This window comes from Flavobacterium calami, from assembly GCF_038290035.1.
Taxonomy (GTDB): Bacteria; Bacteroidota; Bacteroidia; order Flavobacteriales; family Flavobacteriaceae; genus Flavobacterium; species Flavobacterium calami.
In genome coordinates this window covers 1-57,671 of record NZ_JBBYHS010000006.1, presented here as the reverse complement: position 1 = coordinate 57,671, position 57,671 = coordinate 1, and the positions used below count along the sequence as shown (strand labels likewise).

General features: G+C 35.9%; 49 protein-coding genes, 1 other RNA gene and 1 pseudogene (1 of these 51 running past the window's edge). 25 read left to right on the top strand and 26 right to left on the bottom strand.

Annotation, left to right across the window (positions count from 1 at the left end; translation table 11 throughout):
- Positions 1 to 5,132, bottom strand: partial view of a T9SS type B sorting domain-containing protein gene (locus AAEO57_RS06695; protein ID WP_341690835.1) — the 5' portion only. It extends 3,256 nt beyond the left edge of the window; 5,132 of the gene's 8,388 nt are visible here — the first part of the coding sequence; its start codon is at positions 5,130 to 5,132; its stop codon lies off the left edge, out of view.
- A gap of 580 nt (positions 5,133 to 5,712) precedes the next feature.
- Here AAEO57_RS06695 and AAEO57_RS06690 point away from each other — a divergent pair.
- The 6 genes from AAEO57_RS06690 (at position 5,713) to AAEO57_RS06665 (ending at position 11,311) form a co-directional block, all read left to right on the top strand.
- Positions 5,713 to 6,198 carry a SixA phosphatase family protein gene (locus AAEO57_RS06690; protein WP_341690833.1) on the top strand — a complete coding sequence of 162 codons (486 nt, stop codon included), beginning with the start codon at positions 5,713 to 5,715 and terminating at the stop codon, positions 6,196 to 6,198.
- Positions 6,199 to 6,203: 5 nt separating this feature from the next.
- Entirely contained in the window at positions 6,204 to 8,282 is a 2,079-nt protein-coding gene (gene ppk1 / locus AAEO57_RS06685) for a polyphosphate kinase 1 (protein ID WP_341690831.1), read from the top strand.
- A 41-nt stretch (positions 8,283 to 8,323) separates the two neighbouring features.
- Positions 8,324 to 9,214, top strand: a complete 891-nt coding sequence (locus AAEO57_RS06680; RefSeq protein WP_341690828.1) for a Ppx/GppA phosphatase family protein — start codon at positions 8,324 to 8,326, stop codon at positions 9,212 to 9,214.
- A 132-nt stretch (positions 9,215 to 9,346) separates the two neighbouring features.
- A complete protein-coding gene (locus tag AAEO57_RS06675; protein ID WP_341690826.1) occupies positions 9,347 to 9,928 on the top strand; it encodes a TMEM175 family protein in 582 nt (193 codons plus the stop codon).
- A 13-nt stretch (positions 9,929 to 9,941) separates the two neighbouring features.
- Positions 9,942 to 10,502 carry a Crp/Fnr family transcriptional regulator gene (locus AAEO57_RS06670; RefSeq protein ID WP_341690824.1) on the top strand — a complete coding sequence of 187 codons (561 nt, stop codon included), beginning with the start codon at positions 9,942 to 9,944 and terminating at the stop codon, positions 10,500 to 10,502.
- Positions 10,503 to 10,732: 230 nt separating this feature from the next.
- Entirely contained in the window at positions 10,733 to 11,311 is a 579-nt protein-coding gene (locus tag AAEO57_RS06665) for an NAD(P)H-dependent oxidoreductase (RefSeq protein WP_341690822.1), read from the top strand.
- Between the two features lie 55 nt (positions 11,312 to 11,366).
- Here the strand turns inward: AAEO57_RS06665 and AAEO57_RS06660 are convergent, their stop codons facing one another.
- Both AAEO57_RS06660 and dnaX read right to left on the bottom strand, forming a co-directional pair.
- Positions 11,367 to 11,711, bottom strand: a complete 345-nt coding sequence (locus tag AAEO57_RS06660; RefSeq protein WP_341690820.1) for a DNA polymerase III — start codon at positions 11,709 to 11,711, stop codon at positions 11,367 to 11,369.
- Between the two features lie 341 nt (positions 11,712 to 12,052).
- A complete protein-coding gene (gene dnaX, locus AAEO57_RS06655) occupies positions 12,053 to 13,138 on the bottom strand; it encodes a DNA polymerase III subunit gamma/tau (RefSeq protein ID WP_341690818.1) in 1,086 nt (361 codons plus the stop codon).
- A 256-nt stretch (positions 13,139 to 13,394) separates the two neighbouring features.
- On the opposite strand from dnaX, the gene AAEO57_RS06650 reads away from it, so the two are divergent.
- Genes AAEO57_RS06650 through AAEO57_RS06640 form a run of 3 tightly spaced genes read left to right on the top strand, consistent with a single transcriptional unit; the run spans position 13,395 to position 15,184 of the window.
- The gene (locus tag AAEO57_RS06650) at positions 13,395 to 14,189 is read left to right on the top strand and encodes a hypothetical protein (RefSeq protein ID WP_341690816.1); all 795 of its coding nucleotides are present in this window, start codon (positions 13,395 to 13,397) and stop codon (positions 14,187 to 14,189) included.
- Between the two features lie 59 nt (positions 14,190 to 14,248).
- Positions 14,249 to 14,731, top strand: a complete 483-nt coding sequence (locus AAEO57_RS06645; protein ID WP_341690814.1) for a hypothetical protein — start codon at positions 14,249 to 14,251, stop codon at positions 14,729 to 14,731.
- 6 nt (positions 14,732 to 14,737) lie between these two features.
- Positions 14,738 to 15,184 (top strand): nuclear transport factor 2 family protein, encoded by a 447-nt coding sequence (locus tag AAEO57_RS06640; protein ID WP_341690812.1) that lies wholly within the window; start codon positions 14,738 to 14,740, stop codon positions 15,182 to 15,184.
- A gap of 138 nt (positions 15,185 to 15,322) precedes the next feature.
- Here the strand turns inward: AAEO57_RS06640 and AAEO57_RS06635 are convergent, their stop codons facing one another.
- Positions 15,323 to 15,553: a hypothetical protein gene (locus AAEO57_RS06635; protein ID WP_341690810.1), complete on the bottom strand. Its 231-nt coding sequence runs from the start codon at positions 15,551 to 15,553 to the stop codon at positions 15,323 to 15,325.
- A gap of 226 nt (positions 15,554 to 15,779) precedes the next feature.
- Here AAEO57_RS06635 and AAEO57_RS06630 point away from each other — a divergent pair, with 226 nt between their 5' ends.
- A complete protein-coding gene (locus AAEO57_RS06630) occupies positions 15,780 to 16,256 on the top strand; it encodes a BON domain-containing protein (RefSeq protein WP_341690808.1) in 477 nt (158 codons plus the stop codon).
- 6 nt (positions 16,257 to 16,262) lie between these two features.
- Positions 16,263 to 16,634, top strand: coding sequence for a LysM peptidoglycan-binding domain-containing protein (locus tag AAEO57_RS06625; RefSeq protein ID WP_341690806.1), 372 nt, complete (start codon positions 16,263 to 16,265; stop codon positions 16,632 to 16,634).
- Between the two features lie 98 nt (positions 16,635 to 16,732).
- On the opposite strand, the gene AAEO57_RS06620 is transcribed toward AAEO57_RS06625, so the two are convergent.
- On the bottom strand, positions 16,733 to 17,026 hold the full coding sequence (locus AAEO57_RS06620; RefSeq protein ID WP_223680356.1) for an SH3 domain-containing protein: 294 nt from the start codon (positions 17,024 to 17,026) through the stop codon (positions 16,733 to 16,735).
- A gap of 125 nt (positions 17,027 to 17,151) precedes the next feature.
- On the opposite strand from AAEO57_RS06620, the gene rnpB reads away from it, so the two are divergent.
- Positions 17,152 to 17,480, top strand: an RNA gene (gene rnpB / locus AAEO57_RS06615) — RNase P RNA component class A.
- 33 nt (positions 17,481 to 17,513) lie between these two features.
- On the top strand, positions 17,514 to 18,764 hold the full coding sequence (locus AAEO57_RS06610) for a cation:dicarboxylate symporter family transporter (protein WP_341690801.1): 1,251 nt from the start codon (positions 17,514 to 17,516) through the stop codon (positions 18,762 to 18,764).
- 105 nt (positions 18,765 to 18,869) lie between these two features.
- On the opposite strand, the gene AAEO57_RS06605 is transcribed toward AAEO57_RS06610, so the two are convergent.
- The 3 genes from AAEO57_RS06605 to AAEO57_RS06595 form a co-directional block, all read right to left on the bottom strand.
- Complete coding sequence (locus AAEO57_RS06605; RefSeq protein ID WP_341690799.1) at positions 18,870 to 19,064, bottom strand: hypothetical protein; 195 nt, start codon at positions 19,062 to 19,064, stop codon at positions 18,870 to 18,872.
- A 194-nt stretch (positions 19,065 to 19,258) separates the two neighbouring features.
- The gene (locus AAEO57_RS06600) at positions 19,259 to 19,861 is read right to left on the bottom strand and encodes an RsmD family RNA methyltransferase (RefSeq protein ID WP_341690797.1); all 603 of its coding nucleotides are present in this window, start codon (positions 19,859 to 19,861) and stop codon (positions 19,259 to 19,261) included.
- Positions 19,858 to 20,679, bottom strand: a complete 822-nt coding sequence (locus AAEO57_RS06595) for a DUF3822 family protein (protein WP_341690795.1) — start codon at positions 20,677 to 20,679, stop codon at positions 19,858 to 19,860. Before AAEO57_RS06595 ends, AAEO57_RS06600 begins: the two co-directional genes overlap by 4 nt.
- 389 nt (positions 20,680 to 21,068) lie before the next feature.
- On the opposite strand from AAEO57_RS06595, the gene AAEO57_RS06590 reads away from it, so the two are divergent.
- The 4 genes from AAEO57_RS06590 (at position 21,069) to kdsB (ending at position 24,924) form a co-directional block, all read left to right on the top strand.
- A complete protein-coding gene (locus AAEO57_RS06590) occupies positions 21,069 to 22,478 on the top strand; it encodes an ATP-dependent DNA helicase (protein WP_341690793.1) in 1,410 nt (469 codons plus the stop codon).
- Positions 22,479 to 22,565: 87 nt separating this feature from the next.
- Positions 22,566 to 23,396 carry a 4,5-DOPA-extradiol-dioxygenase gene (gene ygiD, locus AAEO57_RS06585; RefSeq protein WP_341690791.1) on the top strand — a complete coding sequence of 277 codons (831 nt, stop codon included), beginning with the start codon at positions 22,566 to 22,568 and terminating at the stop codon, positions 23,394 to 23,396.
- A gap of 138 nt (positions 23,397 to 23,534) precedes the next feature.
- Positions 23,535 to 24,098, top strand: a complete 564-nt coding sequence (locus tag AAEO57_RS06580; RefSeq protein ID WP_341690789.1) for a magnetosome magnetite crystal formation protein family — start codon at positions 23,535 to 23,537, stop codon at positions 24,096 to 24,098.
- 94 nt (positions 24,099 to 24,192) lie between these two features.
- Complete coding sequence (gene kdsB / locus AAEO57_RS06575; RefSeq protein WP_341690787.1) at positions 24,193 to 24,924, top strand: 3-deoxy-manno-octulosonate cytidylyltransferase; 732 nt, start codon at positions 24,193 to 24,195, stop codon at positions 24,922 to 24,924.
- 247 nt (positions 24,925 to 25,171) lie between these two features.
- Here kdsB and AAEO57_RS06570 read toward each other — a convergent pair whose 3' ends face one another.
- The 4 genes from AAEO57_RS06570 to AAEO57_RS06555 form a co-directional block, all read right to left on the bottom strand.
- The gene (locus AAEO57_RS06570) at positions 25,172 to 27,583 is read right to left on the bottom strand and encodes an alpha-ketoacid dehydrogenase subunit alpha/beta (protein WP_341690785.1); all 2,412 of its coding nucleotides are present in this window, start codon (positions 27,581 to 27,583) and stop codon (positions 25,172 to 25,174) included.
- Between the two features lie 188 nt (positions 27,584 to 27,771).
- Entirely contained in the window at positions 27,772 to 30,522 is a 2,751-nt protein-coding gene (locus AAEO57_RS06565) for a gluzincin family metallopeptidase (RefSeq protein WP_341691113.1), read from the bottom strand.
- A gap of 288 nt (positions 30,523 to 30,810) precedes the next feature.
- Positions 30,811 to 31,539, bottom strand: coding sequence for an LOG family protein (locus AAEO57_RS06560; RefSeq protein ID WP_341690782.1), 729 nt, complete (start codon positions 31,537 to 31,539; stop codon positions 30,811 to 30,813).
- Positions 31,540 to 31,765: 226 nt separating this feature from the next.
- Positions 31,766 to 32,659: a dienelactone hydrolase family protein gene (locus AAEO57_RS06555; RefSeq protein ID WP_341690779.1), complete on the bottom strand. Its 894-nt coding sequence runs from the start codon at positions 32,657 to 32,659 to the stop codon at positions 31,766 to 31,768.
- A 117-nt stretch (positions 32,660 to 32,776) separates the two neighbouring features.
- On the opposite strand from AAEO57_RS06555, the gene AAEO57_RS06550 reads away from it, so the two are divergent.
- The 4 genes from AAEO57_RS06550 (at position 32,777) to AAEO57_RS06535 (ending at position 42,350) form a co-directional block, all read left to right on the top strand.
- Entirely contained in the window at positions 32,777 to 34,219 is a 1,443-nt protein-coding gene (locus AAEO57_RS06550; protein ID WP_341690777.1) for a sensor histidine kinase, read from the top strand.
- Between the two features lie 3 nt (positions 34,220 to 34,222).
- Positions 34,223 to 34,654, top strand: a complete 432-nt coding sequence (locus tag AAEO57_RS06545) for a response regulator (protein WP_341690775.1) — start codon at positions 34,223 to 34,225, stop codon at positions 34,652 to 34,654.
- 83 nt (positions 34,655 to 34,737) lie between these two features.
- On the top strand, positions 34,738 to 41,103 hold the full coding sequence (locus tag AAEO57_RS06540) for a HAMP domain-containing protein (protein WP_341690773.1): 6,366 nt from the start codon (positions 34,738 to 34,740) through the stop codon (positions 41,101 to 41,103).
- A gap of 23 nt (positions 41,104 to 41,126) precedes the next feature.
- Positions 41,127 to 42,350, top strand: coding sequence for a sensor histidine kinase (locus AAEO57_RS06535; protein ID WP_341690770.1), 1,224 nt, complete (start codon positions 41,127 to 41,129; stop codon positions 42,348 to 42,350).
- Position 42,351: 1 nt separating this feature from the next.
- Here AAEO57_RS06535 and AAEO57_RS06530 read toward each other — a convergent pair whose 3' ends face one another.
- From AAEO57_RS06530 to AAEO57_RS06515, 4 genes are all read right to left on the bottom strand, one after another.
- Complete coding sequence (locus AAEO57_RS06530; RefSeq protein ID WP_341690768.1) at positions 42,352 to 43,878, bottom strand: ArnT family glycosyltransferase; 1,527 nt, start codon at positions 43,876 to 43,878, stop codon at positions 42,352 to 42,354.
- A gap of 162 nt (positions 43,879 to 44,040) precedes the next feature.
- Positions 44,041 to 45,090: an alpha/beta hydrolase gene (locus AAEO57_RS06525; RefSeq protein ID WP_341690766.1), complete on the bottom strand. Its 1,050-nt coding sequence runs from the start codon at positions 45,088 to 45,090 to the stop codon at positions 44,041 to 44,043.
- 31 nt (positions 45,091 to 45,121) lie between these two features.
- Complete coding sequence (locus AAEO57_RS06520; protein ID WP_341690765.1) at positions 45,122 to 45,535, bottom strand: OsmC family protein; 414 nt, start codon at positions 45,533 to 45,535, stop codon at positions 45,122 to 45,124.
- A 76-nt stretch (positions 45,536 to 45,611) separates the two neighbouring features.
- Complete coding sequence (locus AAEO57_RS06515; RefSeq protein ID WP_341690763.1) at positions 45,612 to 46,484, bottom strand: helix-turn-helix domain-containing protein; 873 nt, start codon at positions 46,482 to 46,484, stop codon at positions 45,612 to 45,614.
- 168 nt (positions 46,485 to 46,652) lie between these two features.
- On the opposite strand from AAEO57_RS06515, the gene AAEO57_RS06510 reads away from it, so the two are divergent.
- The 4 genes from AAEO57_RS06510 to AAEO57_RS06495 all read left to right on the top strand — a co-directional run bounded on the left by AAEO57_RS06510 (position 46,653) and on the right by AAEO57_RS06495 (position 49,067).
- Positions 46,653 to 46,925, top strand: coding sequence for a hypothetical protein (locus tag AAEO57_RS06510; RefSeq protein ID WP_341690761.1), 273 nt, complete (start codon positions 46,653 to 46,655; stop codon positions 46,923 to 46,925).
- 191 nt (positions 46,926 to 47,116) lie between these two features.
- Positions 47,117 to 47,791, top strand: a complete 675-nt coding sequence (locus tag AAEO57_RS06505) for an SRPBCC family protein (protein WP_341690759.1) — start codon at positions 47,117 to 47,119, stop codon at positions 47,789 to 47,791.
- Positions 47,792 to 48,106: 315 nt separating this feature from the next.
- Complete coding sequence (locus AAEO57_RS06500; protein ID WP_341690756.1) at positions 48,107 to 48,481, top strand: response regulator; 375 nt, start codon at positions 48,107 to 48,109, stop codon at positions 48,479 to 48,481.
- A 166-nt stretch (positions 48,482 to 48,647) separates the two neighbouring features.
- The gene (locus tag AAEO57_RS06495) at positions 48,648 to 49,067 is read left to right on the top strand and encodes a hypothetical protein (protein WP_341690754.1); all 420 of its coding nucleotides are present in this window, start codon (positions 48,648 to 48,650) and stop codon (positions 49,065 to 49,067) included.
- Positions 49,068 to 49,145: 78 nt separating this feature from the next.
- On the opposite strand, the gene AAEO57_RS06490 is transcribed toward AAEO57_RS06495, so the two are convergent.
- The 10 genes and pseudogenes from AAEO57_RS06490 to AAEO57_RS06445 form a co-directional block, all read right to left on the bottom strand.
- Positions 49,146 to 49,625: a CinA family protein gene (locus AAEO57_RS06490; RefSeq protein WP_341690752.1), complete on the bottom strand. Its 480-nt coding sequence runs from the start codon at positions 49,623 to 49,625 to the stop codon at positions 49,146 to 49,148.
- A gap of 24 nt (positions 49,626 to 49,649) precedes the next feature.
- Positions 49,650 to 50,258 carry an SET domain-containing protein gene (locus AAEO57_RS06485; protein WP_341690750.1) on the bottom strand — a complete coding sequence of 203 codons (609 nt, stop codon included), beginning with the start codon at positions 50,256 to 50,258 and terminating at the stop codon, positions 49,650 to 49,652.
- 1 nt (position 50,259) lies between these two features.
- Complete coding sequence (locus tag AAEO57_RS06480) at positions 50,260 to 50,712, bottom strand: adenylyltransferase/cytidyltransferase family protein (RefSeq protein WP_341690748.1); 453 nt, start codon at positions 50,710 to 50,712, stop codon at positions 50,260 to 50,262.
- A gap of 131 nt (positions 50,713 to 50,843) precedes the next feature.
- The gene (locus AAEO57_RS06475) at positions 50,844 to 52,424 is read right to left on the bottom strand and encodes an FAD-dependent oxidoreductase (protein ID WP_341690746.1); all 1,581 of its coding nucleotides are present in this window, start codon (positions 52,422 to 52,424) and stop codon (positions 50,844 to 50,846) included.
- A 456-nt stretch (positions 52,425 to 52,880) separates the two neighbouring features.
- On the bottom strand, positions 52,881 to 53,378 hold the full coding sequence (locus tag AAEO57_RS06470) for a DNA-deoxyinosine glycosylase (RefSeq protein ID WP_341690744.1): 498 nt from the start codon (positions 53,376 to 53,378) through the stop codon (positions 52,881 to 52,883).
- A 193-nt stretch (positions 53,379 to 53,571) separates the two neighbouring features.
- On the bottom strand, positions 53,572 to 54,141 hold the full coding sequence (locus AAEO57_RS06465; protein WP_341690742.1) for a YciE/YciF ferroxidase family protein: 570 nt from the start codon (positions 54,139 to 54,141) through the stop codon (positions 53,572 to 53,574).
- A gap of 20 nt (positions 54,142 to 54,161) precedes the next feature.
- Complete coding sequence (locus tag AAEO57_RS06460; protein WP_341690740.1) at positions 54,162 to 56,303, bottom strand: catalase; 2,142 nt, start codon at positions 56,301 to 56,303, stop codon at positions 54,162 to 54,164.
- 275 nt (positions 56,304 to 56,578) lie between these two features.
- The gene (locus tag AAEO57_RS06455; RefSeq protein ID WP_341690738.1) at positions 56,579 to 56,782 is read right to left on the bottom strand and encodes a hypothetical protein; all 204 of its coding nucleotides are present in this window, start codon (positions 56,780 to 56,782) and stop codon (positions 56,579 to 56,581) included.
- A 38-nt stretch (positions 56,783 to 56,820) separates the two neighbouring features.
- The gene (locus AAEO57_RS06450; RefSeq protein WP_341690736.1) at positions 56,821 to 57,411 is read right to left on the bottom strand and encodes a DUF6934 family protein; all 591 of its coding nucleotides are present in this window, start codon (positions 57,409 to 57,411) and stop codon (positions 56,821 to 56,823) included.
- A gap of 54 nt (positions 57,412 to 57,465) precedes the next feature.
- A pseudogene (locus tag AAEO57_RS06445) lies at positions 57,466 to 57,671 on the bottom strand (hypothetical protein); the annotation flags it as partial.

The window sequence follows — 57,671 nt, the reverse complement described above, 5'->3', positions numbered from 1 at the left end:
TTTCCGCAATCATCTTTTGCGATCCAGCTATTGGTGTAAGTTCCAGCATTGGCGCAATCTTGAGAAGCGTTGAATTCACCACTGGTTTTAATATAAGTTACTATTGTACAATTTGCAGAAGCAACTGGAGTCTGGTTTTGAGCAGCCTGTAATCCAGCTGTGTCACTGCACTGCAAAGTGATATTTAAAGTACCGGCTTCAGTAATCCAGTTTGGTGCTGCATTATCTTCAATAGTGATTACTTGAGTGAAAACGGTTGATGTATTTTCACAAATATCTTTTGCGATCCAGGTGTTGGTATAAGTACCTGTACTTCCACAGCTTCCTCTTTGTAATGTCCCGCTTGTTTTGGTATAGGTTATAGTTCCATCACAATTATCAGTAGCAATAGGAGCCATCGCCTGAGCATTTATCAAACCTGCAGTATCACTGCATTGCAAAGTCACATCTAAAGCGCCTGCAGCAGTTGTCCACATTGGAGCAGTAGTATCTTCAATAGAGATGGTCTGTGTAAATATTGTTGAAGTGTTCAAACACACATCTTTCGCCTCCCATGTATTAGTATAAGTTCCGGAGTTGATACAGGAACCTGCCATAAAACTTCCGCTGATTTTAGTATAAGTTACAGTTCCTCCACAATTATCGGTAGCAATTGGAGCTGCAGTCTGAGCAGTTGCCAAACCAGATACATCACTGCATTGCAAAGTCACATCTAGAGAAGCTGCCGCTGTTGTCCACATTGGCGCAGTAGTATCTTCAATAGTGATGGTTTGCGTAAATATGGTTGAAGTGTTCAAACAAACATCTTTGGCCTCCCAGGTATTGGTGTACGTTCCGGAGTTGATACAAGAACCTGCCACAAAATTGCCACTGATTTTAGTATACGTTACAGTTTCCCCACAATTATCGGTTGCTACAGGAAATGATGCCTGAGCGGTTGCCAAACCAGACACATCACTGCATTGCAAAGTCACATCTAAAGCGCCTGCAAGAGTTGTCCACATTGGAGCTGTAGTATCTTCAATAGTGATTACTTGTGTGAAAACGGTTGATGTATTTAGACACACATCTTTCGCTTCCCAGGTATTGGTGTACGTTCCGGAGTTGATACAGGAACCTGCCATAAAGCTTCCGCTAATTTTAGTATAAGTTACAGTTCCCCCACAATTATCGGTAGCTATGGGAGCTAAAGTCTGAGCAGTTGCCAAACCGGAAAGATCACTGCATTGCAAAGTCACATCTAGAGAAGCTGCCGCTGTTGTCCACATTGGAGCAGTAGTATCTTCAATAGTAATTACTTGTGTGAAAACGGTTGATGTATTTAAACACATATCTTTTACTTCCCATGTATTAGTATAAGTTCCGGAGTTGATACAGGAACCAGCTATAAAGCTTCCGCTAATTTTAGTATAAGTTACAGTTCCTCCGCAATTATCGGTTGCTACAGGAAATGATGCCTGAGCGGTTGCCAAACCAGATACATCACTACACTGCAAAGTCACATCTAAAGCACCTGCAGCAGTTGTCCACATTGGAGCAGTAGTATCCTCAATAGTGATGGTTTGTGTAAATATTGTTGAAGTGTTCAAACACATATCTTTGGCCTCCCATGTATTAATATAAGTTCCGGAGTTGATACAGGAACCTGCCATAAAGCTTCCGCTGATTTTGGTATAAGTTACAGTTCCCCCACAATTATCGGTTGCTACAGGAAATGATGCCTGAGCGGTTGCCAAACCAGATACATCACTGCATTGCAAGGTAACATCTAAAGCACCCGCAGCAGTTGTCCACATTGGAGCAGTAGTATCTTCAATAGTGATGGTCTGTGTAAATATTGTTGAAGTATTTAGACAAATATCTTTGGCTTCCCAGGTATTGGTATAAGTTCCGGAGTTTACACAGGAGCCTGCTGTAAAGCTTCCGCTGATTTTGGTATAAGTTACAGTTCCCCCACAATTATCAGTAGCAATTGGAGCTGCAGCCTGAGCAGTTGCCAAACCGGAAAGATCACTGCATTGCAAAGTCACATCTAAAGCGCCTGTAGCAGTTGTCCACATTGGAGCAGTAGTATCTTCAATAGTAATTACTTGTGTGAAAACGGTTGATGTATTTAAACACACATCTTTGGCTTCCCAGGTATTAGTATAAGTTCCGGAGTTGATACAGGAACTAGCTATAAAGCTTCCGCTGATTTTGGTATAAGTTACAGTTCCACCACAATTATCGGTTGCTACAGGAAATGATGCCTGAGCAGTTGCCAAACCAGATACATCACTACACTGCAAAGTCACATCTAAAGCACCTGCAGCAGTTGTCCACATTGGAGCAGTAGTATCTTCAATAGTGATGGTCTGTGTAAATATTGTTGAAGTGTTCAAACACACATCTTTGGCCTCCCAGGTATTGGTATAAGTTCCGGAGTTGATGCAGGAACCCGCTATAAAGCTTCCGCTGATTTTAGTATAAGTTATAGTTCCCCCACAATTATCAGTTGCTACAGGAAATGATGCCTGAGCGGTTGCCAAACCAGATACATCACTGCATTGCAAAGTCACATCTAAAGCGCCTGAAGCAGTTGTCCACATTGGAGCAGTAGTATCTTCAATAGTAATTACTTGTGTGAAAACGGTTGATGTATTCAAACAAACATCTTTGGCTTGCCATGTATTAGTATAAGTTCCGGAGTTGATGCAGGAACCAGCTATAAAGCTTCCGCTAATTTTAGTATAAGTTAAAGTTCCCCCACAATTATCGGTTGCGATTGGCGCTGCATTCTGAGCAGTTGCTAAACCGGAAAGGTCACTACACTGCAAAGTCACATCTAAAGCACCTGCAGCAGTTGTCCACATTGGCGCAGTTGTATCTTCAATAGTAATTACTTGTGTGAAAACGGTTGATGTATTTAAACATACATCTTTGGCCTCCCAGGTATTGGTGTAAGTTCCGGAGTTGATACAAGAACCCGCTATAAAGCTTCCGCTAATTTTAGTATAAGTTACAGTTCCACCGCAATTATCAGTAGCAATTGGAGCAGCAGCCTGAGCGTTTGCTAAACCTGAAAGATCGCTGCATTGTAAAGTTACATCTAGAGAAGCTGAAGCCGTTGTCCACATTGGAGCAGTAGTATCTTCAATAGTAATTACTTGTGTGAAAACGGTTGACGTATTTAGACATACATCTTTGGCTTCCCAGGTATTAGTATAAGTTCCGGAGTTGATGCAGGAACCAGCTATAAAGCTTCCGCTAATTTTAGTATAAGTTACAGTTCCCCCACAATTATCGGTTGCGATTGGCGCTGCATTCTGAGCAGTTGCCAAACCGGAAAGATCACTACACTGCAAAGTCACATCTAAAGCACCTGCAGCAGTTGTCCACATTGGAGCAGTAGTATCTTCAATAGTAATTACTTGTGTGAAAACGGTTGATGTATTCAAACAAACATCTTTGGCTTGCCATGTATTAGTATAAGTTCCGGAGTTGATGCAGGAACCAGCTATAAAGCTTCCGCTAATTTTAGTATAAGTTAAAGTTCCCCCACAATTATCGGTAGCTATGGGAGCTAAAGTCTGAGCAGTTGCCAAACCGGAAAGATCACTGCATTGTAAAGTTACATCTAGAGAAGCTGCCGCTGTTGTCCACATTGGAGCTGTAGTATCTTCAATAGAGATGGTCTGTGTAAATATTGTTGAAGTGTTCGAACACACATCTTTCGCCTCCCATGTATTAGTATAAGTTCCGGAGTTGATACAGGAACCTGCCATAAAACTTCCGCTGATTTTAGTATAAGTTACAGTTCCCCCACAATTATCGGTTGCTACAGGAAATGATGCCTGAGCGGTTGCCAAACCAGATACATCACTGCATTGCAAAGTCACATTTAGAGAAGCTGCAGCTGTTGTCCATGTTGGAGCTGTGGTGTCGTTAACAGTAACTATTTTTTCACAAGTAGAACTACATCCATTTAAAGTAGTTGTTAATAATAATTTAAACGTTGTATTGCAAGTGGAACCAGCTAAAACAGTTACGCTTTGTGCATTTGAAGCAGATGTGATTGTAGCGCCATTTGCAGTTGCTGAAGGCAAAGACCACGCATAAGTAGTCATATTGGCTGGAGCCGTATAAACATTAGAAGAAGACAAACATACAGGGCCAGAAGTACCAGTAATGGAACAGCCAGTAGGAGCATTTACTGTTACGGTTGCTTCACTTGTGGCAATATCATTTCCAGAACATAAACCTGAATTTGAAAATATTGCTCGGAATAATGTAGTTTCTGTTAAATTACCTGTATTATAAGCTGTTAAACCTGCAGTATTAGGGATATCTGCCCAAACTGAAAATGGAGCAACAGATGATTGCCACTTACTTACAGTAGAATTAGCATTGAGACCTGTTATTGTTAATGCACTACTAGCTCCTGAACAAATAGTCGTGCTTGGTCCAACTGTTCCTTTTAGTGGAATTCCAAAAGTAAGTGGGGTATTAATACATTGATTTGAACTAGGAGAGTTTCCGCTAACAGATGCTAATTTTGTAATATTGATTATACCAGGGTTATTTGGATCACAAATATTAATTCCCAAACTTCCAAAAGGAATATTAAACTCTAAAAACGTAGCACCAGAATTACAATTTGCGTTACCAGCCTGCGCAGCAAGACCCGGGGGGATAACGTTAGTCTGAGTTTTAACACTTCCATTACCTGTATATAAAGTAAAACCATTTCCGTTGGAATTAATCTCTAAGATATATTCAGCACCAGCTACACTAATGTTTCCTCCAAAGGAGTCTGATGTTAATCCGGTTAAAGGATTATTATTGGTATCTAAGTACAATCTAAAAAGTGCAGAACCACCATTACCAATGTCCATACCTAATCTTAATACTTGATTTTGAGTGTCAACTTTAGCGCGAATCGTTCCAATTTGACATGTTGATGAAGGGCTAGCTAATAACACGTTGTTATAAACAGTGCCAGTTGCATATTCATCACCAACTGTACCGGGACCTGGGCAGTAATCTCCATCAAATGTATTTTGAGAATAGCCATTTGTAATAAATATTAAAAGGAACGCTGTAAAGAAACCTTTAATATTAATATTTTTAAAAAAATAAGTAATGATTTCCATAATCTCTAATTTTATTAAGTTAGGATTAAAATGTTTTTGGACTTCTTGTCTTAAAATGAATTTTTGGGGTTATTCTCTTTTAAAGACATTTTAGATCTATCGGTTTGAAATAATGTGGTATTGTGATTATCTCAATTTTTTAACATAAAATCTATGAATCAAAATTATATAGATTGATTTAATTATGTTTTTTTTATCTGTAACTAACCTGAAAAATCGTTCAAATGCGTTTTTTTGTTAAATAATTTCTCTAAAATGTTTTTTTTAATAGAATTATAACAAGTCTAAAATGCTATTTTCGATGTTTCAGAAATGTTTTTAAAATTTGCCTTAATGATTTTAATTAATTGATAATCAATATTTTAAGTGTTTGTTTTAAAAATGAAATAATATCGATGAAGTGAATGTTTTGTCAGATGAAAAGCATTTTTTTGAAAATTTATTTTTAGTTTAATTCTTTCTTTTCTGTTAAAATTTTAGTAAATATGTTAACAGAATAAAAAAACAATAGGCTATTGAAATTTCTTTTGTAAATTAGGATTGTACTTCTGCTGGTATTTATCATTTAAAATATCTTTCTATGAAAAATTTAATTTTAATACGACATGCAAAATCAAGTTGGGAAGCCCCTTTAAAGGATTTTGACAGACCTTTAATGAAAAGAGGAATTTTAGATGCACATAATGTTTCAGTGGCTATTGGAGAATTTCTTCCCAAAACCTATACGATCTGGAGCAGTACTGCTGCAAGGGCGACCGAAACAGCTATTATTTTCGCACAAAATTTATCGTATCCCTTAGAAAGTATTTTATTCAAAGATGAGTTGTATACATTTGATGAAAGACATCTTGAAAAAGTTATTAAATCATGTGATAATAGTTTAGAAAGCGTTATTCTTTTCGGACATAACGAGGCTATTACAAATTTTGTTAATAAATTTGGGGATGTTTTTATTGATAATGTCCCAACTTCCGGCTTCGTATCACTTCAATTTGATTCAGACAGCTGGGATGCGATTGATAAAGGCAAAACCCATAAAACAATATTCCCCAAAGATTTAAAATAAATAACGTGCACGAACAGAAATATATCGACAGAGAAAAAAGCTGGTTAGCGTTTAATGCAAGAGTACTCCAGGAAGCCGGAGATAATACGGTTCCGCTTTTAGACAGACTGCGTTTTGTTGGAATTTTTTCAAACAACTTAGATGAGTTTTTCAGAGTTCGATATGCTGCAATCCGGCGACTGAGTCTTTCAGGTATTTCGGCCGAAAAATACTTAGGCGGTATGTCCGCACATCAGTTAATTAAGGATATTACAGAAATTGTGATTCAGCAGCAGTCTGAAAGTTTACGTATTCTGGGTAATATCGAAACTGAACTTGAAGCCGAAAATATTTTTATTATAAACGAAGATCAGATTACGCCAAAACAGGAATGCTTCTTAAAGGATTTTTACATGCAAAAGTTAAGTCCGGAATTGGTGACCATCATCCTAAATGATCTGGCAGTTTTTCCTGTTCTTAAAGATACTTTAGGCTATTTGGCTGTTCGTTTAGAACTGGCAAATGATGAGGTAAGATATGCTTTAATTGAAATTCCAAAAAATATCAACAGGTTTGTTGTCCTTCCTTCAGAAGACGATAAACAATATGTAATCCTAATTGATGATGTTATTCGTTATAAACTAAAAAACATCTTCAATATATTTGATTTTAAAAGTGTTTCGGCACACATGATCAAAATTACACGTGATGCCCAGCTAGATATTGACAGCGATTTGAGTAAAAGTATGCTCGAAAAAATCGCCACTTCTGTAAAAGACCGCCGAATAGGTGAACCGGTTCGTTTTATCTACGACAGCCAGATTGAAGATGATACTTTGCATTTCTTTTTAGACAAAATGAAAATTGTAGAAACAGACAGTATAATACCGGGCGGAAGATATCATAACCGTCGTGATTATATGAGTTTCCCAAATTTAGGACGCTACGATTTGCTGTATAAACCAAACGAGCCTTTACCTGTCTTAGGTCTAAGTCTTGACGGAAGCATTTTAGAAAAAATCAATAAAAAAGACTATCTGGTTCATGCACCATATCAGTCTTTCTCTTATCTGACAAAATTTTTGCGTGAAGCAGCCTTAGACCCAAAAGTAACCAGTATCAAAATTACGTTATACCGTCTTGCAAAGAACTCTCAGATTATCAGTTCGCTGATAAATGCCGCCAAAAATGGTAAAAGAGTGGTGGTTCAGATTGAACTTCAGGCTCGTTTTGATGAGGCTTCGAATATTTCGTATGCAGAACAAATGCAGACTGAAGGAATTGAACTTATTTTTGGAATTAAAGGGCTAAAAGTTCACAGTAAAATATGTGTAATAGAAAGAGTTGAAGAGGGTAAAACCCGTCGCTACGGATTTATTTCTACCGGAAATTTTAATGAATCAACAGCTAAAATTTATACAGATGTAACGCTTTTGACCTGTCATCAGGGTATTTTGAAAGATGTTTCCAAAATTTTCGAATTCTTTGATATTAATTATAGAGTACATCGCTACAAGCATTTAATTGTATCTCCGCATTATACGAGAACCAAATTTATCAAACTGATTGATCGGGAAATTTTGCATGCATTGGCGGGAAGAAAGACGTATATAAAATTGAAAATGAATAGTTTGTCTGATTTTAAAATGATAGACAAGTTATACGAAGCCAGTAATGCAGGAGTAAAAATACAGCTTCAGGTAAGAGGTATCTGTTCATTAATTCCGGGAATTCCGGGCATGAGCGAAAACATTGAGGCAATTAGTATCGTTGATAATTATCTGGAGCATTCAAGGGTTTATATTTTTGGGAATGCAGGGCTGACAGAGGTATATATTTCTTCTGCCGATTTTATGACCAGAAACCTTGACGGAAGGGTAGAAGTGACTTGTCCTATTTATGATCATGCCATTAAAAAGGAATTAATAGATAATTTTAATATTGCCTGGAAGGGGAATGTAAAAGTGAGGTATCATTCTTATAAACTGGACAATAAATACAAACCACGAAATCATCATGCACCTTTCAGGGCACAATTTGAGACCTATAAATACTATCAGAATAAAATAGAAATAACCGAAGAAGTTGTTCAGAAAACAGATTAATTAATTACATAAATTTTAAAATTTCAAATCATAAAGTGAGCATGATTAAAATAAAAAAATATGCAGCAATAGATATAGGGTCGAATGCCATGAGACTGCTGATATCGAATGTTGTAGAACAAGAGGGTAAAGAACCACAGTTTAATAAAAGTTCACTTGTCCGTGTACCGATACGTTTGGGACAGGATGCCTTTACAGTTGGTGAAATTTCAGAAGAAAACACCGACAGAATGGTTGATGCCATGAAAGCATTCAATCTTTTAATGAAAGTACATAAAGTAGAAAAATATAAGGCTTTTGCAACTTCGGCAATGCGTGAGGCATACAATGCAAAAGAGGTTGTAGAACTCATTAAGAAAAAAGCAGATATTAAAATTGAAATTATTGACGGAAAAAAAGAAGCAGCCATTATTGCATCAACAGATTTACATCATTTGCTCAAAACTGATCTGACCTATCTTTTTGTGGATGTTGGGGGCGGAAGCACCGAATTTACCTTGTTTTCTAACGGAAAAATGGTGAATTCAAGATCTTTCAAAGCGGGGACAGTTCGTTTATTGAACAATATGGTGCATGATGTGGTTTGGGATGAAATTGAAAAATGGATTAAAACCAATACCAAAGATTACGAGGAAGTAACGCTTATTGGTTCTGGTGGAAATATCAATAAATTGTTTAAAATGTCCGGAAAACAGCAGGAAAAACCGCTTTCATATATCTATGTTAATTCACAATATGCTTTTTTAAATTCCCTTACTTACGAGCAAAGAATTACTGAATTAGGTTTAAACTCCGACCGTGCCGACGTAATTATCCATGCCACACGTATTTATCTGAATGCCATGAAATGGAGCGGAGCGCGCCAGATTTATGTGCCAAAAATAGGACTTTCTGATGGAATCGTAAAAGCAATGTATTACGGTAAAATATAAGCAGATAATTTTTTGCCACGAATTTCAATTTCTTCACAAAACTTTATGCATTGCATAAAATATAATTTGTGAAAATCAGAGAAATTCGTGGCAACTTTTTTTATAGTCATACAGAATAAAAAAGTAAAAAAAATGAATAAAACAAGACTTGAAGCTTTCAGTGATGGCGTTTTAGCAATTATTATCACTATTATGGTACTGGAAATTAAAGTGCCTCACGGGCATGAATTTGCTGATTTAAAACCGCTTGTTCCTAAGTTTTTAAGTTATGTCCTAAGTTTTATTTATGTTGGAATTTACTGGAATAACCATCATTATCTGCTTCACGGTTTGTCCAGAGTAAACGGAAAGGTACTTTGGGCAAACATGCATCTGTTGTTTTGGCTTTCACTTATTCCGGTTGCTACAGGATGGATGGGGGAACATAATTTTGCAAAGTCATCAATGGCTCTTTATGGTGTTATATTGCTTTTGTCTGCAATTGCTTACTTCATTCTGGAACGAATCATAATTATTGCTGAAGGAAAAAATTCGGTATTAGCAAAAGTTATTGGTTATGAAATTAAAGGAATAATTTCTGCTGTTTTATATATTCTTGGAATAATTTTTTCTTTTTACAGCGAATGGATTTCAGGAACAGCTTATTTTATTGTGGCAATGCTATGGCTTATTCCGGACAAGAGAATTGAAAAGGTTTTTGCTTCCAAAAATTAACTCAGGGATTTAAATGAAAGCTGTTTTTCAATCGGTTCAGGATTTTTCTTCAGAAGAATTGATGCTTTTAGATGATTTGATTACGTTTCGAAAGCTCAAAAAAGGCGATTTTTTACTGAAGGAAAATCAGGTCTGCAACGAAATTGTTTTTATCGAAAAAGGAATTCTGCGTTCTTTTTTTGTCAATCATAAAGGCGAAGAAATCACCAATTGTTTTGCTTTTGAAAATGAATTCATGGCATCGTTTGCCAGTTTTATAACGAAAGAAACAGCTGAAGAAAACATTCAGGCGTTGGCTGATACAGAATTACAGGTTCTTGATCGTAAAGCTTTGGAAAGACTTTATAAATTCAGTTTTAACTGGCAGGAAGCAGGAAGAAAAATGACTGAATTAGAATTTGTAAACCTCCAGAAAAGAATGGTTTCTTTTCAGAAATTGTCTGCTACACAACGTTACGAAGAACTATATCAGAACCATCAAAAATACCTGCAATTGATTCCGCTTCAATATTTAGCTTCTTATTTAGGGATTACCCCAAGGCATTTAAGCCGGATTCGGAAAGCTGTTGTGTGATTTAAATTTTGTTTCTCGCAGATTTTCTTTTAAGGGATAGATTCTAATTTTATTAAATAATCAGTTTTATTTTTCACTTCGATTGATTTTATATATTAATACGTCATCCTGAGAGGAGTATAATCTGCGAGAGAATTAAAAATATTCAGAATGCCCGCTTGTAATTTTTTTTAGGACATTTGTCCAGTAAAATAAAAAGCTTCAATTGTATTTTTGACAAAAAGACCTTTATGAAAAAAATACTGATTATTAACGGACATCCAAATCCGGACAGCTTTAATTTTGCCATAGCCAATGAATATCAAAAAGGAGCACTTGCTTCGGGAGCGAGTGTAGAAATAATTACAATCGCAACTTTAACTTTCAATCCAAATCTGGCGTATGGTTATCAAAAACGAATCGAATTAGAACCGGATTTATTAGAATCCTGGGAAAAAATAAAAAGAGCAGACCATCTGGTTTGGATTCATCCGGTTTGGTGGGGCGGACTTCCTGCTGTTACAAAAGGCTTTATTGATCGTTTATTTTTACCTGGAATGGCGTTTCAGTATCGCGAAAACTCAGTTTGGTGGGATAAACTGCTAAAAGGAAAAACAGCCCATATCATTACAACTTTAGATCAGCCGGGTTGGTTTTACAGATTGTTTTTTGGAAGACCAAGCGTGAATCAGCTGAAGAAATCTACTTTAGAATTCTGCGGTGTAAAACCTGTAAAAATCAGTTATATCGGAATTATAAAAGGTTCTGGTGAAAACCAAAGAAAAAAATGGCTTGAAAAAGTATATGCTTTTGGGGTGAAAAATAAATAATTTAGCCTGTTGAGAATTTAAGCAACCCAAATAATTTCAGAGTTAACAGGTTAATTTAATCCTTAAAATCCAATCCAAATGTGGTGCGTAAAAGCTCGATGTTTGGATTGATTTCTAAAAAGCGGTTGTATCGGTCCTGATTATTGTAGCTTCTTTTCATTTCTATTTTTTCATTTACAACAACTTCGATAGTAATATCATGATTGTGTAAATGACCTTTTAAATGTCCTAACAAACCATTCATCTGGCTCTCAAATTCCAGTTTAGAGCCTTCGTTGGGCAGTTCGTATATAATGTTTGTTCCGTTAAGGACAGGATCGTTGATTAACAGGATAGATTCCATAATCTTAAGTCCCTTTTGTCCTAAACGCTCTGCATATTTGTTCCAGTGAAGGCGCATATCAGTCTCGTTAAATTCTTCTGTAGGTAATACAGATGAAGGCTTAACGTAAGATTTACTACTTTGCTCCAGTTCTTTTTTCTTGCGGATACTGGCAAGAGAAAAAGCCGAAACTTTTGGTGTATTGCTTGTTTCTTTTTCGGGAGCATCAGGAGTCTGAACTTTAGGAGTTGCAGAAATTGGAGCAACATCAGAATTGCCATTGTCATTTTGATTGACGTTGATTTTTTCTTCAGCTTTTGGAGTTTGATTTTCAGCTACAGCAGGGCTTTCAACTTTAGTTTTGGGACTTTGAACTTCAACAATAGAATATCCTCCGTTTTTAAAGTAAACAGGCGGAATTATAAATTGCTCAGCTTTTTTTTTTCTCCATCAAAGTTGATAGAGGCTAGCTGCATCAGGCATAATTCAACCAAAAGACGCTGATTTTGGCTCAATTTGTATTTTAAATCGCAGTCGTTTGCGATGTCAATTCCTTTTAGTAAAAATTCCTGAGAACATTTTTGAGACTGAACTGCATACATTTGCTGCGCTTGTTCTCCAACTTCTAATAAAGCAATAGTTGAAGGTGTTTTGCTTACCAGTAAATCTCTAAAGTGAGAAGCTAATCCGGCAATAAAATGATGTCCGTCAAAACCTTTGGAAAGAATATCATTGTATGCCAATAAAAGCTTTGGAATTTCATTTTCTAAAAGCAAATCAGTAATAGCAATGTAAGTTTCGTAATCTAAAACGTTTAGGTTTTCAGTTACAGCCTGACGTGTTAAGTTGGTTCCGCAGTAAGAAACCACACGGTCAAAAATGGATAAAGCATCACGCATTGCACCATCAGCTTTTTGAGCAATAATGTGCAACGCATCGTCTTCAAAACTGATTCCCTGACTTTCTGCAACGTCAGCCAAATGTTCTTTAGCATCTTTTACCGTAATTCTTTTGAAATCAAATATCTGACAGCGTGATAAAATCGTCGGAATGATTTTATGTTTTTCTGTTGTTGCTAAAATAAAAATAGCATGTTTTGGCGGTTCTTCTAAGGTTTTCAGGAAGGCATTAAAAGCCGCTGAAGACAACATATGAACCTCGTCAATAATGTAAACTTTGTATTGTCCGGTCTGGGGTGGGATTCGAACCTGATCGATAAGGCTTCGAATATCATCAACCGAGTTGTTTGAAGCAGCATCTAACTCAAAAACGTTAAAAGCAAAATCTTCATTTGGATCATCATATCCGGGCTGGTTTATTTTACGAGCCAAAATACGTGCGCAGGTTGTTTTACCAACTCCACGCGGTCCTGTAAATAAAAGAGCCGAAGCAAGGTGATTGCTTTCAATGGCATTTAGCAAAGTGTTTGTAATGGCTTTTTGCCCCACAACATCCTTAAAGGTCTGCGGGCGGTATTTACGTGCCGATACTACAAATTGCTCCATGTTCTTTTTTATTCGATAGCAAATATAGGGTATAATTTAATGATTAAAAAATTTAAAAATTGAAAGATTTTAAGTGTTTTCAAGATTAGAAAGTAACATCTTTTTTTAGAGAAAGTTGTGTTTACAATTTGTACTTTTTACTTTTAATTATTTAGGGTGAAAATATTATGATTGATAATTTTGTAATAAAAAATGCACTATTTTTAATCCCAAACAAAATTCAGTTTTAAAAAAAAAATTAAATATAATATCATTTATGAATGCAAAACAAATAGTTAAATTAAGCAACATCATCGGAATAACTTCAATAATTTTATTGGTTTATTGGGTTTTTACCTTTATAATGATTGAGGTTTTTGGTTTAAAAGTTTTTAGGGAAAATATGACCGAAACCTTTTATTTCAGTGTTTTCGGTATTCTTGCCCTTATGTTTGGTTCACTAATTATTAATATTATGTTTAATTTAACCAGAATTGCTGAAAAACATAATCTGGATCTCATAAATCACAAATCAAATAAATGGAAGTTTATGACTTTGTTTTTTATCTTTCCATTATTAGCATTAATTCTTTTTGGAGGAGATTATCTGACTTCTAGCAAAAAAGAAAGTATGCTGATTGAATCTGCTAAATCGATAGTGGATAATAATAAAGTAAATAATGATAAATTAGTAAATTATACTTTTTCAGAAAAATATATTAAGGAAACTGCAAACACTTTGAGAATTTTATCAGAAACGGATAAAAATTTTCCAAGCGTAACGTTAATTGTTAAGGATTCACTTAAAGGTTCTCCAGTTTATTTAGGTTTTAATCCGTATTATGGAGGTGATTTAAATGACACTATTTATCCTAAGAAAATAGAATATATCCATAAAACGACTAAAGAAGAAAGGGAATACTTAAATTCAATATTTGATAAAAATAGTAGCGAGTTACGGTATAGTGCCAATGATGGAACTTACGAATTGTTTTATCCATACAAAAAAAATGGAAAAACCATAATCATATATTTTTCTGAACAACAGCGTTACGGTAAATTAGGAAGCTAATTGAATTTTGATGTTCTTTTCTTTCTTTAAACAGATTCTAAAATTAGTTATAATAAAATATGCAACAATATTATCTTCAAAACAATATCCTTAATCTAAAAGTAAAGAAATCGCCAATCCTAGTTCGGGCAGTAATGTTTGGGTTAGCTTTTTGTTTTTTTGTTTTTCCTGTATTAGGAGTAATTTTTGGAATTGCCGGTGGGAGTGGATTACACTTTGGTTATTTTATAGCAATAGGAATATTTTCTCTTATAGGATTTTATACATTACGAATTTCTTTATGGAATACGTATGGCGAAGAAACTTTTCAGATAGCAGAAAATAAAATCATTTACGAAGCCAATTATGGCTGGTTTAAAGATGGAAAAAAAGAAACTTTAATGTCAAATCCAAACTATTTTTCTGTACAGGCCGGATATGAAGAGGATAACGAATCCGTTTTAGTTATTGCTTCTGATGAATCGAAAATAGAGTCCGTGGTAAAAATGCCAACAGTAGAACTGCAAGAATTAATCATGATTTTGCAAAAAAATAAATTCTAAAAATTGATGAAAAAACATTTACTAATATTGGCTGTATGTTGTTTCTTTAAAATACAGGCCCAAACCGCTCAGGATTCATTAGATATTAAACGTGTTGCTTTAGCTTATATTGAGGCACAGCATACTCCGAATCCGAAACTGATGGAAGGGGCTTTGCATCCCAGGATGGTTAAAAGATCGGTTTTTAGAAGCAAGTCAGCGAAGAAAGATTATGTTTCAGAGTTTTTTACTGAAAATATGGTTATACTCGCAGAAACTTATAATGTAAAGGGAGATAAGTTTCCAAAAAATCCAAGAAAAGAAATCAAATTACTGGATGTTTCTGCAAAGACGGCTTCAGTTAAATTGCTGGCAGATGCCTGGATTGATTATATGCATATTGTAAAGACAAATGGCGAATGGAAAATTATAAATGTACTTTGGCAATATAATGATGTATCGCAGCATGAATAAAGAAAATGATTGAAGTCAAAAATAATATAGAATAGTATTTACTCGTGTGAATACTTTATTTTATGCTAATATTTATGTTTAATCTTCCCGCTGCCACGATTACTTCAAAGATATGGTAAGTAATTGTAAATTAATTTATTAAGGAGCTTCTTTTTTATCTTTAAAATTATTTTTTCTAAGATTCATTCCATACGTGTAATTTGTAGAGAGAATTACATCATTACAGTCAAAATGCTTTATAACTCCATTTTCTTGCAAAGCTACCACCCAACATGTATTCTGATGCATTCCGTAATCGATAAGAAAAATGGCCTGACCAGTTCCAAGCGGTGTTTCTACTAATATTGAAGGTTTTAATTGATGTATCATAATATTAATTTTTTTATAAAAGTACAGATGCTTAGAAATAAAGGGGTTATATTATTATAGAAATGCTTTACAGAATTAAGGGACTATGTTTTACTAATTTTGATTTTCTGAATTTGGAAAATGAGGGATCTACTGGAAACGATATAAATTATCAGTCATAATCATATAAAATTTTGATAGTTAGTCTGTTTACTTTTAAAACAGTTAATTATTAAAAAATAGTGTTATGAAAATTAAATCAATTGTATTAGGAATGACTCTTGCTCTTTCGTTACTGGCGTGCAGCCCTAAAGATGCAGATATTCAAAAAGAAATTAATGAAAAATTAGGAACATCTGACGTACAGGTTACTGTTCACGAAGGTGTTGCTACCATTGTCGGAACCTGTGATGATGAGACTTTCAAAAAAAATATTGAGCGTTCGGTTAAAGCAGTTAAAGGTGTGAAAACGGTAGTGAATAATTGCCAGATTCCGGATCCAAATGTAGAACCGGCAGCTGCGGCTGTCATCATTAATTCAGATGCTGATTTGGATAAGTCAGTGGGTAAAGTCATAAAAGCTTATGATGGAGTAAGTGCTACCGTTGTTGGCGGTGTTGTGACACTTTCGGGCGAAATTAAAAGGAGTCAATTACAGCCTTTGATACAAAGTATTCAGGAATTGAAACCTCAAAAAGTAGATAACAAATTAACCATAAAATAAGTTGTTATGAGTTTACAGGATAAATACAGTGATGTAACAAATTTAGCTTCAGAATTAGGAATTACAAATTTACAGGTAAGAGAACAAAACAATGTGCTTTATATTGACGGCACAGCAAAAAATGCTGCAGATAAAGACAAAATCTGGAATGCTTACCAAAAAATTGATCCCGATTACAGATCGGCTGATTTGGTTATGAATATTGAAGTGGCTCTGGGAGTTTCAAGAGAATATACAGTTGAAATCGGCGATTCTCTCTCGAAGATAGCAAAAGTATATGGCGTTTCCTGGCAGGATATTTTTGAAGCTAATAAAGATATTATTTCAAATCCGGACTTGATACAGCCAGGCTGGAAACTGAAAATACCAACAATATAAAATTGGAAATATAAAATTCCAAATTCCAATGTTACAGCTCTGCTATTGGAATTTGGAATTTTATTTTGTTTAAATTTCGCAATTGGAATTTAAAAATTTTATCTCCCCCTAATGCTTAAATCGAATAAAAATTTAGCGGTTTCCTGGTCTGAATCTGCAGAAAACCCCGCTACATAGACCCCTTTTTTACCTGTGGTTGATTTAATTCCGTATACAACTGCCTCATCGCCTGGGTCTGATTCCCCCTCGTATCTATACACATGGACAATTTCAAATTTCTCAGGATTTTTTTTAATCACGTCTGCATTTCGATTGAAATCGCACGTAAACCCTTTCTCATGCAATTGATCTAAAGCTTTTGAAACAGTTGCGTAATGATACATTCTTTTCATAATAAACTGTATTTAATAATTATAGACTTTTAAAGATAACTATTTTAAAATTAAAAAGTTACGAAACTTAGTTAAAATCGGAATTTTAAAATTTAGCTTCTTCGGTGATAAAGTATTACTTTTGCACCGCAGACCGCCTTATCGTCGTTCCGTTTAACGGGAGGGAGGAAAGTCCGGACACCACAGAGAAGCATAGCGGGTAACACCCGTCGGCGTTAGAAATGACGCAAGGACAAGTGCAACAGAAAGTATGTACAGGTAATGCTGTAGTGAAACCAGGTAAACTCTATGCGGTGAAATACCAAGTATATCAGCATTTAAGGGCTTCTCGTCCGTTGTTGAAGGGTAGGTAGCTTGAGTTCAGGAGTAATTCTGAATCTAGATAAATGATAAGGTATTGTCCCGTTGCAGAACGGGACAAGAACAGAATCCGGCTTACAGGTCTGCATTTTTTATATATTTGTGAAACTCTTCTAACCTTATCTTCATGAATATAACTCCTCAAAAACCGGTTTCAAAAGTTCCAAAAAGCACTTTTCAGGCCATAATTACCAATCTTACTTTTTGGGTCTTAATAGCTATAATTGCAGGGATTCTGCTGGGTCATTTTTCGCCGGATAATGGTGTGAAAATGAAGATCGTCGGTGAGACATTTGTCGACATCATCAAACTGTTTATTGGTCCGATTATATTTTTGACAATTGTTTTGGGAATCTCAGGAATGGGAAACCTGAAGAAGGTAGGCCGGATTGGAGTGAAGGCGCTGGCTTATTTTGAAGTAGTTTCGACAGTGGCACTGGCAATCGGAGTGGGAGTTGCGTATTTTTTTGAGCCCGGAAAAATTGATAAATCAGGATTGACTTTGGGCGATGCCAGTCAATACACAAAAGGAAATCCAGAGGATTTTTCGTGGCTACAGTTTTTCTTTTCGAATTTTACACTGCAGGTTTTACTGGCTGCGATTGTCTGCGGAATTGCATTAAATTTTTATCAGAAGAGAGAACAGACTATTTTGATTTTAGAGCGTATTTCAAACGTCGTTTTTATTGGTTTAAAATATGTAATGTACCTTGCTCCAATTGGCGCTTTTGGCGGAATGGCTTACACAATAGGAAAATTTGGACTGGAGACTTTGATTCCCCTTGGTAAATTGATGCTGTGTGTATATCTGACCATGGCGCTTTTTGTCTTTTTTATTTTGGGAAGTATTCTGAAATATTATAAAATCAGTATTCTTTCAATTTTAAAATACATCAAAGAAGAACTTTTACTGGTTCTGGGAACTTCATCTTCTGAAGCTGCTTTGCCAAGTATAATGGTAAAACTGGAAAGAATGGGCTGCAGCAAATCGGTTGTGGGATTGGTGATTCCGACAGGTTATTCTTTTAATCTCGACGGAACTTCGATTTATTTGTCAATGTCGGTTATTTTTCTTGCTCAGCTGTACGATGTTCATTTGAGTTTTTTCGAAATCCTGACTGTTATCGGAATTCTGATGATTACTTCAAAAGGCGCAGCAGGTGTGACCGGAAGCGGATTTATTGTTTTGGCATCCACTTTAACGGCCCTGCATAAAATTCCGGTTGAAGGGCTGGCCTTTTTACTGGGTGTTGATAAATTTATGAGCGAAGCCAGAGCAATAACCAATCTGATTGGGAACACGGTTGCAACCATTATAATTTCGAAAACCGAAAGGGATTTTTCAGAATTGAATCTGAATCCTGTTCAGGAAGAATAACATCTTTGCATAAATGCACAAAGCGCTAAGTTTCTACGTTTGTATCTGCTTTAGGCGCTTTGTGATTTAAATTGTGGTATTTAGAGTGTGGTATTTAAAAAAAAACTAGGATTCGTCCTTGGTTGTACGTACTAAACTAATTCCCGACATAAAGAAAACAATTCCAAGGACGCCGTAAATAATTAGTGATTTTATATCGCGGGTTTCTCCGGATGTACCGGCGAAAATTACTGCAGTGTAAATAAGTCCTACTATTCCGAGAATTGTAAGCAATCCTCCGAAAAATCTTTTTAGGTTCATGGTGTTTGGATTTAAAGTTCCAGACAAATTTATCTTCTGAACTTTAAAATCCTCTTATATAATTGTTTCGAAAGATTATATGATTTGCAGTAGCTGGTATATTGAGAGGGGATTAGCTTTATAATTATTTTTAAAAAACAAATTCCCGTAAAGGTATAAGCTTCACAGGAATTTTGTATGATTCAAAACGAAAACTATCCTTCGTCTTCTTCAGTAACTTTTAGGGGATCACCCGGAAGTTCTTCATCATCGTCAGTTGAGTTCAGTTCGAAGAAACTAAAAAACGAGCCACCGTAACTTTTCTGAAAAGAGAAATTACTCAGATGATCCATTTTGGTGTACTTAGAGTGTTCAATGATCATCATTCCGTCTTCATGAAGTAATTCTCTTTCGAAAACGGTCAAAACAATTTTTTCAAATGCCGCCTGATCTAATCCGTAAGGAGGATCGGCAAACACGATGTCATAAGAAGTTTTGCAGTTTTCCAGAAATTTATAGACATCACTTTTGGTTGCTGCTATATCAAAATCGTATTCTGCTGAAATCTGTTTAATGAATTTTACACAGCCAAAATCACCGTCAACAGCTGTAATTGGCGCACTTCCGCGTGAAGCGAATTCATAACTGATATTTCCTGTTCCAGAAAACAAGTCTAAAACTTTTAAGCCGTCAAAACTAAAATGATTGTTCAAAACATTAAACAATGCTTCTTTGCTCATGTCGGTCGTAGGTCTTACAGGAAGGTTTTTGGGCGGAAAAATGCGTCGTCCTTTGTATTTTCCAGAAATGATTCTCATGATTGAAATAAGATATAATGTTTTTGATTTTCTGCAGCCGGGAAACTGTTTTTTTGCTGCAAAGCACTTATGTCTACAAAGGATACATTACGAATATATTTGTATGCAATGGCATAATAGGGATCGTTTTTGCTGATTGTGCCTAATAATTCAAGCGGAAAAACTTCTGGGTTTAAACTCAGCTGTTCGGCTGTAAAAAGCAAATAATAAATAAATTCTTCGGGAGTCTGATATTCAAAAGAATTGAATAACAAAAGTTTTTGGTTTTGAACTATAATAAGTTCGAAATGAACCGGATTAAAGTTGACGATCATTTTTTTATCGTCATTATTTTTTGATGCTTCAAGTATTTTTTCGATCAAAATACTGTTCACATGTTTGTAATCAAAAGAGCCAACATTGTCAATCAGGAAATTATTGATGTTTATATACGGAATATAAACAGCATTCATTTCGTAATTTGAGATTTTATCGTAGGTAAAAAAATCGGTTTCAAAAACTTTTGTGTTGTATTGCAGATAACTTCCAAGGTAATCCTCATCAAAGAGGGCAGTAGGAACAAAAGTCGAAAGATTGTTATTATGGATTACCATAATTTCGTCATAAGAATCTTTGAGTTCCGGATGTTTTTTAAATGCTTCTCCGTAAGCGTCCTCTACTTTAATTGTTTTTTTTGAAGTATCAAAAATGACTTCGTTAAATGAAGTAATGGTGTTATTAAGGGTGTCGAAACAGCAAAAAGAAAATCCGGTCAGCGAAACCTGAATCGAAAGTTTTTTATAGTTTTTGGATGTAATATTAGTGTTTTGCAATGCCATAATTTGATATACAATTCATTACCTGTTGTAGTGTCAAGAAAGAATTTAATTCGAACACAAACTTACAAATAAAATAAATAACAATATCAATGTCAAAAATCAATATCAAAAAACATGATTGAGGGCGGAACAATTTCTAAATCAATATAATGCAATGTGATAAAGAAATAAATCCTCTAAATAGGTGTTTTCAATTATAAGTTCGAATATTAATTATTTTGAATTGGAGGTTAGTATTGAGGTTGAATTGATTTTCTAAAATCGTTATTCCCGTTAGAATTGAAATTGCCATTGATCTTGTTTTTTGAAATTGCCATTGAAATTGATTTTTGCCATTGTAATTGAAATTGCCATTTAAAAAACCGAACTTTGTTCCTCAATTTTACCCTATGAATTCAGCCTTATTTTATGGACTTCTGCAAAAAAGATTTCCCTTTGCACCAACTTACAAACAGGATATTTTTTTTCAGAAAATCGCAATTTTTTTAACCGAACCCCAAAACGATACCATCTTTGTACTAAAAGGATACGCCGGAACGGGTAAAACAACTGTGATTTCGACCATTGTAAATAATCTTGGAGACATCAATAAAAAGTTTGTTTTACTGGCGCCAACCGGTCGTGCGGCCAAAGTAATAGCTAATTATTCGAATACACCTGCTTTTACCATTCACAAGAAAATATATTTCCCTAAAAAAGCATCGGGTGGAGGGGTAGCTTTCACCAAACAAGTTAATAAACATAAAAACACGATTTTTATAGTTGATGAGGCTTCGATGATTTCAGACAGTACGCTTGACAGTGGTTCGCTTCTGGATGATCTAATTAATTATGTGTATTCGGGAACCAATTGTAAAATGATTCTTTTGGGAGATACTGCTCAGCTGCCTCCGGTAAATTTAGACATTAGCCCGGCGCTGGATATTCAGACTTTGGGAATTCATTATGATAAAGAAATTGAACATATCGAACTGGATGAGGTTATGCGTCAGGAAGAAAGTTCAGGAATTTTGTTTAATGCTACAGAATTGCGTGAACTATTGAAAGAATCGTTTATTACTGAATTTAGGTTTAATGTAAAAAAGTTTAAAGACATTGTTCGTCTGACAGACGGTTACGATATTCAGGATGCAATTAATACCGCATACAGCAATTACAGTATTGAGGATACTGCTTTTATTGTACGCTCGAATAAAAGGGCAAACCAATATAATGAACAGATCCGAACCCGAATATTGTTTAAAGAAAGCGAACTTTCAGTCGGAGATTTTTTGATGGTAGTAAAGAACAATTACTTCTGGCTAAAAGAATCCGATGAAGCCGGATTTATTGCGAATGGCGATATTATTGAAGTTTTGGAACTCTTCGGAATCAAAGAACTATACGGATTTACTTTTGCAAAAGTCAAAATCAGAATGGTCGATTATCCGGATCAAAAGCCTTTTGAAACGGTTTTGATTTTGGATACTATAAAAAGTGAATCTCCTTCTTTAACGTATGAAGAGTCGAATCGTTTGTACGAAGAAGTGATGAAGGACTATGAAGACGAACCAACAAAGTACAAAAGATTCCAAAAAGTAAAAGAGAACGAATATTTTAATGGACTGCAGGTTAAATTTTCTTACGCAATAACCTGTCACAAATCTCAGGGAGGGCAATGGAATACCGTTTTTATAGAACAGCCATATTTGCCAAACGGAATAGACCGTGACTACATCAGATGGCTTTATACCGCAATGACACGTGCCAAAAATAAGTTATATTTGATAGGATTTAAAGACGAGAGTTTTGAGGAATAAAAACACTAATTTCACGAATTATCACGAATGGATTTCGAAAAATAATTTGTGAAAATTTTGTACAATTAGTGTTTAATAATTTTTACCATGACAACACTAAACGATTTACATTCGATTTCGTCAACGTTTTCGAATACAGATAAAATGCCGGTTCTGTTTTTGGGACATGGAAGCCCGATGAATGCTATTGAAGAAAATCAGTTTGTGACTGGTTTTCGTAATCTGGCCAAAACTTTGCCGCAGCCCAATGCTATTTTGTGTATTTCTGCGCATTGGTTTACAAAAGGTACAAAAGTGACTTCCATGCAAATGCCAAGAACAATACATGATTTTGGAGGTTTCCCGCAGGCGCTTTTTGATGTGCAATATCCTGCAAAAGGAAGTCCTGAACTGGCTTTGGAAACCCAAAAAATATTAGATCCGGTACAGGTAGATTTAGACGAACAGTGGGGGTTGGATCACGGTGCGTGGAGCGTCATTAAACATTTATATCCAAATGCTGATGTTCCGGTAATTCAGTTGAGTATTGATTACACCAAATCGGGTCAGTATCATTTTGAACTGGCTCAGAAACTGCAGTCACTTCGTTACAAAGGTGTCCTGATTATCGGAAGCGGAAATATCGTTCACAACTTAAGACTGGTAGATTTCAGGAATTTTGATAAAGACAATTATGGTTTTGACTGGGCAATTGAAGCAAGAGAAACGGTGAATAATTATCTGTTAGACGGCAATTTTCAACCCTTGATAGACTTCGAAAAAATGAATAAAGCAGTTCAGTTAGCGGTTCCAACTCCGGAACATTATCTTCCATTGCTTTATACATTAGGTTTAAAAGATAAAACCGATGAATTGGATTTGTTTAATGATAAGTTATTAGCCGGTTCTTTGAGTATGACTTCAGTAAAAATCATATAATAAGTTTGAAACCGGTAGCAATAAAATTCAACAAAATCAATACATTGACAAGAATGTCGTAAAAATGTCGCAAATAAACCGTTATCAAATGGAAAGCTTCATAAGTAGTTTTGTCGAAACAATAAATCAAAATTAATTATGAACGAAATTGGAGAAAAAATTAGAGAATTAAGAAAGAAAAAAGGCTTGTCTCAGGAAGAGCTGGCAGACTCTTCAAAAGTAAATTTACGAACAATCCAGCGTATTGAAAACAACGAAAGCGAACCAAGAGGAAAAACCCTGAATTTGATTTGCGAAGTTCTGGATTTAAATGCCGAGGATATTTTGGATTACGGAAAACAGCCAGATAAAAATTATCTGATCCTTTTTCATCTCTCAGTAATCGCATTTTTAGTCATTCCCTTAGGAAACATTATTCTGCCTTTAATTTTATGGCTTACCAAAAAAGATAAAATTATCGGACTGAAAGAAATCGGAGCAAATCTTCTGAACTTTCAAATAATCTGGACGGTTTTTGCTTTTCTTTCGATAACTGGTTTTGTTTTATGTAAAATTTTGCATTATGGACCATATGAAATCTTGTTCTATGCGTTTATTACACTTTATGTCCTGAATGTGATTTTGCCAATACTATTTGCAATTAAAATAAATCAGGGAAAGACCGAAAGCCTGTATCCAAATCTGATAAAATTGGTGAAATAGTTTCAAAACATGTTGGGTTAAAGCCTTGCTAATTATGTTTTTTATCTAAGTTTTGAATACTTACATTTGCTTGACGATAAAAAATAAATTTAAAATGAAAATAATAGCTGTAATTCCGGCGCGATATGCATCCACACGATTCCCTGCAAAACTCATGCAGGATCTGGGAGGGAAAACTGTAATATTAAGAACTTACGAAGCTTCTGTTGCCACAAAATTGTTTGATGATGTATTTGTTGTAACCGATTCTGATTTGATATTTGATGAAATTGTTTCGAATGGAGGAAAAGCCATTATGAGCATTAAAGAGCACGAATCTGGAAGTGACCGGATTGCAGAAGCTGTTGCAAATCTTGATGTTGATATTGTTGTAAATGTTCAGGGAGATGAGCCTTTTACAGAAGCCGAACCCTTAGAGCAGGTTTTGTCTGTTTTTAAAAATGATGAAGAGAAAAAGATTGATCTGGCTTCGTTAATGCGTGAAATTACAAATGAAGATGAAATCAACAACCCTAACAATGTAAAAGTGGTGGTAGATCAGTCACAGTTTGCTTTGTATTTCTCAAGATCTGTAATTCCGTATCCAAGAGATAAAGATGCTGGCGTACGTTACTTTCAGCATATAGGAATTTATGCTTTTAGAAAACAAGCTCTGTTAGACTTTCACAGTCTGCCAATGAAATCCCTGGAAGCTTCTGAAAAACTGGAACAGCTTCGTTATTTGGAATTCGGTAAAAAAATTAAAATGGTCGAGACAACCCATGTTGGAATTGGTATTGATACTGCTGAGGATTTAGAGAAGGCGAGGGGTGTTTTGGGGAAATAATTTTTGTTGTAGAATTATACTGATGAAACTAATTTGATTTCTCGAAAGCGCTGATTTATGTATAATCTTGTCATTTCTACCGGAGGGAGAAATCACACAAGAAATTCCGCAAAGTAGAAAGCCAATCTTTGTCGAGCTTTCTAGTGCGATTTCTCCTTCGTCGAAATGACAAACTTGTGTAAAAACAAAAAAAGCTCCAAATCAATTGATTTGGAGCTTTTTTTATATTTAAAAGCGAAAAGAATTCTTAATACAGGCTTGGAAATTTACCTGGATTAACTTCATTCATCATATCATACACTTTCTCAAAAATATCTTCTGCTGAAGGTTTAGAGAAATAATCACCATCAGTTCCGTATGCGGGTCTGTGTGCTTTTGCAGCAAGGGTTTGTGGTTTGCTGTCAAGATATTTATAAGCATCCTGTTCTTCCAGAATTTGTTGTAAAATAAAGGCAGAAGCCCCACCCGGAACGTCTTCGTCAATTACTAACAAGCGGTTTGTTTTGGCGATACTTTTTACAATATCTTTATTTATATCAAACGGAAGCAATGATTGAATATCAATTACTTCGCAATCAATTCCTAGTTCCAGTAATTCTTTAGCAGCCTGTTCTACCAATCTTAATGTTGATCCGTAGGAGACAAGTGTAATATCTGAACCTTCTTTTAGTGTTTCAACTACGCCAATCGGAGTTTTAAATTCCCCAAAGTTCAAAGGTGTTTTTTCTTTTAAGCGGTAACCATTTAGACATTCGATTACTAAAGCCGGTTCGTCAGTTTCTAAAAGAGCGTTGTAAAATCCTGCTGCCTGAGTCATATCTCTCGGTACCAAAACGTGAATTCCGCGAATAGCGTTGATAATCATTCCCATTGGAGAACCGGAGTGCCAGATCCCTTCCAGACGATGTCCGCGGGTTCTGATAATTAACGGTGCTTTTTGCTTTCCTACAGTTCTGTATTGTAATGTAGCCAAATCATCACTCATGATCTGAATGGCGTACAATAAATAGTCTAAATACTGAATCTCGGCAATTGGTCGCAAGCCTCTCAAAGCCATACCAATTCCCTGACCAATTATAGTGGCTTCACGAATACCAACATCGGCAACACGAAGCTCACCGTATTTTTCCTGCATCCCTTCTAAGCCTTGGTTTACGTCTCCAATGTTTCCAACATCTTCACCAAAAATTAAAAGTTCAGGATATTTAGAAAATAAGGCATCGAAGTTATCACGCAGAATCATTCTTCCGTCTAAATCCGGTTTTGCATTATCTGAATATTCAGGAAGTACCTGTTGAACGGACAAGACGTTTTGCTCTGATTCAGAATATAAATTGCTGCTGAATTTAGGTTGTGTTATTGAAATATAATTGGTAATCCAGTCTGATAATAAAGATTTGCTATTTGGAACTTCAATAAATCGTAGAATTTTGCGGGCTATAACCAGCATTTCCTTTTTTAAAGGAGCTTTGATAGCTTTTAATTCAGCAATATATTTATTGATTTTATCTTTATGATTGATACTCGCCGCAGAAATTTGCTCTAATAATACTAACAGATTTTTTTGATCTTCAATGATTGGATTGATGAAGAGGTTCCATGCTTCTTTTTTAGCTTCCAGAACTTCGTTTTTTATTTGGGCTTCCATTTCGTCCAGTTCTTCAGGAGATGCAATATTGATGGCAATCATCCATAAACGCATCTGACGGATACAGTCGTAATTTTTCTCCCAGGTCAGTCTTTCTCCGCTTTTATAGCGTTCATGCGATCCTGAGGTAGAATGTCCCTGAGGCTGTGTCAGTTCGTTTACGTGAATTAAAACCGGAATATGCTGTTCGCGTGCAATAGCGCCGGCTCTTTCGTAAGTAGAAACCAGTTCGGCATAATCCCAGCCTTTCACCCTGAAAATCTCATACCCTTCTGAATCCTCATCACGTTGGTAACCTTTTAAGATTTCAGAGATGTTTTCTTTTGTTGTTTGATGTTTTGCATGTACTGAAATTCCGTACTCGTCGTCCCAGATACTCATTACCATTGGAACCTGCAGGACTCCTGCAGCATTTATGGTTTCAAAAAACAAACCTTCAGAAGTACTTGCATTTCCGATAGTTCCCCAGGCAACCTCGTCTCCGTTTACAGAAAATTTATCCTTGATTTCGATTCTATCCACATTTCTGTAAATTTTTGAAGCTTGTGCTAACCCAAGTAATCTTGGCATTTGAGCGGCCGTTGGAGATATATCTGCGCTTGAATTTTTTTGTTTGGTAAGGTCTTTCCAGGAACCGTCTTCGTTTAAACTGTGTGTTACAAAGTGCCCGCCCATTTGTCTTCCGGCAGACATTGGATCAAAGTCCAGATCGGTATGACCGTATAAACCTGCGAAAAATTGTTTAGGGGTAAATTCGCCAATTGCCATCATAAAAGTCTGGTCACGGTAGTATCCTGAACGGAAATCACCGTTTTTAAAAGCTTTTGCCATGGCAAGTTGCGGGACTTCTTTTCCGTCACCAAATATTCCAAATTTTGCTTTTCCTGTCAATACTTCTTTGCGGCCTAACAGACTGCATTCCCGACTGGTAACCGCAATTTTATAGTCATTTAATACTTCAGTTTTAAAATCCTCGAAGGTTAATGTAGTATTGCTTTTTTCTGTAATCATAATCTGGGATGGTCATGTTTAGGTTGCGAAATTACTCAAAATCTACCAATAATCATAATTCATTAAAATAAATATAATTTAATTATTTGTAGCTAAATTCAAAAAACTACGTATTTTTTTTGAGTGATTTTCATCAAAAACAATGTTATGCTAATAATAATTTATGTTTTTGTTTAAAAAATGAATAATTAAAACCATTTTCGGGTAAAAAGATTGACTAATGTTTTGGGAGACAAGGTGATAACAAATCTGAGTTTTTCGTTGTATTTTGGCTGAGAAATTTCCCATCCGTTATTAGAATAAACCGGGAGATAAAGTTCAAAATAGTCCTGTACAAGGTTCAGTCTGATACCACTGTCATAAACAAAGTGTTCGCTTTGCTGTTTATTTTTTGTAAAACCCAGATCTCCGTACGCTTCAATCCAGTTCCATATCGAATAACTTGTGTTTAAAGTGGTCATCCACTGGTTGGCATATCGTGGTTCAATCATAGATTTAAAACCACCTTCGGCCATGACATACTGCTGGCTGAAAAATCCGGTACTTTCAGATCTTCCGTAAAAATTATAATCAAATAAATAATCGGTAGGGCGGTCTAAACCAAAGCTGAAATAATCTGAATTTGTCCTATTGTATAAAAAAGCTCCGGCAAACAATCTCACATTTAATTTGCGATTGTTTTCAAAAAGCCTTCTGTATTCAATTTCTCCGGCTAGTTTTCCGAAATCTCCTGAAAACTGTACATCGGTCATAAAACTAAAATGATTAATCAATTCGGTTTTGGTATTCAGGTAACGAAGATTAAAAACAGAATAATTAGGGCTTGAATTGTCGGTTATGTATTCACTCGCTTCCCGATTTACAATTACCTGACGGGCGATGATAAATTGCTTTCGGTTGTCTCGGAAATCTTCTTCCCGAATTCGAAACTGCACCATCGGATTTAGTCTGAAATAGGTAGCATCTGGAGCATAATGAAAATAATTCTGACTGATAGAATATCTGATGTTATATAGTCTGCTGTCACGATAATAATGATTCAACGAAAAAGCAGATGAACTCGAAAATGTTCCGGCCTTAATAGAGTAAGAAGGATTAATATCAAACGTAAACGGCTTGTCTAAAATCGTTTTGTTATGAAAACGGATTCCGGGCGCAATACCATCATAATAATTATAAGCAACTGTTGGGACATATAATATTTGATTGTAATATGGATCTTCTAAATCTTTTGCAAAATTAAATTTGATAGGGCGATTTGTAATTACCAGACTTTTTAACGATTTCCAGTTGTTTCTCTGGTTGTATTCAGGAACTTCATTATCGTAATTTAAAACAATTTTATCTGCATTTTTTCTTTCGAAAACATATACAGAATCATTGCTTTTAGGCTCAATCCATTGTTTGAAAACGATGTTATTTTTTTTAAGACCATAAACAGGAATCGGAACAAAAATGTCTGTTTTGTTTTTTATCGAAAAACGAATACTGTCTTTGGTTCTGGAAACATCGTCAAATTTATAATCGATAATCTCACGTGAACCAATGATAGTTTCAAAAAACCAATCAATTTTTTTGGGGCTTTTTTGGGTCAGTATATTTTCAAAATCGTATCGGTTTACCTGTTGTGTTTTGTTTAGGTTATAAAATTCCTGAACACTTTCAGGCACAATATTATGGTTTAAATAATCGTCGAGATAACTCAGGCTCAATCCTGCCCGATATTTACTGGCAATCTGCTCGTTGAATTTAATGAGTGTGTTTTTTGGATCTCCCAATGGCTGATCCAGGTTTTTTCGGGCCATGAGCATGTAATAATAGCTGTACTGCTCGTTAAATGTCAGATTGGTAATGTTGTAACTTTTAAAGAGTTTCATTTCCGAAAGCCTGCCCAGCATTTTTTGATCCATGTGGTTTTCTTCCATGAATTTCATCATCGTATAAATCTGGATTCCGTCATAGATCCAGTTGTCTTTTCGCGGATCAAGGCGAAGACTGTACTGAAGATAATTGTTTAAATAGGTTTTTAAGAAAGTAATTTCAAACATGAATTCATCAGTAAACGGACTGATAAATGATGGCAGCTGATTAAGTCCGTAAAAAGGATTTCGGTCATAATCTGCCTGGGAAACGGTAATTTTTTTATGCGGGTATTTTCCAATAAAATCATTAGCAAAAGTGATTACCCTGTTAATAATTATTGCTTTTTGTATCTCGTTGAGTCTTTTGTTTTTTAAATTCGAAACAACTTCAAGTTCGCCATTGTTATAACTATTGAAAGTGTTTTGTTTTTCGATAAATAAATTAAAATCGGTTCTTTTGCTTCCTGAAAAAATGTAGCTACTGAATGTTTGCGAGGAAGTGTTTTTTGATACAGAATCCAAATCTGTGGTAATGCTATACTGATTGGGAACTTTTATTTCTAATTCATAATCAGTCACAGCATTTGCGATGTCATCAAGATTGAGATTATGATATTTTATAAAACTATGATTTTCATAACGGGCTGGACTCAAAAACCAGTTTCTTAAAGCCATTCCGCCATTTTGCGTATAGCCGTAATGCGTAAATTTATCGCTTGGAATTTTAGAAATATAAGTCAGATGCAAATCAATTTTACTGTTGGGAGCTAATTTGTTTTTCAGTTTAATTACAATAAAATCAGGATTTTCAATGGTTCTTTGCCATTCCAGAGCCATGAATTGCGTATCTGTCAGATCAAGAACCGTTGTGTTTCCACGTTCTTCGGGTTTGGCTAAGTGAAAACCTTTGTAAAATTCATCGGAAAACCGAAGTGCCAGCGGAGTATTTTTATCAGAGAAAGCATTATTCCAGTCGTTTAAAACAATAGAATCCAAAGAGTCGTTTGAAGTATTATGATAAATAATATCCTGTTTTACATGCAGTGTTTTGAGTTCAAGATTCACCGCCACTTCCATCTTAGACTGATGTTGTGCATATTGTTTTAATGAGGACATCAAAACAAAAACGAAGAGAACAATTTTAAAAAATGATTTCAATGATGGCTTTAAATTAGGATATGACTTAAGTTATCGGCATAGTACTATATCGGTTTTATTGTAAAAATAGTATAAAAAAAGCTGTTTAAAAAAACAGCTCTCATTTTTTGTAATTTTACTATATAAGTGATTTAAGAAATTATAAGTTTTTTTAGTTTATATGATTCACGTTTAAATAAACTTATATCACTTATATGGTGGGAAAGATTAAAAGTTTGGACTTAAATCGTATTTCTTGTAGAATTTATCCAAAACCTCAACCACTTCATCTTCAGTGTCTACAATTTTGAATAAGTTTAAATCATCGGGGCTTACAGTATGCATTTTTTCAACCAGAACTGTTTTTACCCAGTCGATTAATCCGGACCAAAATTCAACCCCAACTAATATGATTGGAAACTTGCCAATTTTTTTGGTCTGAATCAGGGTAATCGCTTCGAACATTTCGTCTAAAGTTCCAAACCCACCCGGCATTACTACGAATCCTTGTGAATATTTTACAAACATTACCTTTCGTACAAAAAAGTAATCGAAATTCAGGTTTTTATCATGGTCGATATACGGATTAAAATGCTGTTCAAAAGGCAATTCGATATTCAGACCAACAGATGTTCCGCCTCCTGAATGAGCGCCTTTGTTCCCTGCCTCCATAATTCCGGGACCTCCGCCTGTAATGACACCGTAACCTGCTTTACTAATTTTGTAGGCAATTTTTTCTGCCAGTAAATAATATTTGTCATCGGGCTTTGTTCTTGCAGATCCAAAAATAGATACACAAGGACCAATACGTCCCATGCTTTCGTATCCGTTTACAAATTCGGCCATGATTTTAAAAATTGCCCAACTGTCATTGGTCCTGATTTCATTCCACGTTTTTTGTTTTAAACGATCCTGAATTACTTTATCCTCATCATTATCAAAATCTTCTAATCTCATTTTGCGTATTATTAATTTATTATTTTACTGAAAAGCTTTTTTAGAATTTATATTAGAAAACAACAGCTTTGACATGTTCTAAAAACTGGCAAAGCTGTTGTACTAAATTAACTCTTTTTTTGAAAAATGTTATAAAAACATAGTGTTTATTCCCTCGTAAAAATAACAGTTTATTTTAACTGTTTTATTTCTATTGTTTTATGAAAAATAAATTTATGCATTCGTTTTATTTTTTCACCAACTTCTCCTTAAAAAAGTCAATAGTTCTTTTCCATGATAAAGTTGCGGCTGCTTCATCGTATCTCGGTGTTGTATTGTTATGAAAACCGTGGTTGACTCCCGGATAAAAACAAGCCGTGTTTTCTACTTTGTTTTTATTAAGTATTTCTTCAAAAGCGGGCCATCCTTCGTTTACACGGGTGTCAAGGCCAGCATAGTGTAGGAGGAGCGGAGTCTTTATTTTTTCGGCATCTTCTTTTGTAGGCTGTCCGCCATAATATGGAACGGCTGCCGGTAAAGATGGTATTTTAACGGCCATCATATTCGAAATCCATCCGCCAAAGCAAAATCCGACAACACCGACGTGACCGTTACAGTCCTTGTGTGATTTCAGGTAATCATACGCAGCAATAAAATCTTCCAGCATTTCCTCGCGGGTTCTCTTTTTTTGAAGCTCACGTCCTGCATCATCATTTCCGGGGTAACCGCCCAATGGCGACAACGCATCAGGTGCCAGCGTGATAAAGCCTTCCATCGCAGCTCTTCTTCCAACATCTTCAATGTAAGGATTTAATCCGCGGTTTTCATGTACGACAATAATTCCGGGTAATTTTTTTTTGGCTTCTGCGGGCTGAGACAATTGGCCTTTAATACTGCCTCCGCCTTTTGGAGAATCATAGTTGATGTATTGTGTTTGTAATCTTGGATCAGTTGGAGGTATTAAAATGCTATCTGCGTAATTAGGCATCATAAAACTTAAAAGCGAAGGGAGAGTAAGCGTTCCGACAGTAAAAAGAGATAATCTTTCAATAAACTGTCTTCGTTCAATTTTGTTGTGGGCGTAGTCATCGTACAAATCGAATACCTCCTGGGAAATGTCTTCTTTGGTTAATTTTTGCATGGCTGTTGGTTTTTGAAGGTAAATTAGAAATTATCATAAAAGTAAAAAATATAGATTTAGGAATGTTTTTTTATTATATTTATTAGCTATAACATATTGGTAAATATATTTTTAGTAATGAAATTATCTACTCAAATACTTTTAGCGTTTACCGTGATAATTTTGTTGTCTGTCGCAGACTCTTATACCAACTATATGTTGTCCAGAAAGGTTCAGCGCAATTCACAGTTTCTGGCCAAATCAGAAGAAATAATTCGGAATTCTAATAAAACCCACAGGGCAATTATTGAAATGCAGAGCGCTTTCAGAGGGTATCTGTTGACAGATAATGAGGTGTTTTTAGACTCATACTATAAAGGACTTAAAAGTGTACCGAAACTATTACAAGAGCAAGAACTTCGAATTGGGAGTCATAATAAACAGCGCATCATATTAGATTCAATTCATACCATGCATAATAACTGGCTCGAATATTCATCTTTGTTAATTCATGAGCGAAAACAATCTTCGGAATCGTATAAAAATCTTTTTGAAAATGCTTTAAAGAAACAGGTCGGTAAAAAAATAAATGATGAAATCACTGCTAAATTTTTAAGGTTCGACCGAATCGAATATAAAAAAAGAAGCCATCATACTGAAAGACTGCTGACTTCCTTGCATCATGCCCGTACATTTTCGCTCATTTTTATTATACTGACTATTGTAGTCGGAATTTTCAGCACTGTATTTATCATATTAATTACCACAAAACGAATTAATTCTATGGTAAATCTGGCTGAAAATATTTCGAAGGGCAAATTTACCAGCGTAAAAGATACCCGCAATGATGAATTATCTGCTCTGGCTATTTCACTTAATACCATGTCTGAAAAACTGGACAAAAATATTTTGGAGCTAAAAAACAAAAATAACGAACTCAATAAATTTGCCTATGTCGTCTCTCATGATTTGAAAGCACCCATCAGAGGAATTCATAATGTAACAACATGGATTGAAGAAGATTACGGCCATGAACTCTCGCAGGAAGTAAAGAAGTATTTAAAGATAATACCTCAAAAAACGCAGCGAATGGAAGCCCTCATCAACGGATTGCTGGATTATGCCCGTTTAAACCTTAAAAACCAACCCGAAAAAATAAATACAAATACATTGGTTCAGGAGATTGCAAATTCTATTGTTCCGAGGACTTTTGTACTAGAAATTGGTAATCTGCCTGATTTGTTTACTGAACGTATTAAACTCGAACAGGTTTTTGCCAATCTGATAAGCAATGCGGTTAAATACACCCCTCAGGAGGGAGGAATAATTCAAGTTAATTGTAAAGTATTCCCTGATTTTTATGAGTTTTCGGTAAAAGACAACGGGATTGGAATTGCTGTAGAATATCATCAAAAAATATTCGAAATATTTCAGACACTTCGGGAACAGGACGAGCAGGAAAGTACCGGAGTGGGTTTGGCTATCGTAAAAAAAATAATTGACGATCAGCAGGAAACGATTACGATTAAATCGGAATTAGGCAAAGGCACCGAATTTATTTTCACATGGAGAAATAATTAAATTATGAAAAAACCAACAATTTTGCTCATTGAAGATGATGAACTGGATATTATAAGTGTAGAACGTTCTTTAAAGAAAATAGAAAGCGAATATGAACTTCACACCGCTTATAACGGAATCGAAGCGCTGAAAATTCTTCGGGATTCCGAGTTAGGACTGATTCCGGATGTTATTCTTCTAGATGTCAATATGCCCAGAATGAACGGGATAGAGTTTTTAAAAGTTATTAGGGAAGATGAAAAACTAAAGAATTTAAAAGTTTTTATTATGACTACCTCTTCAGAAGGCAGCGACAGGTTTGAAGCAGAACAGTTAGGGATCTCTGGTTATATCATTAAACCTTTAAATTATACTGATAATTCAAAAAGATCAGATTCTATGGATGCTTTCGTGCAATTCCATTTAAGGAAAATATTATTTGATGAAAACATATAAATCGGTTGATTTAAATTGAAATTTGAGTTTTAATTATTAAGGTTTCAGGATTTTTTTTAATCATTCTATAAAAGAACTGAAGTATGAAAAAAATAAAAAAAAGCAGCACTGTAAATGCTGAAAGTGTATTGGTACTTCCGGTTGTTTCGGGGGAAAAGTCTTTAAAAACAAAAACGAAGAAAACCGATTCAGAAGAGTCTATATTGAATGATGCAGAGTTTTTGAAAATTTTACTTAAGGTTAAAAATGGTAATTTCAGTCAGCGTTTTCCAACCGATCAAAACGGAACAAAAAGATCGATTTGTGAAACTTTAAACGAAATTATTGATCTTAACGAAAGAATGGTTTTTGAGTTTCAGAAGGTAGGAAAAAGCATTGGAAAGCAAGGAAAGTTAACAAACAGGGTAGCGCTTGACGGCGCTAGAGGTTCCTGGAGTTCCTGTGTTGATTCGGTTAATACTCTGATTTCAGATTTGGTGCATCCTACCATTGAAATTGCGCACGTAATCACCTCGGTAGCCAAAGGAAATTTATCTCAGGAAATGCCCCTTTCGATTGAGGGAAACCCACTTCAGGGAGAGTTTTTAAGAATTGCCAAAGAGGTAAACGGAATGGTAAAACAGCTGAACTTATTCTCAATGGAGGTAACCCGTGTAGCACGTGAGGTAGGTACAGAAGGTAAATTAGGCGGTCAGGCAAAAGTTCGTGGTGTTGGAGGAGTTTGGAAAGATTTGACCGACTCAGTAAATAAAATGGCTTCGAATTTAACAGGACAGGTACGTAACATTGCCGATGTAACCACAGCGGTAGCTAAAGGGGATCTTTCGAAAAAAATTACCGTTGATGTAAAAGGAGAAATCTTAGAATTGAAAAATACCATTAATACGATGGTGGATCAGCTGAACTCATTTTCTTCTGAGGTAACCCGTGTGGCGCGTGAGGTAGGAACCGAAGGAAAATTGGGAGGTCAGGCACAGGTAAAAGGTGTCGGCGGAACCTGGAAAGATTTAACGGACTCCGTAAACCAGATGGCAAGTAACTTAACTGGTCAGGTACGTAATATTGCCGATGTAACCACAGCGGTAGCAAAAGGAGATCTTTCGAAAAAAATTACCGTTGACGTAAAAGGAGAAATCTTAGAACTTAAAGATACGATTAACACCATGGTGGATCAGCTGAACTCATTTTCATCTGAGGTGACCCGTGTGGCTGTTGAAGTAGGATCCGAAGGAAAATTGGGAGGTCAGGCAAAAGTTCGAGGAGTTGGAGGAGTTTGGAAAGATTTGACCGATTCGGTAAACCAGATGGCATCAAATTTAACGGGACAGGTACGTAACATTGCAGAGGTAACAACCGCTGTTGCGAAAGGTGACCTTTCGAAAAAAATTACAGTAAACGTAGCAGGAGAAATTCTGGAATTGAAAAATACCATCAATACCATGGTGGATCAGCTGAACTCATTTGGTGCCGAGGTAACCCGTGTGGCGCGTGAGGTAGGTTCTGAAGGAAAACTGGGAGGTCAGGCAAAAGTAAAAGGTGTGGGTGGAACCTGGAAGGATTTAACCGACTCTGTGAATCAGATGGCGTCGAATTTAACAGGTCAGGTGCGTAATATTGCTGAGGTGACTACTGCTGTTGCAAATGGTGACCTTTCGAAAAAAATTACAGCAGTTGCTGAAGGAGAGATTCTGGAACTTAAGAAAACGATAAACACCATGGTGGATCAGCTGAATTCGTTTTCATCTGAGGTTACGCGTGTGGCACTTGAGGTAGGAACCGAAGGAAAACTCGGAGGTCAGGCAAAAGTGAAAGGAGTTGGCGGAACCTGGAAAGATTTGACCGATTCGGTAAACCAGATGGCATCGAATTTAACAGGACAAGTGCGTAACATTGCGGAAGTAACAACAGCGGTAGCAAAAGGGGATTTATCCCGTCAGATTACAGTTGATACCAAAGGAGAGATTCTGGAGTTGAAGAACACCATCAATACAATGGTGGGGCAGTTGAACTCGTTTGCATCCGAGGTTACTCGTGTGGCGCGTGAGGTAGGAACTGAAGGAAAACTGGGTGGTCAGGCTCAGGTAGAAGGGGTTGGAGGAACCTGGAAAGATTTGACCGATTCGGTGAATCAGATGGCTTCGAACTTAACGGGTCAGGTACGTAACATCGCCGAAGTAACTACTGCGGTGGCAAAAGGCGATTTATCACTCCAGATTACTGTTGACGTAAAAGGAGAAATCTTAGAGTTAAAAAATACAATAAATACCATGGTGGATCAGCTTCGAGGTTTTGCTTCGGAGGTAACCAGGGTATCAAGAGAGGTAGGAACAGAAGGAAAACTGGGAGGTCAGGCCAATGTGCCCGGAGTTGCCGGAACGTGGAAGGATTTGACCGATTCGGTGAATCAGATGGCAGGTAATCTTACCGCTCAGGTTCGTAATATTGCCGATGTAGCGATTGCCGTAGCAAATGGAGATATGTCCAGAAAAATTACGGTGGACGTTCGTGGAGAAATTCTTCAATTGAAAGAAACCCTGAATACAATGGTGGATCAGCTTCGTGAATTTGCATCCGAGGTAACCCGTGTGGCCCGTGAGGTTGGAACAGAGGGAAAACTGGGAGGTCAGGCCAATGTGCCGGGAGTTGCAGGAACCTGGAAAGATTTGACCGATTCAGTAAATCAGATGGCAGGTAACTTAACCACTCAGGTGCGTAACATTGCTGAGGTAACAATTGCTGTAGCCAACGGAGATATGTCGAAAAAAATTACGGCCGACGTTCGTGGGGAAATGCTTCAGCTGAAAGAAACGGTAAATACGATGGTGGATCAGCTGCGTGCCTTTGCATCCGAGGTTACACGTGTGGCACGTGAGGTAGGTACTGATGGAAAACTAGGAGGACAGGCTTTCGTACCCGGAGTTGCCGGAACGTGGAAAGATTTGACCGACTCGGTGAATCAGATGGCATCCAACTTAACAGATCAGGTGCGTAACATTGCAGATGTAACCAAGGCAGTTGCAAATGGGGATCTTTCCAAACCAATTACGGTTGATGTAAAAGGAGAAATCCTTGAACTCAAAAATACGATCAATACCATGGTAGATCAGCTGAATTCGTTTGCATCTGAGGTAACCCGTGTGGCACGTGAAGTAGGTACAGAAGGAAAACTTGGAGGACAATCTGAAGTAAAAGGTGTAGCCGGAACCTGGAAAGATTTGACGGACTCAGTTAATGTAATGGCTTCAAATTTAACATCTCAGGTGCGTGGAATTGCGAAGGTTGTAACATCAGTAGCCAAAGGTAATCTGAAACAAAAATTATCGATAGACGCTAAAGGAGAAGTGGCACAATTGACAGATACTATTAACGAAATGATTGATACGCTTGCCACCTTCTCCGATCAGGTAACCACTGTGGCACGTGAGGTTGGGGCAGAAGGAAAACTGGGAGGTCAGGCCAATGTACCTGGAGCTTCCGGAACATGGAAAAACCTGACTGAAAACGTAAACCAGCTTGCCGCAAATCTTACCACGCAGGTACGTGCGATTTCTGAGGTGGCATCGGCGGTGACACAGGGAGATTTAACCCGAACGATTGGTGTTGAAGCCAAAGGTGAGGTTGAGGCTTTAAAAGATACCATCAATCAGATGATTTCGAATCTGAAAGCTACCACATTACGAAATCAGGAACAGGATTGGCTGAAATCGAATCTGGCGAAATTTACACAGATGCTTCAGGGACAAAAAGAACTGAATTCGGTGACTAAGAAAATCCTTTCAGAACTGGCGGCGGTAGTAACAGCGCAGCACGGACTCTTTTATATTTTACAGGAAGACGAAGAATTCATGGATTCCAAACTGAACCTGATTGCGTCTTATGCGTATATTAAAAGAAAAAAATCACTTACGCAATACGCAATGGGAGAAGGACTTATCGGACAGGTAGCTCTTGAAAAAGAAAGAATTATTTTGAGTAATGTTCCTAAGGATTATATCAAAATCAATTCAGGGTTAGGGGATGCAAAACCTAAGGACGTTATCATTTTACCGGTGTTATTTGAGGGACGATTAAAAGCGGTAATAGAACTGGCTTCATTGGATACTTTTAGTGAAACACACCTGGATTTCCTTGAAGGTTTAACAGAAAGTATCGGTATTGTATTGAATACGATTGAATCTAATTCGAGAACGGAAGAATTACTGGTGCAGTCGCAATCTTTGGCAAACGAGCTGAAAAGTCAGCAGGAGGTTCTGAAAAACACCAACGAAGAACTAGAAGAAAAAGCTATTTTGCTGGCCAATCAAAAAGAGGAAGTGGAGTTGAAAAATCAGGAAGTAGAGGTTGCCAGAAAAGCATTAGAAGAAAAAGCAGATCAGCTCACTTTAACTTCCAAATATAAATCGGAGTTTTTGGCGAATATGTCACATGAGCTTAGAACGCCATTAAACAGTTTGCAGATTCTGGCCAACGAATTGATTGCAAACCGGGACGGAAATTTATCCGAAAAACAGATTCAGTTTGCCAAAACCATCAATTCCTGCGGGGATGACCTTATTCAGCTTATTAATGATATTCTTGATCTTTCCAAAATTGAATCCGGTTACATTTCGATAGATTACAATCCGATTAGTTTTGCAGAGATTAGTCGATTTGTTGAGTCTACCTTTAACCCTATTTCTGAGGCTAAACATTTGCGTTTCAAAATCAGTATGGATGAAGATCTTCCGGAATTGATAGAAACAGATTCGCAAAGGCTGAATCAAATTCTGAAGAATCTTTTGTCAAACTCCTTTAAATTTACTGAAAAAGGCGAAGTGCAGCTTAAAATTTACAAAGCAGACAATAACTGGAAAATCAGTAATCCGAGCCTTGAAAAAGCAGAAGCGGTAGTAGCTTTCGAGATTTCTGATACCGGAATTGGAATTTCAAAAGAAAAGCAAAATATCATATTTGAAGCCTTCCAGCAAGCAGAAGGTTCAACCAGCCGTAAGTACGGAGGTACTGGTTTGGGATTGTCTATAAGCCGCGGACTTTCGGATTTATTGGGTGGAAGTATTGAGCTGGAAAGTGAAACTAATATCGGAAGTAAGTTTACTTTATTCCTGCCTTTAAAATATGCGAACATTTCAGAAATAAACGAAATTGACGTAGACGAAGATAATGAAACAGACGGAAAAGGCCGTATCAAATCATTACCATCCGAAAAGTTTAATAAATCAGATATAGATTTATTTTTTGTGGATGAAGTAGGCGATGACAGGACTGACATTAAACCAGATGATAAGATATTATTAATCGCCGAGGACAATATCATTTTTGCTAAAATTATGGTAGAACAGGCGCATAGAAATGGAATTAAGGCCATTGTAACCACGAAAGGAAACGATGTGATAGATTTTATCCATCAGTTTCATCCTCATGCCATTACGATGGATCTTAATATGCCGGACACCAGCGGCTGGAAAATCCTCGACAGGCTCAAAACAGATTTTAATCTGCGCCATATTCCAGTCTATATTATTTCCGGGGAAGATGAAAGAAATAAAGGATTAAAACGAGGTGCACGAAACTTTTTCCTTAAGCCGGTAAAAAATGATTCGCTGAATTATCTTTTTAATGATATCCATGATTTTAAAAATAAAAAAATAAAAAATCTTTTAGTAGTTGATGATAATCAGGCTGAATTAGACAGAATCCTTCAGGCTGTTGAGGGGGATGATATTATGATTTTTACAGCCAAAACACTTGCGGAAGCAGTAAAACTCATACAGGAAAAATCGTTTGATTGTATTATATTAGACTTGGTATTACCCGATGCAGGCGGACTCGATATTATTACAGATCTCGAAAATAATATTGCGGGTCAGGAAACGGCTATAATTATACATTCCGCTGGTGATTTGACCAAAAAACAAAAATTAAAACTAAACAGATTTGCCCATAGTATTATTACAAAAAGTGCTGCCTCAATGGAACAACTGACAGACCAAACTGCTTTATTTATGCATCGTGTCCATAAAGAATTACCTCAGGCAATGAGAGAGGTTATAGAGGCGTTTTATCTGAAAGAAGATGTATTGCCCGGCAAAAAAGTACTACTTGTAGATGATGATGTACGTAATCTGTTTGCAATGACTACAGCTTTAGAACGATACGGATTGAATGTTATTTGTGCAGAAAGTGGTCAGGAGGCAATTGAGATCTTAAATAGCGATAAAAATATTAATATTGTCCTGATGGATATCATGATGCCCGAAATGGATGGCTACGAAACAATGAAACGTATCCGGAATGACCACAGGCATAAAGATCTGACTATTATTGCAGTAACGGCAAAAGCAATGAAAGGAGACAGACAGCGCTGTATAGAATCTGGTGCCTCAGATTATATGACCAAACCTGTCAATGTAGAACAACTGTCTTCGCTTATGCGTGTATGGCTTAAATAATTCAAATATTCAATGAAAACAGCATGGAAGATAACGCAATAAAAATCTTAATAGTAGATGACAAAAAAGAAAACCTACTTTCTTTACAAGTCATTTTGGCTGACCGAGGTTATCAGTTTGTAGAAGCTGCATCCGGAAAAGATGCCTTGCGGATTCTTCTGAAAAACCAGGACTTTGCCATTATCCTGATGGATGTACAAATGCCGTTGATGGATGGTTTTGAAACAGCCGAATTAATCCGCCAGAGTGATAAACTCAAACATGTTCCAATTATTTTTCTGACTGCAAATATGAATTCGAAAGAATATATATTTAAAGGGTATCAGTCTGGTGCTGTAGATTATATGATAAAACCGCTTTCGCCGGAAATATTACAGGCAAAAGTGATGGTTTTTACCGAATTATTCAGAAAAAATCAGGAATTGCGAATTAAAGAGGAAGAAGCGACTGCATTGAATGAAATAATTTTAAAGACCAATGCTGAACTTGCTTCTCAATATGCTGCTATCGAAAAACATGCCGAAGAACTTAAAAAGAAAAACATGGAACTTGATGCTTTTACCTATATATCAAGTCATGATCTTCAGGAACCATTGAGAAAAGTGCAGACTTTTGCCAATCTGATTTTGGCCAATGAATATCAGAATTTGTCGGAAGAAGGAAAAACCAAATTTAACAGAATTCTGTATGCCACTAACAGAATGCGCGAACTAATCAATAGCCTTCTCGCTTTCTCCCGTGCAACTCTTGTAGATAAAAGGTTTGAAAAGGTTGATCTGAATGATATTATTACAGATGTAAAAGAAGCCCTTTGCGAAAATTTACTGGAAAAAAACACAGTCATTACAACTGATTTTCATGATACGGTAAAGGTAATTCCGTTTCAGTTTGTTCAGTTAATGGAAAACCTGATTCATAATGCGATTAAATTTGCCCAGGAAAATGTTCCGTTGCAGATTACTATAAAAAGCCGTTTAATAAGCGGTTCTGATACAGGAAATCCTGAACTTTCCGCAGAAACCAATTATTGTCATATTAGTTTTGAAGATAATGGAATTGGATTTGAACAACAACATCATGAAAAAATATTTGGCGTTTTTCAGAAACTGCACGGACGCGATTTATACGAAGGAACCGGAATAGGTCTGGCAATTGTAAAAAAAATTATGGAAAACCATAATGGCTCCATAAATGCTGTTGGAGAACCGTTGAAAGGAGCTACTTTTAATATTTATATTCCTTGTTAGTTTATTGGGCGTAATTTTTTTCTTCGTTAATTTCCTGCTCGAGTTTTTTATTGATATTTATTTTGGCATTTTTAAAAACAAAAATGGTGGTTTTGTATTCCCTTGCATATTTATTTGTTATTTCGCCTGTAATTTGACCCGCCTGAAAAAATGGACTTGTTTCTGCAAATTCAGTACTATTTTCTTCAAATTCTTTCACCCTGATGAGGTTTTTGTAATACACATTCAGATTAAACCAATTAACATAATCAGCATTAAAAGAAACGGCTTTGATTCCTTTTTTAGTGTAATAATTTATAGCTCCTGCCTGTCCGTAATTGTCACAAAGCACCAGTGTATTTTCTGATTTTGGAAACAAGGCATAAACCGAATCCGTTTTTCGGGTTAACTCTTTCCAGCCAAGCATATCGGCAAAATCCTGAGGCAAATCATGGTCTTTCCCGTCTTCCCAACGCAGCATTCCTAACTTTTTATATTTCTCGGGATGCTGTACAATGTATTCTGGGCTTTTGTTTGGAAAAGCTAAGTTGTACATCGGAATAAAAAACAATAGCGGAATCAAAATAAAAACCGGCTGTATATATTTTTTCCAGCCTGTCTTCAGCAAATCTGCCAGAAAAACAGATCCAAAAGCAATATAAATAGGATATAAACCAATCGCATAATACGCTTTGGCTTTGAAATAAATAAAAACGATCAGCGTAAAAATTATCGAACTGAAAAAGAATTTGTATTTCGAAAATGGCTGGTAAAAAAGTAGAGCATACAAAGACGAAAGTATAACTAGAAATGATCCAATAAAAAATAGTAATTGCTCTTTTAAGAATCCGATCCGGTCAACATTAACAAGTTGTGTTTCGGCCAGTTCTTTCATATGGTGCACAATCGGAAATTGATTATTGTATTGCCACAATAAATTAGGTAAAATCAATAGTAAGCCTAAAAGCATGGCAAAATAAAGTTGTTTATTAGCCAGCATTTTTCTTTCACCTGATAATAAAAGGGCAGGCAGCAGACCAATAAGAAGAAAAACAATATTGTATTTGTTTAAAAACCCTAGTGCAAATACAATGAAACCAATATAAAACCATTTGGGATTTTTTGTTTTTACATACTGAATAACAATGTAGTAAAAAGCGGTCCAGCTTAACACATCAAACGAATTGGGCTGATACAGCATATTGATTCTCAATAAAGATGAAAAAACTATACAGGTTGCACCCAAAATTAAAGCATATAAATTTCCTTTGAGCAATTCAATTGTTTTCCAGACAATTAGCAATGTTAAAGCACCAAATAAAGCAGGGAAAAATTTAATCCAAAAAACAGAATTGCCAAGTAAAAAAATAAGATAAGAAACCCAGGAGGTAAGAGGTGGAACCGATAGATAACCCCATGCCAAATGATGTGCCTGATCAAGATGCAGGTATTCATCACGCTGCAAATCATATTCCGGGCTCAGTAATACATATTGCAGAATAAATTTTAAAAAGACGAATCCAATTAAAATGAGTATTTTTTTGTTCATGCGGCTTTTGGTTTCAGGTTTCTCTTAGGGGAGAATTATTTAAATCAACTGTATTTTCATAGCTAAGATAGGGTTTATTTCAATTCAGAACATTTCAGATTATGACTCCAAAACAAAAAGCTCCAGATTTCTCTGAAGCTTAGTTTTTTATTTATTTTGAAGTTATTTCAACGTTGATTTAATAACCACAGCAGCCTGCTGAACAGCAATTTGAATCGCCGGAACATGTGCAATCGGATTTAAAAGTCCGTAATCATGTATCAGACCGTTGTATCTTGTTAAGGTTACAGGAACTCCGGCTTCATTTAATTTTCTCGCATAAGCTTCGCCTTCATCTCTCAAAACATCATTTTCAGCAGTCTGAACCAATGCAGGAGGAAGGTCTTTTAATTCTGTTAAACTTGCCTGTAACGGAGCAGCATATTTTTCTAATCTTTTTGAAGCGTCAGGAAGGTAATTATCCCAAAACCATTTCATCATATTTTTAGTAAGGAAACGCCCGTTGGCATATAAATTATATGATTCCGTTTCAAAATTAGCATCGGTTACAGGCCATAGAAGAACTTGCAGTTTAATGTGAGGCCCTTTTTTATCTTTTGCCATCAGAGTAATAGCTGCAGTCATATTTCCGCCCACACTGTTTCCAACAACAGCCAGGTTTTTACCATCGACACCAATTTCTTTTCCGTTTTCGGCTACCCATTGTGTTGCCGCATAAATCTCGTTGATTGCTACCGGATATTTAGCTTCAGGTGAAGGTGTATAGTCCGGAAAAACCGCTACAGCACCGCTTTCAACAACCAAATCTCTTACCAGTCTTCTGTGGGTTGGATAATCTCCCAAAACCCATCCACCTCCGTGGATGAAGATAAAAACCGGAGCATTTGCTTTGGCTCCTTTAGGTTTAGTTATATGAATTTTTACTTTTAAACCGTTTTGTGAAATCACTTTTTCAGATTCTTCGATACCTGAATAATCAACTTCGACAGATTTTTGTGCGCCAACTAAAACATTTCTGGCGTCAGCAACAGATAATTGTTCCAATGGTTTTCCGTCACCTGAGTTTAATGCGTTTAAAAAACTACGGACTTCTGTAAATATTTCGGGATCATTTTGTCCTTTAAAAGGTCTTTCCTGTGCCATAATTACTGTATTTAGAGTTAATAATGTAACTATAAATATACTTCTTTGTATTGATTTTATTGTTTTCATGATATTATTTTTTAATGTAAAATTCTGATAATTAATTAATAAGGTTTGCCTGTAGCACGATTTCGAAAGAAAATGCCTGACTAACCGGACAAGTTTCTTCTGCACCTTTAGCAATTTTTAAAAAGGCTTCTTCTGTGATTCCCGGAACTTTAGCGTTTAAAACTAAAAGCGATTGTGTAATTTTCCCATCGCTTAAAGTAATGGTAGATTGTGTAGTCAATTCTTCAGGTGTGAATCCTGCGGTGGTTAAATCTAAGCTCAACTTCATGGTGAAACAGCCGGCGTGTGCTGCTGCCAGTAATTCTTCTGGATTGGTACCAATCCCTTCAGCAAAACGGCTGTTGAAAGAATATTGTGTTTTGTTTAATACGGTACTGTCTGTAGTAAGTGTTCCGTTTCCTGTTTTGATGTCACCGTTCCAAACGGCTTGTGCTTTACGTTTCATATCTTTATGTTTTATCATTTATAATTTGATGAGACAAAGATATGGTGGTACTAAAGCGATAAAAATAGATAAAAGTCTATTCTAATTGTACATTTTTCCCTTGAAGGTATTTTTTCTTGAAATTAGAAGGAGTGTCGCCCACTTTATTGGTAAAAAGACGGTTAAAATAGGCAGGATCTTCATAACCCAGTTGGTAGGCGATTTCTTTTACACTTAAATTAGAATAACCTAAAAGCCTTTTTGCCTCCAGAATTATCCGGTCTTTAATAATATCGTTGGGTTGTGCGAGTCCCATACGGTTGAATTTATTCGAAAGTGTTTTCGGTGCCAGTCCCAGGATATCCGCATAATCGGCTACAGTATGTTTGGTTCTGAAATGAATTTCGACCAGGCGGCTGAAGTCTCTGAAAAAATCCATTTCTTTTGAAGGTTCCTCGTTTAAAACACCCAATTGCTGTATTTTCCAGATTCTGGTAGCTTTTATAATCAGCTGTTTCAGATATGTCCTGATCATTTCTTCCTGCGAAGAGTCGGGAGCTTCAAATTCTCCCTGAATCTGCTGATAAATGGCGCCTATAAACGAAATTTCCTTTTCAGGCAGAATTGTCATTGGCATTTCAAAAATATTATTAAACAGCAATCCATCGCAGGCAACTTCGGCATCATGAATCTGAACACAATAAAAATCACGATTGTAATACATAAAATACCCGTCTTTTTTTCCTTTTCTTTCAATTTGTAAATACTGGTTACTATTTATAAAAAAAAGGGAAGGACTGTTGGTCTGATACTTTTTGAAATCAATTGTAACCGAGTATTCCTCAGGCAGAAAAAGTACTTTGATATAAGGTTTGTAATATTCGCCGTTGACTTCTTCGACAGCTTCCTGATGAAGTGGCAAAAAGCCCAGTTTTTTATAATTGGATTCAAAAAGATTATGCGGTTTCATAGAGATACTTTAAGACAAGTAAATTTAGTCATTTTCAAAAAGAGATCAGAATAATGTTTAAAATCTTTAAAATACTGATAATTATGTAATTCGGATTTTTAATTCTGTAAAATCATCATTTATGAGACGAATAATTTTGAAATCAGTTAACTTTTAAAACAAAGTATCATGGAAAAATTAATCAATCAGGAAAATTTCGAAAACATAAAAGAAACCATAGAAAACAAAATTAGTGGAATATCTGCAAACCACTTGCTATGTGCCGGCCTGGGGACATTAGCTTTATCTTCGGGACTTAAACTGGCAGGGAAAAAGCAAGCCGCCTCATTAGTCGGAAAATTGTTTATTACGCTGGTAGCAATCGGACTTTATAAAAAATACAAAGATTCTTCAGATTCCAAACCGGAAACTAAGCTGGAAAATTCTGAAACCTACGAATGATAAAAATGTGTTTCCCAGGTTTGCAGATTGTGTTTTTTTCGTGCTGATATTTTTGCATAAACTGGATTCATGGGAACACTTTTTTTATATCCGGTAAATTGTGTAAGCAATAGCAGAAATAATATAAATAAAATTTATTCTGATTTTTTAACTTTAATCTATTGGAATAAAGTGAATTAAAATAAATAATTATGGAAACGAATAGAACTGCACTGGCACAAAAACTCAAAAATATAAGAATGAAAACTAATGTATCGGCTTTCGAAAGAATAGTGATGTTAACCAGCGGAAGCTATCTGCTGTACAAAGGCTTGTCTGAAGAAAAAAAGAATGTAGGGAAAATCGGTACTGGTGGCACAATGCTTTTAAGAGGTCTTTCAGGTTATTGCCCAGTATATGATGCTGTTGACCATCTGAAAAACGGCAAGGCTTCAAACATAAATATCAGAATCAACAGTACTGTCAATAAACCCATTGCAGCTGTGTATGCTTTTTGGAGGGATTTTGAAAATTTCCCGAAATTTATGAAACATTTAGATTCGGTTAAGCCTATTAACTATACCACTTCTAAATGGACAGTAAAAGGTCCTGCAGGCATAGGGAAAATTTCATGGAAGGCAGAAATAGTAAAAGATGAAAAAGAAAAAATAATCAGTTGGAATTCCTTGCCGGATTCAGCTGTAAAAAATGCGGGAAAAGTTACGTTTAAACCAAAAGGAAACGCAACAGAAATTGATATAACGATTTCATATCATGCTCCTCTTGGTGTTGCGGGAGAAGGCGCTGCAAAATTACTTAATCCGTATTTTGCGAAATTGGTAAAAGACGATGTTATGAATTTTAAAACTTATTTAGAGTCAATTTGATTCTAATTTTTTTGCATGCTCAGGTTCGTAAGTAAGCCTGTGATGGTTGTATCAACGTCACAGGCTTTTGGCATGTGAATTATATAATAATATATTGAAATTATGTAAAATCGACATTTTTTATGAATGTATTTTTATGTAAATCAATTAGTTAATTGATAATCAAAAAACATTTGTATTTTTATTTTACAAAATTAAATCATTAAATTATATGAGAAAAAAAATACTTTACTGACTTCGGGATTGTTTTTGCTAATCTCATTTTAAAGGTGAGATCTAAACTGCATAAGAAAATAACTTTTCAAGAAAACAATTATGAAGTATAAAAATATTTTACAAATTGATGACGATTGCGATGATTGCAGTTTCTTTCTGGATGCACTCAGGCAGGTTTCTAAAGCAGGTTATGTGGCTATTCATAATCCGGTTCATGCTTTACAACAGCTGGCAGGCAACGAAATCCGGCCAGATCTAATTTTCCTGGACATCAATATGCCTGTAATGAATGGCATGGAATTGTTATACGAAATCAAAAAGAAAGAATCTATAAAAGACATACCTGTCATTATTTTTTCAACATCTATTCCTCCAGACGTCAAAAGTAAATTTCAGAATTTGGGTGCATTTGATTACTGTATCAAACCTAATGACTTTAGTGTTCTTAAAAACATGCTGAGAGATTTACTTTAAATTTTAAAGTCAATAATACATTGCCAGATGCATTAGTTTAAATTTAATTAATGTTTTTTTTATGTTTTAATTCTCTGATAATTATGTAATTAGTTTGGTTTTTTGTGTAAAAAAAGCATACTGTTTTCTCATAATTTTGATTTAATAAACTTAAAAAACAGGAGATATGACAACACAAAATAACGGAAATTACGGCAGAGATGTTCGTAATTTTCATCATCCGGAAGACGACCGTAAATCTGACGAAAGCTACGTTGATCAATATCAAAAAGATCATGATGAGGAACAAATTGTAAATCAGGACAACGATATTGTGAATAATGAAGATCAGGATGACTTAGGTAATGAATTTTCAAATGCTCTGGAAAGAAAAAAGGATTATTCGGATGAAAATTTAGAAGAATTGGATGAAGAAACAGATCCGAATGATATAGACGATGATCTCAATGAAGATTATGATGAAAATGACCGTGATATAAATGATTATGCAACAGACAGGTTTGAAAAAGACGAGCTGGATGTAGAATATGATATTGACAAGGATCTTGAAGAAACCGATCCGGTTAACAAACCCAGACAGTTTTAAAATAATGTCAGGCTGAGCGGAGGTCGGAGCCCTTTTGGAATAATAAGTCTTCGACCTCCGCTAAGGATGACAATTTTATTAAGAATCTATGCTGCTAAGAATTAGTTCAGCCGTTTTATTAATAGCTTTTAAGGTAATTTCTTCCTGATTTCCTGAAAAAACTTCGCGATGAATAATCTTCGAGGAAGGTGTTATGATATAAAAAAAAATAGTTCCTACTGGCTTTTCTTTGGTTTCACTGCCTCCGGGTGTTGTCAGCCCTGTAATTGCCACAGTAATTTTTGAATTGAATATGTTGGATGATTGCTTTGCGAGAATTTCTGTTACTTCAGCAGATTCCGGGGTATATTTCTCTATGACAGTGTGAGGAACATTTAAAATCTGCTCCTTTACAAATACTTCATAGCAAACTATTCCTCCGCGCAAAATGGAACCTGAATTTTCTGTCAGCGCAAATTCAGCACTCATTCTTCCGGCAGTGGCACTTTCAGCAAAAGCAATATTCCATCCTTTTGAAGCTATTGCTTTACTGCATTTTATAACGATATCTGAAGGCATACAATAGTGTTTTAGTAGTAGATACTAAGAAGCATTTTTTACCTTTACATTATGATGGTAATGACATTCCAATATCGATTTCATTTGATTAGGGTTGTGAATACCATTTACAAATTCTTTCCAGTTATTTTTAGGAATTAATTGCAGCAAAGGCTGTTCTGTTTCTAATACTTTTGGTGCGTTTTCTAGAATTAAGGCATCCCATTCTTTGTAAAAAGTTAATATATCATCAGGATAAACGGCTTTTCTGGTAGTACCTTCGTCGATGGCTTGAAAAGGTTTTTCAACATTGAGATACCCATAGTCGTCTGTGAGTTCTTCTCCTGGATAAATATCTCTGATGGCAATTTCAAAATCATACGGAGTGCTAAAACAGCTTGGTTTGAAACTATGGTTTACAAATTTTGCATTATCCCAGCACAATACCATTTCACCGTTTTTGTTTACAAAAGAATAAGTGTCAAGGAATTTTTTTATGGCAGGATTCACATTTGCTGCCTGTGTAGGCGTAAAAATTTGATCCAGATCGTCCTGAACCCAGGTAATAGTGCCTCTTGGGATAAGTTTTGTTGCTACAACGCCGTATCCTATTTCAGCGCTTATAAAACGGATTTCGGTATCAGGATGTATCATGTTACACTAATTTTAAGCATTCACACTCATATACTTCTCTTCGGAGTCCACTGCTGGAAAAACGGTGATTGCGCTTATTGAAAACTAGTCTGATACCCATTTTTTCGCAATAATCACGACCCGTAAAATCTTTATCTCTGTATTCTTCTCCAAGAATGCGCACATCAACAGGAAGCGTCTGAAGAATATCCTGAAGATCCTGCTCTGTAGAATATGGAATAATTTCATCTACAAATTTACAACCTTTTAGCTGAATATATCTTTCTACAACAGACTGAGTTGGACTGTTTTTTTCGGGTCTGTCTAAGGTAGGATCAGTCTGTAAGCCTACAATTAAATAATCACAGTGTAATTTTGCTTCTTCAAGCATTCTCACATGACCTGCATGCAGTAAATCAAAGGCACTAAATGTAATTCCGGTTACGGGAAGTGTTTTTTTAAAATGTTCTGTCATGATGTTCTAAATTTTAAAGTAGTTCTGTGATATACGGTGTAATTTTTTGCGATTGATAGCAAAAATAGAATCACACAGTAAAGATTTCTTATAATTTAAAACTTAGGAGTTACATAATTTACAGTTATTGATTATTTAAGGTCAATTCGATTTAAATTACTTTCTGCCGGACCATTAAGCACAGAGCCATCCGTTGCAAATCGTGAACCGTGGCAGGGACAGTCAAAGGATTTTTCATCATTATTCCATTGTACAATGCAGCCAAGATGCGGGCAGACTGCAGAGAACGCCTTTAATGATTTGTCATAATCACGATATACTGCAATTTTCCGGAGCCCCAACGAAATCACACCACCTTCACCCTCTGATAAATCAGCTGTATTTTGTAAATCAGATCGGCTAATCCAGTCCAGATATTGTGAAGCCATATTACCTGCTTCTTTAACAAAATTGCCTGCTGTTTTTAAGGTAATTCTGGACGGATTGTACAAATTTTGCCATTTATTTTTTATGCCCATGATCGTATCACAAATAATCATGGCGCCGATTGTAGTATGTGTCATTCCGTTTCCGGAATCTCCTGTAATGATGTAAATATTATCATCCCCCGGATTTTTTCCCATAAAACCTAATGAATCAACTGGTTCCATTACCTGTCCTGACCACCGGTATGAAATGTCTTCCAGAAGAGGAAAATAATTTCGTGTCCAGGCTTCAAGTCTCTCGTATCGCTCTGTTTCGGGAATACCTTCTTCATCGGCCTGTCCGGTTTTATGATCTTCACCTCCTGAAATCAGTAAATCATAATTGTCGTCATAGCTTTCTAAACGAACATAGTGATAAGGTTGTGAAACCCACTTTGACTCCTGATCTCCGGTATCCCACCAAAGAGAATACGGGAGCTGTCCTTTTGGAATCTTTCCCCCAATAACATACGTTCTGTAGGCGTGTTGTTTGGTGTGTATGGTTACAGTATCATTGATTGGGGTATTGGTTGCCACGACAATATGATCTGCCGAAAAGGTGTAACCATTGACTTTAGCACCTTCTTTTGTAATATCTTCTGCATGTGCTTCGGTATAAATGATTCCGCCAAGCGAAATAATAGCTTCAGCTAGTCCTTTAAGATAATGCAGAACATGAAACTGCGCCTGATTGCTAAATACCAGACATCTTTCTTTCTCACAATTTACCAATGCCGGAACACCTTTTAGCAAAAAGGTCTGTAATCCCGCTTTTTGCGTAACCTGAAATTCCTTGTCAAGACGCTCTTCTTTATCGGTTGGATGCAGGAACAAATAGCCGTTTACTCTTTTAAAAGAACAATCTATATTTAAATCAGTAACAATTTTTTCTATCTCATCGATGGCAGCTTCATGACTTTCTGCTGCTAGTTTTGCAGCATTTTCTCCAAAAGTTTTTTCAATAAAATAGTAGCGGTCATCGAGTGCGCAGGTTAGATGTGCTGTTGTTCTTCCGGTTTCGCCGCTGCCTATAAATCCATCTTCGGCTAATGTTACTTTTTTACCAGCTTTCAGTAATTTATAGGCTGTAGTGAGACCTGCAATTCCACCGCCTATAATGAGTACTTCGGTCTGGATGTCATGACTTGGTGTGTCAAATGAGAGGATAGGGGTAGTGTCAACCCAGAAAGAAACATTTTTTCCCGAAGTAATACTGGAGCTTTTTAAGGTAATATCTGATTTGTCCATAATATTTTTAATTTAAAGTGTGTTTTTTACGAAGCACTGATTTGTCATTTGGTATTGAACCCGTTTTCTGAAGTGTATCTGCAACTTTCATAATCATTTCTCAAAGATGATTTCATCGTTTACAGATAAACTGGTTTCAACCCAATACTGTATATTGATTTGAATTGTATTCTGTAAAGTAAATCCGTGAAGTTTTGATGCAATGAAAAAGAAAATTAGAATCTCCAAAACGGCAAATATTGCTTTCGGTCAACAAAATTATAGTAGTAGCCTTCAATCTGATGTGTAATATCGTTTACAAATTCTTCCATAAAAATGTTGATTAAAATTTAAATAGCGATACATGATATCTTTATGTGTTAAAATATCAATTAGTTAGCTTATTTAAAATTAATGAACACTATAACCGAAAAATTACAGGATATCGTGATTTGTTTATATAATTGACTCGGGCGATTAAATTAAAACATGAGCGATTTCAGCTAAAACTTGCCACATTTCAATTTTTTGACTGAGTGAAGTTCCCGCATTCAGACCACTTGTTGATGGTAACACATGATAGCAAATACCGCTTTGCTGCTGAAGATGTTTTTTGTAAAATTGGGATGCAGATTTACTTTCAAAAAAAACATGTTTGATATTAGGGAAGTGGTGATGAAAGTGGTTAAAGTCATTTGGCACTTCATTTTTAATTTTAGAATCACTGCTTCCTTCCCTTACACACGATGCCAGAACATGCCATAACCCGATTTTGTGTTTTTTCAATAGCGCTTTTCGATCCTCATAAGAAGAACTGAAATCTTCTCCAAAAATGGTAAACATAATTTTCCAGAAACGATTGCCTTTATTGGCATAATATTGCTGCTGGGCTATTGACTGATCGCCAGGCATGGTTCCTAGAATTAGTATTTTAGTAGAATTGTCTACAAGCGGTTCTAAGGCTTTTTTATGCATAACGAATAATTAAAAACAGTCGTTGAGTGAAATTTAAAAAGTGTCAGTCTGAACGGAGTCGAAGTCCTCTCGGTTTCAGAAGCCTTCTACTTCGCTCAGCATGACATCTGTTTGCAGCAAGATAACACAAAAAAAACATCTGCACAGTGTACAGATGTTTTTAAAATATGATGAAAAAATAACTAGCAGGAGGCTATTCAGCAGCTACTAGATTGACGGCATTTAATGCTATATCATTAAGTAAACAATCGGCCTCTTTTTCTTCTGCCAGAGTTTTTGTCAGTAATTTTACAGTATCGTTTTCGCCCAGTGCTTTAGCAAAGGCACATAAAGTACCATAAGATGCAATTTCATAATGTTCGATTTTTTGCGATGCTGCAATTATGCCGGCATCCCTGACTGCGCCCGGAAGAGTTTCCTGAAGAATGCTGTCGCCCTCTTTTAGTAATCCGGCCATGGCTTCGCATTTCTTTCCTTCGGCTTTTTCTCCAAGCAATTCAAAAACTTTATTAAGTCTGATTACTTGATTTTCAGTAACTGCAAGATGTTCCAAAATAGCAACAGTAAGGGCAGGAGATGTGGCATTTGAAGCCATTTTGGGCAACGCACCAATGAGAGCATTTTCTGCCCAGTAGATATCTTTAAGACTATCTATAAAAAAAGTTCTTAATTCTGAAGCAGCATCTGTTGATGGAGATACAATATTTTTACTATCTCTTGAAACGGCAGTTTTATTTTGAGTAGATTTTACTGAATTTTTCATTTTGTTAGTTTTTTTGAATGTTAGTTGTATAGGTTTTCTTCGCGTTCCCAAATACGATGATTTGCAATAGCTGTGATAAAATCCTCAGCAAAGGTTTCGGTTGCAGGTTCGGTGGTCAGTACAATTCCGGGATCATTATCATTTAATTTTGCCGAAAAAGGAATATCTCTCAGAAAATTTATTCCTTCGCCATCTGCACCAATAACTTTGCAATGTTTGTAAGCGTCAGTCAGGAATTCAATTACATCATCGTTTCCTGCAAGGACATTTAGGCTTTCTCCATGCGGAATATAGACTGCATCAAAAAGTACAGATGAGGTAGTCAGAAAACTAAAACCTACAGCAATCGCACCGCCTGTGTCCGTAATAACAGATCCTAAATTTGGAGCAATTACACAACCTTTGGCATCTTGTTTTAAAAGAGCACTTTTAATATTCATTACAGCAGCTTCAGAAACACCATCGGCAGCAATAATGGCTACTTTTCTGGTCGCAATTGTTGGGGAATTTGTTGGATTTTTAATCATTGAAAGTGAATCAGAAGAATCTACTGATGACTTTACAGTTTTAGATTCCTGATTTCCCATTTCATTTTCAGGAGAAACCCCATGATTTATTGGTTTTTCTGGTGCAGGAGGAACTGTAGCACCAAGTCCTTCTGCAACTTTTTCTGCCAGTTGTTTGTCTACCTGAGATAAAAGTCCCAGCATTCTGATTCTGATAGCGGTGGTTTCTACTTTGCCCAATTCAAAACGAAGCGCTTTTACAATATGGCTTTTTTCTGTTGGGGTCTGGCTATTGAAAAATAATTTAGCCTGTCCAAAATGATCGGCAAAACTTTTACTTCTTTCCCTTACTTTATGAGCATCAACACGTTCGTTAAAACTTGAAAAACCGCCCTCGCTAATTTTTGCCTGAAAAGGACAGCCGCCTCCAAGCGAATTAGGATGATAACTTACACGTCCTTTGTTAATTTCCTGACGCATGTGTCCGTCGCGTTGATGGTTATGAACCGGAGCTACGCTTCTGTTAATCGGAATTTCATGAAAATTTGGACTTCCTAATCTCGAAAGCTGAGTATCGGTATAAGAAAATAATCTTCCCTGAAGCAGCGGATCGTTTGTAAAATCAATTCCGGGTACAACATGACCAGGGTGAAAAGCAATTTGTTCTGTTTCGGCAAAGAAATTATCCGGATTTTTGTTCAGTACCATTCTTCCAATGATGGTTACCGGGACTAGCTCTTCGGGAACAATTTTGGTTGGATCAAGTAAATCAAATTCGTATTTGTGTTCGTCATTCTGTGGAATTACCTGAATACCTAATTCCCATTCAGGAAAATTTCCTGATTCAATGGCTTCCCATAAATCCTGTCTGTGAAAATCAGGATTGTTGCCTGAAATTTTTAATGCTTCATCCCATACTACTGCATGTGTTCCCAATTTGGGTTTCCAATGGAATTTTACAAAAGAAGATTCACCAGCTTCATTAATTAATCTGAAAGTGTGTACACCAAATCCTTCCATCATGCGATAACTTCTTGGAATAGCCCGGTCTGACATTGCCCACATAATCATGTGCATGGACTCCGGCATTAAGGAAATAAAGTCCCAAAAAGTATCATGAGCAGAGGCGGCCTGAGGGATTTCATTATGGGGTTCTGGTTTTACAGCATGAACCAAATCCGGAAATTTTGAGGCATCCTGAATGAAAAATATTGGAATATTGTTTCCTACAAGATCGTAATTGCCTTCCTGAGTATAAAATTTCACGGCAAAACCTCTTACATCTCTGGCAAGATCAGAAGATCCCCTAAAACCAGCGACTGTTGAGAAGCGTACAAAAACGGGTGTTTTTAATCCGGCTTCCTGCAAAAATCCGGCTTTGGTTAATTCAGGTATTGGATTGGTCACTTCGAAAAAGCCATGTGCTCCTGACCCACGTGCATGTACAATTCGTTCAGGAATTCGTTCATGGTCAAAATGGGTAATTTTTTCTCTTAATATAAAATCTTCTAGCAGTGATGGACCTCTATCACCAGCTTTGAGCGAGTTATTGTCATCATTAATACGAACGCCCTGATCGGTAGTCAGGAACTTATTGGTTCCATCTGATTTGTTTAGCGACAGATCACGTTGTTTTTCATCCTGGAAATTTTTCATAAAATGTATTTTTAGTTAATTTTTTTTTGAAGTTTTCAGATAATATTCTACGGAATAATTTTAAGTATCTGATTATCTGTTTATTTCAAAAATAATTGATCTGTTTTTTACGATTTTATAAAATTGCTTTTTAAGATTGCACAATTACCATTATTGAAAAATGATTAAAACACCCGTATTTTAAGGATGTGTTAAGTTATGATGAAGTAAAATTTAAAGCATAAAAAAAACACCCCGATTGAGGTGTTTTTGATTTTTGAATTTAAAAATATTAGCTAGAATGCGCTATTTTGCATTTTTATTATTTGATCTATTTTTTCAGGAGAGTCAAATGCATTTTGAAAAAGTTTGCTCTTTTCCTTCGCAAATTTTTCTACAGCTTCCAACTCCTGAATGGTCATTTTAGGACGGCCTGCCCAAAAGTTGGTAGATTTTTCAATCTTTTTTTCTACTAAATCCTTTAATTGTTTTGCTCCCATAACGTTACAAATATACTGTTTTTTTATTAGGTGTATAATTACAGTCCGCTTTTTAACTTAAATAAAACAAATTGATAATCAGCTGTTTTGTCTTTGTTGTATTTTTCAATACTCTTTAAATTAACACCTTTGCTGAGTGATGTGAGGTCTTTTTGCCGAATTATTCTTTCGTGTTCTTTTCCTTTTCGAAGTATCGTTTGTTTCTTTTCAATGATTCTTATTTCTTCTTTAATTTTCCCTCCTGATATCTCCATATATTGTATCAGCGAATCAATATTAGAAGAAATTTTTTGTTTGTACAAACGATGTTTATGCAGTGTATTTCCAAAAAATAAAATAGTATAATCGGGATTTGAAACAAAAAAATGGAGGATACACATCATTACAGTAGCCAAAACTTCATCATAATCATTATTGTTAATTGAAGAAAGGTCATTAACAGTAACAGTATTCCCGTGATTTTCCAGATTTCCAAAGCCGATGCTGTACCAGTTCAGCGTTTTATTGATTGGAGAAATAGATACAATTTTCGTTATTTCCTGTATCCCGACGCTAATGAACCTAAACTGGTAAACTTCATTAGTAATTCCTTCGAAACTATAATTGTACGCTTTATCTAAAAAATCCAATTTGATTTATTTCTATTTGAAAGTAAATATATATAATTTGACACTAGTGTCCACTTAAAATAAGTTAAAAACCAGCTGGTTAGTATTATGTTCATTGATATTATTGTAATCTGATTTCATAAGTAGTTCATTTATAGATGTTTTATCGAGTAATGATGCGGATAAAATTTGTAGAATTTCGTAGGTTGAGCGATTGATTTTTAAATCTTTTGCTATTATAGAGACCAAGCAGTAAGTCACAATTGCTACATTAATTTGAA

What these genes read in the sequence shown, in the direction of transcription:
- AAEO57_RS06690 (WP_341690833.1), top strand. Translation starts at nt 5,713, where the DNA reads ATGAAAAATTTAATTTTAATACGACATGCAAAATCAAGTTGGGAAGCC.
- AAEO57_RS06680 (WP_341690828.1), top strand. Translation starts at nt 8,324, where the DNA reads ATGATTAAAATAAAAAAATATGCAGCAATAGATATAGGGTCGAATGCC.
- AAEO57_RS06675 (WP_341690826.1), top strand. Translation starts at nt 9,347, where the DNA reads ATGAATAAAACAAGACTTGAAGCTTTCAGTGATGGCGTTTTAGCAATT.
- AAEO57_RS06670 (WP_341690824.1), top strand. Translation starts at nt 9,942, where the DNA reads ATGAAAGCTGTTTTTCAATCGGTTCAGGATTTTTCTTCAGAAGAATTG.
- AAEO57_RS06665 (WP_341690822.1), top strand. Translation starts at nt 10,733, where the DNA reads ATGAAAAAAATACTGATTATTAACGGACATCCAAATCCGGACAGCTTT.
- AAEO57_RS06660 (WP_341690820.1), bottom strand. Translation starts at nt 11,711, where the DNA reads ATGCGCCTTCACTGGAACAAATATGCAGAGCGTTTAGGACAAAAGGGA.
- dnaX (WP_341690818.1), bottom strand. Translation starts at nt 13,138, where the DNA reads ATGGAGCAATTTGTAGTATCGGCACGTAAATACCGCCCGCAGACCTTT.
- AAEO57_RS06650 (WP_341690816.1), top strand. Translation starts at nt 13,395, where the DNA reads ATGAATGCAAAACAAATAGTTAAATTAAGCAACATCATCGGAATAACT.
- AAEO57_RS06645 (WP_341690814.1), top strand. Translation starts at nt 14,249, where the DNA reads ATGCAACAATATTATCTTCAAAACAATATCCTTAATCTAAAAGTAAAG.
- AAEO57_RS06640 (WP_341690812.1), top strand. Translation starts at nt 14,738, where the DNA reads ATGAAAAAACATTTACTAATATTGGCTGTATGTTGTTTCTTTAAAATA.
- AAEO57_RS06635 (WP_341690810.1), bottom strand. Translation starts at nt 15,553, where the DNA reads ATGATACATCAATTAAAACCTTCAATATTAGTAGAAACACCGCTTGGA.
- AAEO57_RS06630 (WP_341690808.1), top strand. Translation starts at nt 15,780, where the DNA reads ATGAAAATTAAATCAATTGTATTAGGAATGACTCTTGCTCTTTCGTTA.
- AAEO57_RS06625 (WP_341690806.1), top strand. Translation starts at nt 16,263, where the DNA reads ATGAGTTTACAGGATAAATACAGTGATGTAACAAATTTAGCTTCAGAA.
- AAEO57_RS06620 (WP_223680356.1), bottom strand. Translation starts at nt 17,026, where the DNA reads ATGAAAAGAATGTATCATTACGCAACTGTTTCAAAAGCTTTAGATCAA.
- AAEO57_RS06610 (WP_341690801.1), top strand. Translation starts at nt 17,514, where the DNA reads ATGAATATAACTCCTCAAAAACCGGTTTCAAAAGTTCCAAAAAGCACT.
- AAEO57_RS06605 (WP_341690799.1), bottom strand. Translation starts at nt 19,064, where the DNA reads ATGAACCTAAAAAGATTTTTCGGAGGATTGCTTACAATTCTCGGAATA.
- AAEO57_RS06600 (WP_341690797.1), bottom strand. Translation starts at nt 19,861, where the DNA reads ATGAGAATCATTTCTGGAAAATACAAAGGACGACGCATTTTTCCGCCC.
- AAEO57_RS06595 (WP_341690795.1), bottom strand. Translation starts at nt 20,679, where the DNA reads ATGGCATTGCAAAACACTAATATTACATCCAAAAACTATAAAAAACTT.
- AAEO57_RS06590 (WP_341690793.1), top strand. Translation starts at nt 21,069, where the DNA reads ATGAATTCAGCCTTATTTTATGGACTTCTGCAAAAAAGATTTCCCTTT.
- ygiD (WP_341690791.1), top strand. Translation starts at nt 22,566, where the DNA reads ATGACAACACTAAACGATTTACATTCGATTTCGTCAACGTTTTCGAAT.
- AAEO57_RS06580 (WP_341690789.1), top strand. Translation starts at nt 23,535, where the DNA reads ATGAACGAAATTGGAGAAAAAATTAGAGAATTAAGAAAGAAAAAAGGC.
- kdsB (WP_341690787.1), top strand. Translation starts at nt 24,193, where the DNA reads ATGAAAATAATAGCTGTAATTCCGGCGCGATATGCATCCACACGATTC.
- AAEO57_RS06570 (WP_341690785.1), bottom strand. Translation starts at nt 27,583, where the DNA reads ATGATTACAGAAAAAAGCAATACTACATTAACCTTCGAGGATTTTAAA.
- AAEO57_RS06565 (WP_341691113.1), bottom strand. Translation starts at nt 30,522, where the DNA reads ATGGAAGTGGCGGTGAATCTTGAACTCAAAACACTGCATGTAAAACAG.
- AAEO57_RS06560 (WP_341690782.1), bottom strand. Translation starts at nt 31,539, where the DNA reads ATGAGATTAGAAGATTTTGATAATGATGAGGATAAAGTAATTCAGGAT.
- AAEO57_RS06555 (WP_341690779.1), bottom strand. Translation starts at nt 32,659, where the DNA reads ATGCAAAAATTAACCAAAGAAGACATTTCCCAGGAGGTATTCGATTTG.
- AAEO57_RS06550 (WP_341690777.1), top strand. Translation starts at nt 32,777, where the DNA reads ATGAAATTATCTACTCAAATACTTTTAGCGTTTACCGTGATAATTTTG.
- AAEO57_RS06545 (WP_341690775.1), top strand. Translation starts at nt 34,223, where the DNA reads ATGAAAAAACCAACAATTTTGCTCATTGAAGATGATGAACTGGATATT.
- AAEO57_RS06540 (WP_341690773.1), top strand. Translation starts at nt 34,738, where the DNA reads ATGAAAAAAATAAAAAAAAGCAGCACTGTAAATGCTGAAAGTGTATTG.
- AAEO57_RS06535 (WP_341690770.1), top strand. Translation starts at nt 41,127, where the DNA reads ATGGAAGATAACGCAATAAAAATCTTAATAGTAGATGACAAAAAAGAA.
- AAEO57_RS06530 (WP_341690768.1), bottom strand. Translation starts at nt 43,878, where the DNA reads ATGAACAAAAAAATACTCATTTTAATTGGATTCGTCTTTTTAAAATTT.
- AAEO57_RS06525 (WP_341690766.1), bottom strand. Translation starts at nt 45,090, where the DNA reads ATGAAAACAATAAAATCAATACAAAGAAGTATATTTATAGTTACATTA.
- AAEO57_RS06520 (WP_341690765.1), bottom strand. Translation starts at nt 45,535, where the DNA reads ATGAAACGTAAAGCACAAGCCGTTTGGAACGGTGACATCAAAACAGGA.
- AAEO57_RS06515 (WP_341690763.1), bottom strand. Translation starts at nt 46,484, where the DNA reads ATGAAACCGCATAATCTTTTTGAATCCAATTATAAAAAACTGGGCTTT.
- AAEO57_RS06510 (WP_341690761.1), top strand. Translation starts at nt 46,653, where the DNA reads ATGGAAAAATTAATCAATCAGGAAAATTTCGAAAACATAAAAGAAACC.
- AAEO57_RS06505 (WP_341690759.1), top strand. Translation starts at nt 47,117, where the DNA reads ATGGAAACGAATAGAACTGCACTGGCACAAAAACTCAAAAATATAAGA.
- AAEO57_RS06500 (WP_341690756.1), top strand. Translation starts at nt 48,107, where the DNA reads ATGAAGTATAAAAATATTTTACAAATTGATGACGATTGCGATGATTGC.
- AAEO57_RS06495 (WP_341690754.1), top strand. Translation starts at nt 48,648, where the DNA reads ATGACAACACAAAATAACGGAAATTACGGCAGAGATGTTCGTAATTTT.
- AAEO57_RS06490 (WP_341690752.1), bottom strand. Translation starts at nt 49,625, where the DNA reads ATGCCTTCAGATATCGTTATAAAATGCAGTAAAGCAATAGCTTCAAAA.
- AAEO57_RS06485 (WP_341690750.1), bottom strand. Translation starts at nt 50,258, where the DNA reads ATGATACATCCTGATACCGAAATCCGTTTTATAAGCGCTGAAATAGGA.
- AAEO57_RS06480 (WP_341690748.1), bottom strand. Translation starts at nt 50,712, where the DNA reads ATGACAGAACATTTTAAAAAAACACTTCCCGTAACCGGAATTACATTT.
- AAEO57_RS06475 (WP_341690746.1), bottom strand. Translation starts at nt 52,424, where the DNA reads ATGGACAAATCAGATATTACCTTAAAAAGCTCCAGTATTACTTCGGGA.
- AAEO57_RS06470 (WP_341690744.1), bottom strand. Translation starts at nt 53,378, where the DNA reads ATGCATAAAAAAGCCTTAGAACCGCTTGTAGACAATTCTACTAAAATA.
- AAEO57_RS06465 (WP_341690742.1), bottom strand. Translation starts at nt 54,141, where the DNA reads ATGAAAAATTCAGTAAAATCTACTCAAAATAAAACTGCCGTTTCAAGA.
- AAEO57_RS06460 (WP_341690740.1), bottom strand. Translation starts at nt 56,303, where the DNA reads ATGAAAAATTTCCAGGATGAAAAACAACGTGATCTGTCGCTAAACAAA.
- AAEO57_RS06455 (WP_341690738.1), bottom strand. Translation starts at nt 56,782, where the DNA reads ATGGGAGCAAAACAATTAAAGGATTTAGTAGAAAAAAAGATTGAAAAA.